A 57,671-nucleotide genomic window follows, 5' to 3' on the forward strand; every position below is an offset into this window, starting at 1 on the left:
CACTGCCGGATTTTCGGGTATTCGAAAATGAAAGTTATCAAAACAATTCTAGGACATCTTGGGTTGCTGGTGGAACTCTATTCGTTCAAGCGGGCTTACGGACGGATTGCCCGGTCGGAGGTATCGGCAGCCTCAGAGTGAATAGGTACTTTTAAATTAAAAGTAATTCGATAACTATATTATAAAAAAATCTTTAAGTATTGAAATCATATACCTATGGTGAATATTGAAATACTGCATAGAAAATTGCTTCGTGAATATCATGTTATGGAGAAGATATGAAGAGATACTTCAATAAAAGCCGTCGGTCATTTATAACCTCAATGGCTGCAGTTATAAGTGCTGCCATCTTTAATTCATGCTCAAAACAGGAAAAGAAAATGAAAGGCAAAAAATCAAATCCTCCGAAACCATCGGCTACTGTTTTTCGTGCAGTGAATGGTAATCCTGTACAAAATATGGGAAAAATACTTTCTATGATGGGAGGAATTGAAAATATTGTCGGTCACGATGATATTGTTGTTATTAAACCAAATCTCCAGTGGTGGAATCAGGGTGCACCCAATATTGCAGCAGTCCATTGTTTTGTCACTCAAATATTCAATCGGCCGGGAGGATTTAGCGGCGAAGTTGTTATTGCAGAAAACAGTCACATGGGTAAAGCCCCCTGGGAGCACGCGGGGTGGAACCGCAGGTTTGAGCGCAACAGTGGTCTTGAAGGAGTCTTCAATTATAACGAGCTGGCGAAGCTGCTCAGAAAAGACTATGGCGATGCATTTTCGGCATGTTACTTAATCAATGTTAAAACCGGAGCAAAACGTGTTTATTCCCCCTCTGAGGGGCCGGGGTATGTTTATTGTGACGGCACCGGGGGTGTTCCGCTCCTTAAAATCGACAACGGCCTGGATGGAGATCAAAAAAGAGAAACAATAATGACCTATCCGGTTATGAAAACAGATCGGGAAACGACAATTGACTTTAAAAACGGCATTTGGGAAAAGGATGCATATTCAGAGCGTCCGCTTCGTTTTTTCAACTTTGCCGCGCTCAATCATCACAGTTTCTACTGTGGTGTTACTTCGGCGGTAAAAAACTATCTTGGAATTGTAGATTTAAGTGGTGGACCAAATACGTTCGATGATGGTAAAATAATTGATAATTATTATAACTTTCACACTTTTCCTTTTGATTACTGGGATAAAGGCCCTGTTCCCGGAGTAATGGGTTCTGCGATCGGCTATTTTATGAAAACTGTCAGGAAAGCTGATATGAATTTTATTACCGCTCAGTGGTCTGGCCTTGCTTCAAGAGTTGAGCCACCAGTCTCAAAAACAAAAATTATAATGGCAAGTAAAGATCCCGTTGCTTTGGATTATCATGCATCAAAGTACGTGCTTCATCCTAATTCAAATGCAAAGGTACACGATCCTGACAACACCAGTCTTCCCCTTTATAATTATCTCGCAAAATGTGCAGAACAAACGGGATATATAATAGACGAAAAAGTCACCGCTGTTAAGTCATTTGATTTTTTAAAGGATGCTTTGCAGGATATTAATAATCTAGAAGTAAAAGGTGACAAAATATGGGGCAACCATTTAAAATCTATTGCTGAACATGTTTTACTTCACTTTATAACTTCGCGATAGATTTAAGACAAATGTATCCAGGAATAAACACAATTTCAAAAAGCTATATTTTCAGACTATTCGGCACTAGAGGCACAGCGCTTCTATTAAAAAGCAGCATTTTTTCAATCAATCATTATTATTTAATGAAAGGTAATCTGAAATTTATTCCATATCTGAAAATTCAGAATAGGCTTAAAGGCAATTTCCGTAAAGTAACAAAAGAGGACATTTTTTCATTAAAAAACCGTTTAGAAACACTATCATTTTACGACAAACGAGAGCTATTGTCCAGAATCCTTTTCTATAATAGTGGATTCACAAACTGTTACGGTTTTTTTGCCGACAACAAAATCGCTTATATCCAATGGCTCATTTATCCATCTGAGAATTATATAATAGAAAAAGACTATGCAACGAAATTTTATCCTTTATCACCTAAACAGGTAATGATAGAAAACGCCTTCACTTTTCCGGAATATAGAGGATATGGTCTCTACCGAACATTAACGCATAAACTTTGCAAGCAGGTGTACAAAGAGGGTTATACCACTGGATTATGCTACACAAGAAAAGATAAAACCACACCCCTGAATGAATTTTATCTCCTGGGTTTTAAAATTGATAAGCTTCTGACCGAATATAAATTTCTTTTCCGTACTTGGCGCAATTTGGATTAGTTCAGCTAAAATCATCTATAAAGGTACGTAATTAATATGGTAATCGATCATATCGGCATAGCAGTTTCATCGATCCACAAGGGTATCGACCATTGGGAAAAGACCTTCGGTTACCGGCAGGCAACCGACATTATCGAAAACACCCGTCAGAAAGTACTGGTAACATTTTTAGAAAAGCCCGAATCAACAACTGTAAAGCTAATCCAACCCACCGAAGAATCCTCTCCGGTCTATCGTTTCGCCAAAAAGGGCGGTGGTCTCCATCATCTCTGTTTCAAAGGCAACGACATCGACACCGACGTGTCCAGGTTCAAGGAGCTGGGTCTGCGGGTCCTGACCGATCCCCAACCCGGCGAAGCCTTCGATAACGAAAAAATCGCCTTCATCTACGCTGGCCAGGGTCTCAATATCGAGCTGATCGATACCGAAAAAAAAGCAGGCCGGAAAGAGGCAAAACCCTGAACCGATGCACTGAAATCTACAGCCATTCCGCCCCAACGACCCCTGAAAAGCCGATATATCGCAATAATCGCAAACTATTCTTCTTCCTCTCGACACTTCCCGATTTTCACCGGGACAGCCATGCGCTCACTCTTCCCCCTCGTCGAGTCGTCGTGTCGCCGTGTCGTCGCATCGTTTCCCCCTCCCCGTGCCTTTCCGCGGTAACCGTGGGCATTTTTGTATTGATAAATATCAACAAATACTGTATATTAACACTATACCGATTAATACATTTTGCAAAGGAAAGCTGTTCCAATGAAAAAGTTCTATGCCCTGGCATCCGTGATTACCGCATCCGTGCTTTTATTTCATTGTTCCGATATCACCGAAGAACGTCCGGCCACGGCAATCGATATCGGCGGTCCTCAGATGTTAGTCTGTACCGATGATACCCTGAATCTCTGTTGGGATGCTCCTGATCAGACCGACAGCTCCAATACCATCGAATCGTACGAATTATGTTACCGGGAGCACGACACCGGCTCTACCTGGACTGTTATTGATACGAATATTTCGGCGGGCAGTACGACCTGCTTTACTGTTTCCCACGCCGATCTTGGTAATGGGGTCTTCGATTTCGCCGTCCGCTCCGTTGCCGTTAACGGCACAAAATCCGATTACCACACCTCAATCGAAAACACCGCAATCCCTTCCTCCGGCTGGTTCGTTCGGTGGGATAAGTAGTACCTGTTCAAATTTGACTTTCGTCAATTTTGAACGGAGTAGAGGAATAGTGGATTGATGGAGTTATGCTTTTCGGTGTTTTCCATGGGGATTCTCACCCACTTTCCACATCTCTTCATTCCTCATAAGCTCGTGCGCTCATTCTGCCCCTTCTGCCCCTCCTGCGTTCCTGCGTTCGTGCGCTCGTAAATTTGTGCGCTCGTGCGCTCGTGCGCTCACCTTCCTTTTAGGGCACGTAGGTAATTCTCCGGTTAACCACCTCCTGATTTTCCTTATCGATCTTCATTTCCATACGCACAATATAGGCACCCGCGCTCAGGGCGTGGGGAATGGTTATTCGCTGCATTTTTCCCGGGGTGGAGTATGCCGTATGACGCCACAGGCATTTCCCATTCATGTTATACAGGGCTATTGCGGTATTATTCTCATACCTTTCCGGCAGCGCCCAGGTTATTTCCAGGAGAGAGCCTGCCCGAGGTTTCATCATGCATTGCAAAACAGGTTCCGTGACCGGTTTTCGCATACGAGCGATAGTTTTTTCTTCCGGACAAGCCTCATCGATGTCGATTCCGAAATATCCATTATGCTTTGCAAACATGTCAAGGTCGATCCCCAGATAGGATGATGCCAGTTCTTTATAGCGGCCGTCAACCTCCACTCGTGCAAGTCTAAACGGCTTTTGGTTTTGGGTGATGATACGCAGGGCATCTTTTCCAATCAGCCATCGATCGGGATTTGCTTTTTGGTTCCGGTTGAAAAAACTTCCGGTGAGCAGGTTGTTTTTACTACAGGAAAACTGTAATCTGAGAGAATCATTGAATGCAACGGTATAATACTGCCAGGGTATATACTCGAGCGCAGAATCGAGCAGAGGAAAGGGGAAATATACCAGGGTGGTATCATTATCTCCCCGGGCCTCGATCTCCCTTATCCAACGGCAGTTTCGATAATCCCTGGATGCATTGACAATTTCTGCAGGCAATGTATCTTCGATAAAAACAGTAATCGCGCTGGAGCCGCTTGTCACATACCCGAGCCATTCGGAAATACCCTCGCAACTAAAGGACCCCTTTAGTTGCGAGTCCGACGGTTTTTTTTCTTCTGTTGTAAAACTCCCTTTTGCTCTATGGCCTTTATTGATGGAATCACCGGCCAACCGGGTCCAGGCAAAGAGGCAGATACTTTCATTCAGGACCACCTGTGCGTGCAGGTGAAAATGAAAAGTGGTGATGAAAAGTATTGCCGCACATACGCATTTTCCGGATATTTTCGAAGATTTCATAGGCGCCACCTTGATGAGGGTGAGGTATCAATAGTTTAGCTATGGCTTTGCCTGGCAATCGGTAGAGACAGGGTGTTATGTATATGCTCACTACTCCTGCGGAACAAAGGTTAATCGCTTAATTTTCATTTCGCACCTCTTCCGCTGCTACCGGGTAATGTGCCCTCCCTTGCCTGCTCTTCCGAGCAACGGCACGTATCTTAACCGCTTTAATTAATAATATAGTATTTGTTGGTGGTATTGCAAGTTTCACCTGAATATCCGCTGTCGCTCTCCAGGGCCCGGACAGGAGGAGGACGATTGAGGAGTGGTTCTTATTTTTCTTAGTCATGCCGGCTCTGACGAGTCTGGAGATCCCGGTTTTCTGGGCTCCGATTTCCGGATCAACTATCCTCAACGATTATCTTCTTCTCCCTCCCCGTTTCCGTGTGTTCCGCGGCCTAAAAAATTCTAATTCCGTAATTGATTTATCACAAACGCAAGCCCCTTAAATCTTCTATATAACCCCGCCCAAATCTTTCTCTACAGCAGCACAATCACCTGGCACACTATTTGTGATAATAAACCAATAAGATCGTTTATTATTGATAAATGGTTTTTGACGTGCAACGTTCGACTTGCAGCCAATAACGTTCAACCCATACGCTTCACCACTATGAACACAATCAGCAGAATTTACCGCTCCATAAACGGGTCGCCGGTACAGAACATGGGTCGTGTGCTCACGTTGATGGGCGGGATAGAGTCTGTAATTGGTCCTGAGGACATCGTTATTGTCAAACCGAATCTCCGGTGGTGGAACCAGGGCGCGCCCAACATTGCGGCGATCAACTTTTTTATCGAGCGCATATTCAGCCGTCCGGGCGGATTTTCCGGTGAAGTCATTCTTGCGGAAAACAGTCACCGGGGTGCTTTACCCTGGAATGAGGGCGGTTGGAGTACTCCCTTCCTTCGCAACAGCGATCTTAAGGGTGTAACAAACTATACGGAACTGGCCCAACGCCTCAAAAGCCGCCACGGCAACCGGTTTTCGGTCTGTCATTTAATCGATGTCAAGGATGGGGGCACACGGGTCTATTCGCCCTCGGAAGGTCCCGGGTATGTTTACTGTGACGGCACCGGTGGGGTCCCCCTTCTTGAAATCGATAATGGTCTCGATGCCGATTTCATGGTAGATTTCCCGGAATGTTATCCGGTCAAACGGGAGACCATTATGTCCTATCCGATCATGCAAACCGACCGTGGTACCCTTGTCGATTTTAAAAACGGCACCTGGGACAAAGGCGCCTATTCCGACCGTCCGGTCCGGTTGATCAATTTTTCAGCACTCAATCACCACAGTTTCTACGGCGGCATGAGCGGATCGGTGCGAAACTACCTGGGGATCGCGGATTTAAGTGGTGGCCCGGATCCATTCATGGACGGGCGGCTGGTTGCTCATTATTATAATTTCCATACTTTCCCCTATAATTGCTGGGATGACGGTTCTGTTCCGGGGCTTATCGGCTATGCTATCGGGTATTTCATGAATAAAATCCGTAAAGCGGACCTGAATATTATGACGGCCCACTGGTGCGGTCTGGCTTCCCGGATCCACCCTCCGGCCGCAAATACAAAAACGATTATGGCAAGTGAGGACCCTGTTGCCTTAGATTATCATGCCGCCAAATACGTGCTTTTTCCCAACTCAAACGCGCCCATGCACGATCCCGACAATCTCCGCCTTCCCCTGGGCCAGTACCTTTTTCGCTGCGCCGAGCAGACCGGCTATGCCTTTGATGAAGAATTCGTTGCGCTGAAATCGTATGACTATCGAAAAAAAGGCATGCAGGACCCCGGTGACCTCCCGGTGCGGGCCCCCCGAATCTGGGGCACCGATTTCGAAACCATCCTGCGCCATCTGGCGCTTTACTTTTTGAGTCCGAAGTAAAGTGGGCAGGGGCTAAAAGCCTAATCTACCATCCTCATCCATTATCGTCTCTTTTCCTCCCCCACCACTACTCATCGGCGAAATCCGTGTTTTTTTCATGAAACCCCTCTTATCAGGTAATTTGCCAAAAAGAAAGCAAACAATGTACCACCAATTCCCCCTTCATCATTGTACCCACCAATGGCATATATTTTGCACTGCTAGTCAATGTATCATTACGTCCCCGCTCTGAGCGGGATCGAGTTTCGAATTTTCCCTTATAAGGGAGGTTTTTATGTCTCTTTATCCAGGAATCCATACCTTACCAAAAGCCTATATCGCCGGGCAGCTCGGTGTGCGCGGGATGGCGGCTATGTTTAAAGAATACATTTTCTCGGTCAATTATTATTACATGATGAAAGCTAATTTAAAATTTCTTCCCGATATAAAATATCATAATCATCTCAATGGTGAATTCCGCAGGGTAAAGGGAGAGGATATCGACAGCTTAAAACAAAGGGTTTCCGCCCTCCCGCTCAGGGACAGACGGGACATTCTCTCACGGATCCTTTTTTACGGAAATGGTTTCACCAATTGCCATGGTTTTTTTGTGGAGAACAAACTGGCCTATATGCAGTGGCTTATCTATCCCTCCGAAAACCACCTGATAGAAAGCCACTATCCAACCCGGTTCTACCCCCTTTCCCCACACCAGGTTATGATCGAAAATGCCTTTACCTTTCCGGAATACAGGGGATATGGTCTCTACCGCTATTTCACCTGGCATTTGCTTAAAAAGGCCCGTAATGAAGGCTATCGTTGCGGAATATGTTATACCAAAACCGAAAGGATTATACCAATTAACGAATTCTATATGCTGGGCTTTAAAATAGACAAAATTTTATCCGAATACAGGGTCCTGTTTCGAACGAATAGAAATCTCAAGGAGAGGTGATTCGTGGGTAACAGTAAATTTATGCGCTGAAGCGATGCGTCGAGTGTATCGAAACGCTCAGGGCACACTCATTCAAACCGGAAATTCGAAACTCGAGATTCGAAAGGCTGCTCGTTGCATGGATTCACGCAATCGGCATTGGAATCTGTTATCTTCTTATGCCGTTCCTCTCATTTGTCGTCATCCTTGGCGGTAGCTTTTGTCTCTTTTTATTACCCTCATCCAGAATAGTGTATATTAGAAAAACATACATCCCCTATTCACCACGGAAGGTTGTTTGTATGACGCAATTACCATCCCTCGCAGCGTTTCTTGAGTCCCATGCGGAATCGGAGGCACCCAATCCTGCGGTTGTTTTCAATGGGCAACGGATCGGCTATGGAGACCTGAACCAAAAAGCGAATTTGGTTGCCCGTTTTCTTATGGGGAACCATATTGCCGTGGGTGACCGGGTAATTCTGCTCTCCGACAACAGCATCAATTTTATTATCGCCTACTATGGTATCATCAAATCGGGCGGGGTTGCCATACCGCTCAACACCGGGTTCGGTGCTCAGAAAATTACAGGGATCATAAAAGAGACCGGGGCAAAGGCGCTCATTGTCTCATCCCGGTATGAACGGCTGATTCAGGAAACATATCTCCTTGGCACTCCGCTTCCCTGTACGGTAATCGAGCGCCCGGCGCTTTCATGGGGTACAAAAAAGGGAGCGGTATGGGAATGGGACGATATACTCGGGGAGAGTAATTCGTCAAATCCATTGCTCGAACTCGACCGTAACGATCTGTGCAATATTATTTACACCTCCGGTTCCACCGGGATACCCAAGGGGGTGATGCTGACCCATCGGAATCTTACGGCCAACACCCATTCTATTTGTAAATACCTTCGACTCACCCCCCAGGACATTCAGATGGCCGTCCTTCCCTTTTACTATGTCATGGGCCTGTCGCTTCTCAACACGCACATCGCCTGCGGCGGAACTGTCGTTATCAACAACCAGTTTGCGTTCCCCGCCGCGGTGCTCAACCAGATGATTGCCGAAAACGTTACCGGCTTTTCAGGTGTTCCGGCCACCTACGCCTATCTGCTCCACCGCTCGCCCCTGCTCAAGTACCGTGAGAAGCTGACATCGCTTCGCTACTGCTCCCAGGCCGGCGGCCACATGTCCTCCCAGATAAAAAAACAGCTCCGGGATACCCTTCCGACCCACACCGATATTGTTATCATGTACGGCGCGACCGAAGCCTCGGCCCGGCTCACCTACCTCGATCCGAAATATTATACCGAAAAGATTGATTCTATCGGCAAAGCGATCCCCGGGGTTACCCTGTGCGTTTTAGACAAAGAGGGCAAACAACTTCCTCCCGGCGCCGAAGGCGAGCTGGTGGCTACCGGCCATAATATCATGAAAGGATATTTCAATGATGCCGATGGTACCCGGGAAGTTCTGGACCACAACGGCTACCATACCGGCGATGTGGGGTATATGGACAAAGATGGATTTTTCTATATTACCGGACGAAAAGACAACCTTCTGAAAGTAGGCGGCCACCGGATAAATCCTCAGGAGATCGAAGATGTTCTTATGTCCACCGGGCTTCTTGTTGAAGTTGCGGTGCTGGGTGTTCCCGACAAACTCATGGTCCATAAACTCCGGGCAATCGGAGTGGCTATCGATACAACCACCACCGAAAAGGATATCCTGGCCAAAGCATCACAAAGCCTCCCCCGGTATAAAATCCCCGAATCGGTCAAGCTTGTGCGAATGCTTCCCAAAAAAGGAAGCGGCAAGGTCGACCGGGAGGCGTGCTTGAGGATGGTGGGGTGATTTGTGAAGGGACGACGCGACGACACGACGACATGAAGACATAACGACATGAAGATATGAAGACACGACGATAGGATAACGATCCCGAGCTTCGTAAAGAACTTATCGGGGTGAGACATACCTTTTCGACCACCTCTTAAACCGAAAGAGTCTTCTTACCTCCAGATGAAGCTTCCTTATTTTCGGCACTCCTTTTTTGTAATCATCACCCATTCTTTTTCTTTTTTGGGAATAACTGTTTGCATATTCTGGAAAGGGAAAAACAGAGTATTCCTCTTCTATCAAAAGAGCAAATACCGGGGGACCATCAGTTGGTAATTATGACAAAAGGATAAACGTCCCCCTCACCTGTTTTTGAAATCAAACGCCACAACCTTCGGATTTGCGCTCATTAATGGCCTTTTCCATTCTTTTATCACGCCCCGGGTTGGCACATTTATTGCAAACTATAATCGCAGGTAAACGACCGGAGTGGGCGAAGAGGGCCGGCCCAACGAACAGGCCGGTTAAACCATAAATGCACCCATTCTTCTTTAGGTGTAGCGCGAATTCCACGTTTTAGATAGTGCCATTTTCAAACACAACCGCATAAAGATTCAGAGCCGTGCCAAAGGCATGAAAAAGCATTGTGCGCCCTGTTTCCGTGCGACTTATCAAGGTGGTGTTACTATGACAACAATTTATCGTACCAACACACCAAAAACACCGGCAATTGTATGCGGCAATCACATAATGGGACTGGGCATAATCCGCTCCCTGGGACAGCATAAGGTGCCGGTTACGGCGGTGACCTATGAAACCAGTGATATGGCATATCTGTCAAAATATGTAAACAATTGCCTGATCGCCCCGAGCCCTTTACACAACGAACGAAAGTTTATAGCGTATCTTTCTACCCTTCCCGCTCGATACAAGGGGGGAGTACTTTTTGCTTCGGACGATGCAACGTTATCGGCGGTGGCGCGGAACAAACGCACCCTGAACAAACAATATCGACTAGCCTGCGCCGACTGGAACATTGCCCGGAAATTTATTGACAAAAAATACACCTACGAGCTTGCGCATTCACTGGGCATCCCCGCGCCTAAAAGTAAGACCGCCCGGTCTATCGAGCATATCGAGTCTTTTATCGATGATTTCACTTTCCCCTGTCTTGTCAAGCCCTGCCAGAGCCATCTTTTTGTCGACAAATTCAAGACAAAAATGAATCTGGTTCATGCAAGAGATGCTCTCTTTGCCGAATTCCGCAAGGCACAGGAATCTTCACTTGAAGTAATGATACAGGAATATATCCCGGGCACCGACACCGGCGGGGTCAATTACAACAGCTTTATCTGGCAGCAGAAATGTATCGCCGAATTTACCGCCGAAAAAGTCCGCCTGTCACCCCCGGGGTTCGGCGTGCCCTGCGTTGTCCGGCACAAGCCGATCGATGAAATCAAGGGGCCGGGCCGGAAAATTCTCAAGGCACTCAGGTTCAACGGCTACTCATGCACCGAATTCAAGAAAGACCCCCGTGACGGCGTGTACAAACTGATGGAAGTTAATGGGAGACATAACCGGTCGGGACTTTTAGCCCTGGCATGCGGAATAAATTTTCCCCTGATGGAATATGAATTCTACACACAAAACCGTTCTTCGGCCAATACCACGGTGTTGCATGATGGTCTCTACTGGGTTGATGAATTCAAGGATATGGCCACCTGGCTGAAAAGCGTGTGTTTAATGAAATACCCTCTGGGAGAATTTATCAGGCCCTATATAAACCGAAACGTTTTTGCCGTCTTTGACAGGCAGGACATTAAACCTTTCGTGAAACGGACAGGCGATTGTTTTTCAATTTTAAAGAGCGGTAAGAATTAAGCCTATGAAGAAGGGCAGCAAAAAAAAAGAGGTAGCCGATTTTTTCTCATCGGCAACAGCCTACTGGGATTCGATATACACCCAAAATTCGGGTGATGTCGACATATTCGATCATATAACGGTCACCGGAAGACAGCACTATCTGCTCCGGTTTCTTCTGGACCATAAGGTAAAGGGGATCGCACTGGATATCGGCTGCGGTGCCGGTGTTCTGATGAAGCAGCTCGAGAAGCAGCAGGTGCAAACCGTGGGCCTGGATATTTCTCCTGCCATGGCGCGAAAAACAAAAGAGGTCATGAGCGATGTCCCGGGGTTCCTCGGTGTTGTGCAGGGTGATATCGAACATCTGCCATTCAAACCCCGGGCATTCGCCGCGGTCACCAGTATCGGCGTATTGCAGTACCTCAAAGACGATAAGGAGGCTATTGCAGAGATGTGCCGGGTTACCGCCACCGAGGGCGTGGTTGTCTGCTCCACCCCGAACCTTCTGCGGCTGAACAACTTTTTCGATCCCTATTATTACACCCGACGGGGGATGGATTACTGCCGGTATGTCGTAAATAAAAAAATACTGAAAAAACAGGATCTTTTTTCGGCCTCCGAATATCACGACAACCGGAATTTCGGCAACAGAAGATACCTTCGGGGCCAGCTTGACAAACACTTTTTGGAGCATCGGTTCAAAAAGACCAACATGGCCGGTGTGGGTTACGGACCCTTTACGTTGTGGAAAAACAAGGTATTGCCCGACTCGATCAATGTCATGCTCAACGACCGTATGCACCGTTTTTCGCAGAAAGCCTTTGGGAAATGGATGGGGTTTCTTGCCACCCGATGGGTATCGTGTTACAAAAATGAAAATTAATACAACCATACCAACACCGAAACCAAACAAGGTCGGCATCGGCATCATGCTCTGCCTGTTCCTGTTTTTCGTATTCTTTATTCATCCGTTCCTTGCTGCCGATAACCCGGTCGATTCTTCGGTGCTGGGTATCGAAGGATGGATATCACTTTCAACCGCCGCCGAAGCCGCCACTATTGCCGAAAGGGATTCCTACCGGACAATTATAATCACCGGGCCGGAATGTTCTGGCGTGGGCAGGAAAATCAGCTGCAATGCAACCATTGTGTCGATTCTGTACGATCACGATATGTCCGGTAAATCGATTATCACCGGCGCAACCCGAGAGAGCCATTCCTCTCGGACCGCTTCCTATGCCTATGCGCTGAAAGATATCATGGCCAATCATACTCCCCCGCTTAATTCGGTCAATATTTTTACCGAAGGGGTCCATGCTGAAAAGAGCTATGTTACCTATAAAAACATTCTGGGACCGAAAATTACCGTCGGAGTCATTTCCGGCACCCCCGGCGAATACAACCCCCAATTCTGGTGGGTGTCGGTGAAAGGTTGGAAATGGGTTCTCTTCGATCTTTTCAAATACATTCGAGCGTTGATAGTGGGATATTAACCCTTTTAAAAGGATAGTCGCTATGAGAGACGATGCACAGGTTCTTGAAAACAGAAGGCTTGAAGGAGTTGAAGTCCAGGAGCAGTATCGGCAAATCCACGAACGTCACCGGATTTTCCCGGCTGTCTTTGAAAAACGGAACCATAAGCGGATACTCGATATCTCCTCGGGAGTGGGTATTGTCGGAAAACGGATACAGGAGTTTTGCGATGATACGGAAGTTGTGTGTAACGACATAAGCGAAGCCGCGCTCGAGACCATGCGGCGCGCTGGTTTGAAAACGATCAGCTTTGACCTTGACACCGAAGAAACTCCCTTTCCGCCGGGGGATAATGAATTCGATGCGGTCATTTCGCTTGCCACGATCGAACACCTGATCCATTGCGATCATTTCATGCAGGAATTATACCGGATCATTTCGCCGGGCGGACACCTCTATCTGTCTTCCCCCAACTACGCCGGGTTCCTTTACCTGATGCCGGTCCTTCTCACCGGACATACCTTTCATAATCCTCTGGGCCCAAACACCAGATACGAATTTTATGCCCATGTGCGATATTTTACCTACAACAGTCTTCTCAGCTATGTATCATCATTCGGTTTTGTTCCGGAAGCCGCCTATGTCGGGGTCCCGCGGGAAAGCACGAAATTCTTACAACTGAAAAAGAGTGCGCCGGCCAAAGCATTCATCTTTCAGAATGCAATGAAAGCCATGTGCACGACCCTTTCCCCCCGGTGGGCATCGGAGCCGGTTATCTGCTTTCAGAAAGTATCGCGCTCCGAACAGCAAAAAAAGCCTAAAGTAAAGAAAATCGTTTTATAGATAATTTCCGGACACGTGTATATCCGGATTAAGAGTGTGTTGCGACACCGCTGTTGCTGTCTTGAAACTTTTACATAAGGAATACAGATTATGAAAACAGGCATGGTTGCATATACGTTTTATGAAGACGACAACCGGGTTCGGCGGTATGCTGAGGCGCTTGCGAAAAGGGGTGATGAGGTTGAAGTAATCGCGGCGCGGCCCAGGGGCCAGGCAAAGGAAGGGGTCCTGAAAGGAGTACGGGTTTTCCGAATATACGAACGCCTGCTGAATGAAAAAGGGAAATCCGATTATTTTATAAGGACCACCCTGTTTCTTTTAGCCTCCTTTTTAAAAGTAACGCTCAGACACCTTCGCCGTCCCTACGATGTTCTTCATATTCATTCCATACCCGACTATGAGGTTTTTGCCGCCCTTATTCCCCGGCTAACCGGCACAAAAATTATCCTCGATATCCATGACCTTGTTCCCGAACTATTTGCCGGCAAGTTTAAAAAGGAGCCAAACCACTGGATGACCAAAATCTTGCGGTCGGTCGAAAAAATGTGCTGCTCCTTTTCGCACCATGTAATCATTTCAAATGATCTCTGGCGGGATAGAATCGTCACGCGGTCGGTAAGGGAAGAAAAGTGTACCGCTCTTCTCAATTACCCCGATTCTTCCATATTCAATCCCGATCCACCATTAGAAAAAAATAATTCCGATGCATTCATCTGCCTCTATCCCGGATCGCTCAATTACCATCAGGGAGTCGACATTGCCGTGAAAGCCTGCTCACTGATACAGATTCCCAATCTCGAATTTCATATCTACGGCTATGGCCCGCTCTGGGAACTTCTGGAGAAGCAGATTCGTGAGTTCAACCTCCAACAAACCGTTTTCCTTCACGACATAGTTTCTCTGGAAGAAATTGCCGCGGTCATGGGATCGGCCGACCTGGGAATTGTCCCCAAACGGGCCGAGGATTTCGGCAACGAAGCGTTCTCCACCAAAACACTGGAATTCATGATGCTTGGTGTGCCTATCATCCTCTCCGAAACCCGTATCGACAAATTTTATTACAACCATTCACTGGTCGAATTCTTTAAATCCGGCAATGAAATGGATCTGGCTAAAAAGATTACCTATCTCTATGGTAATCCCCACCGGCGAAACGAATTGATTGAAAACGGCAAGGCCTATGCCGAACAAAATATTTGGGAACGAAAAAAACAGCTATACTTCGATATTGTCGATGCTATCCCGCAGAAAAACAAGGCCCGTATCCCGGCGAAGGTAAGGGGATGAAGAGGCGGATTACGAGGGGGAGAGGACGATAATGGATTTTAATGCTGACCCCGGGCCGCTCATATATACCTGAGTATAAAAAACGAACGTTGCCGCTTGACTCTTCTGAACAGAATGCAAAGGGGATACATGACAATCATGGTAATAACCGCTGCAAGTAAAGCCGGCCATATATTCAATTCTCCTTCGATGTGAAACAGTTTAGCCGGAAGCAACATCACATGTTTGTGAATAAGATAGAAAAAGAAGGCGGTTTGACCGAAGACGATCAATGGATTGAAAAGCGCAATCCTCTCCTTTTTAGCTTCGATTTTAAGGCACAGAAGCATGAGCGCCAGCATGATACCGGTTTGATACATAAAATAGGTCAGGCTTGGCGGATACTTGCTTATATAGAGCCAGTTAACAAGTGATAATCCTTCACGATACACAAACATATTTCCGTATCGATTAATATACTTTAACATGAGCGCCAGGGTTATCAAGATAAGGCTTCCAAAAGCCAGCAGACGGTGGAATTTTGGTGTATAAAGCAGGGCTTTTCCTTTGTTATTTATAAATTCGCCAAAAAGCCACCCGAATATCATAAGGGGGAGCCAGGGAAGAAAAGGATACAGAACATTGATCTTTATTGAACCGACTTGAAATGGGATGCCCGGATGAACAAAGGGGAAGAGAAGTCTGATTGCCCCTATATCAATATACGCTCCCCGGGCCGATGACTTTATTACAAACAGATCAATATCGGCCAGGGAGAAAAATGAATGGACCGCCAGTTCATTGAAGATAAGCAGAAACAATGCAATTATCAGATTCAGCCGCCATGCTAATCGTCGCAAAAATATCATGCAGAGGTAACACATGGCAATTGCAAATAATACCTGAAGACAGAACTTATTCCAGTAAAAGAGTTCGATACCAATGAAAAAGAGGGCTCTGAAAAAAATGTGCCTGTCGATAGCGGGGGCCGCCGAAATGCTTTCGGATTTTTTTCGACCGATACTCAAAGCCAGGGAGGTCCCCGCCAGAAAGATAAAGGTAACGGCACAGGTATGGGTAATCCAGCGGACAATGAATTGCAAATGTGGTATTGTTGCGGATGAATAGTTGAACCAGGAGTCCCGGCTGAAATGAAACTTATCGAAGACAATGCCGGCATGATCGATTGTCATAAGTATCATCACAATACCGCGAAGCATATCAAAGGCATATATTCTTTTACTGTATGTATTCATTTTTTTGCTAAAAGCATGGTTTTTGAAAGGTGATTGAACAGTTCAATGATTTCGGGCATCGGGTCCATAAGGGTATACTGGAGACCACTCTCATGCCAGCCGATTTTTATTTTTTGAGTATGGGGTTTCAGTACTCCGGATAGTGCCCGCACAGAGGCGGCCGGATGGGCATATCTGCAGGGCTTATATTCGCATTTCGGCAAATCGATATTTAAAGCATCATGCAAAAGTATCCGGGGAAAATTTATCCCTGCGCAGAGTGAACCTAAAACCGCCTGCCCCAGGCGGCAGTTTATTTCGAGAACAAAACATTTTCCACTTTTTTTGTCTATCCGGAAATCGATACACGCTATGCCGTTCCAGCCTAATTTCTTCAAAAGCATTCTGCTTATGCCGTAAATCTCATCATGATGAACAAAATCCATGATCCTCTGGGGGCCGTAATGAGTGTCATTGCCCAGAACCGATTCTTGTATGGAAGAGACAATAATTTCTCCTTTTTTACAAAAGACACTCATCGAGTAATCATTTCCCGGAACATATTCCTGTACGAAATAGCCGGTATGACGTATCAAACCCTTTTTACTTTCCCAGATCCGGATGACCTCGTCATAACCGCAAGCCTTAACAATGCCCCATCCCCCCTTACCGCTTACCGGTTTGATGAGCACGGGAAATCGCATTTTTTTTACCCGGTTTTTATTATGGATTTCATTTTTTGCAGAGTTTCCGATAAAAACCGACGGGATGAGGGGGGCATGCAACAGGTTACCGGAAAAGATAAAATCCCACTTGTTTTTTTCGAGCAGTATCTGTTGTGCAACAGGATTGGCCGGAACCTTTATTATCTTTTCCAATTCCTTCTTATACCGGGCGATAAACTCGACACCGGATAATGTTGCGGGAAGAATGACATCAAAGGAATGCTGTGTATGCAGACCTTTGATTCCATCCAACAGTTCGCTGTAACAGGTATAATTCAAATTCATATATTTAACTTTACAGTTGCTGTGCTGCGCGACAGAGTGCCGGTTACGGGAAAGGAAATAGACTTTTATATCAGGATGGCGCAGGCACCGGGCAATTTTGACCGCGGTCCACTCCTCGGCATCGGGAATCAAAACCCCGACTTTCCGCTTTTTAATTGTCGGTTTTCCTTTCATGCGGCTCTCCCCATCGCTTTCCGCATGAATGTTTTCACCTGTTGCTCGATACCCCATTTTTCGAGCATTTTCCGGGAATTGATACCAATAAAATTGGCGCAGATATCGGTAACGGATAAAAACCTTCCTTTGGCAGTGGCCGCATAACGTGTCCAGGTCTGTTCGGACCATTCTTCATTCGCCAGCCTGGCTTTATAAAAAGCCTCACCACAACCGAAGTCTACTGATTCTATTCCGTTCTCGAAGAGGTCTTCCACCATTTTGTAAAAAAGTACAGTGCCGATTTCCATCTTTCTGTATTGGGGATCATATCCGGTGGAGCTGAGATGAAAGGTTGTTCCCTGCCTAAACCCTATCCAGAAACAGGCCGGTGCAGTATCGAGATACAAGAGATATGCCCGCAGCCGTCCTCTTCCCGCCTGAAGTTCGAGCCGGGTCCGCATTTCGTCATTATTGATGAAACCGCGACCAAGCGCCCGTTGATAGGTATGGGCTGCAACCTTTTCGGCATCTTCCATCAACCGATCAATCTCATCACTCCTGCACAACAGTGCAATTCGGTGATTGGGACAGGATTCCTCAAGCAATCGTGTCTGCCTTCGTATCCAGTACCGATGCTTTGATTTCATCTGGCCCATGAGCGCTTCAAAGGATTCGGGAAAATTGAGCAGATAATGCTTCTGCTGTTTGAAAAAGGGGTTGCGAAGCAGTGAAGGAGTGCAATCATCCAGAGATTTCCGCAAGGGAGAATCCGAATGGAGCATATCTGCATAAATCATATCAATTTTGTTGTCGGCCATTATCTTCGACACGTTGTTTGCAAAGAGCGTTGCCTGATGCTCTTCCATGGTCCCGATCATGCCGCCGTGAATTAATTCGAGCTTTCTGATTTTGGGTCCGGGAAGCCGCAGATAGCCGATTCTGAAAACATGACGAACATGCTCCAACCGGGCTGCAATCAAACACCGGATTGTATCATCCTCTTTAATAACAAATACCAGAGGACGGGCCCCCATATCTGAACGACAGGTGATGATGGTTTTATAAAAATCGAGGTCTGCATTCGGATTTGCATTGTTTTTGTCCCAGAATTCACGGAAATGTTCCAGTTTATCCAGTTCGTTTACAACAGGTACATCGAGTGCTCTTGTAGGTATCGCCAAATTAGTCATCATAAACAACTCCTCTCCTCGTCATCATTTTTTACCGCCAAAACCGTCAAGATGGCAAACCGGAACTGCTGCCCTGATCCAATACCATCACCACACAAAAAACATTTAAGTAATAAGCCACCACCGCACGAGGAACCTGATGAAAGAGCCACCATTAATGCCGAAAGACATCAAAAAGCGACAGCAATGGTAACTGCAAAATCTGTGCCTGCAATCCCCTTAGGGAGTCAATAAATCTATGGCATAGGGTTTGCATTTAAATCGAACATTCCGTTCATTGTTGCGACAACAGGGGAGCTGCAGAAATGGGGGCTATTTGAAACCGAAAATTTCAAATGGAGATTATATATGAATTTTTTACTCTACAAATTGTACAACACAAAGCTTGCCATGATGAAGAAGCTTATTGTCAAGCTGGTTTTAATGGAAGAAAAGGGGGAATGCCATTCACGAACATTACGGCGGATTTTCAACAATTATCATAATATCGATGTAGGGATGTATTCCTATGGCGCCTGTTTTAACTGGCGGCTGTTTCATCCCGGTATAACGGTGGGCCGCTACTGCTCCATCTCCCCGACAGCATCGGCACGAACCCGTGGCCATCCTCTGGAATTTAAATCCTCCCATCCCCTTTTCTTCAGTTCAAAAATGAAATTGTGCAAGGAGGATTTAGTTACCTTCAGTCCGCTGGTGATCGGCAATGATGTATGGATGGGGTATAATTCGATAATCCTTCCCAGGGTCGAGCGTATTGGTGATGGTGCGGTTATCGGAGCAAATGCGGTGGTTACCGATAATGTCCCCCCCTACGCCGTTGTGGCCGGAGTCCCGGCAAAAGTGATCCGCTATCGGTTTTCTCCCAATACTATCGACAAATTATTACAAGAAAAATGGTGGGATAAGGACCTCGAAGAACTGAAGCCCCACTTGGAAGAATTTACCCGGAAATACAACCCGTAAACCATTGCCAGTATACAGCCGTAACCCAGTACCGCCCGGAGCCATCTTTACTGATGCCGTTTTCGGAAATGACTTGCCGAAAGCGGTAAGAACATTTGGAATAAGTGCCCTTTACCACCATCGCTTTGTGGCATGCTATTTGCAAATTTTAACGTGAGATTGTATGCTTTCAACTTTCAACCCAGGTCTTTCACCATGCCGAAGCTGTCTCGACGAGAAGCATTACACCTTATCAGCCAGGTGGTGGGGTCATCGCTATTTTTTCCAGGGTGTTTACCGGTGAAAACAGAATCCAGACTGAAAAAAAACACGAAGAACCCCTCGAGTATCGTATACCGTTCCGTTAACGGCACGCCGGTGCAGAATATGGATCGGGTGCTTATGCTTATGGGAGGCATCGAGACGATAATCGGTCCTGATGACATTGTTTGTATCAAACCGAATCTCCAGTGGTGGAATCAGGGTGCGCCGAACATTGCGGCGGTTAATTACCTTATAGAAATGATATTCAACCGGCCGGGCGGATTTGGTGGTGAAGTCATTCTTGCGGAAAACAATCACCGGGGGAACCGTCCATGGGAGATGGGCGGCTGGGCGCAGACATTTGTACGTAACAGCGATTGCGAGTGCATACATTATAACGCGCTGGTTCATCGCCTGAAACACCGGTTCGGCGATCGGTTTACGGCCAGTCATCTGATCGATATCAAGGCAGGCGGGAGGCGGGTCTATTCGCCCTCCGATGGTCCCGGGTATGTCTATTGTGACGGTACCGGCGGCAATCCGCTTTTAAAAATCGATAATTTTCAGAGCGGCGATCAGAAACGGGAGACAATTATGTCCTATCCCATTCTGAAAACCGACCGGGGGACCATAATCGATTTCAAAAAGGGTATATGGGAAAAAAACGCCTACTCCAGCCGTCCCTTCCGTTTCATAAATTTCGCAGCTATCAACCACCACAGTTTCTACTGTGGTGCAACTGCATCGATTAAAAATTACATGGGAATTGTCGACCTCAGCGGCGGTCCGGATAATCACAAAGACGGCAGAATGATCGGCGATTATTACAATTTCCATACCTTTCCTTTCGACCACTGGGATGAAGGCCCGGTACGGGGCATTGTGGGATACGCGATCGGATACTTTATGCATTCGATTCGAACCGCCGACCTGAATTTCATTACCGCCCACTGGTGTGGACTGGCATCGAGAACCGAAACGCCCGTGGCTGAAGCAAAAACTATCATGGCAAGCCGTAATCCGGTAGCGCTCGATTATCATGCATCAAAGTATGTGCTCTATCCAAACTCCACCATTCCCTTTCACAATCCCGATAAAACTCATCTGCCTCTGTTCCAGTACATGGCTATGTGCGCCAAACAAACCGGTTTCGGGCTCGACGAAAAACATACCAGGGTGGAATCCTTTGATTTCAAGAACAACACAATGCAGGAGATCGAAAACCTCCAGGTCAAAGGAGAAAAGATATGGGGCAATAATTATAAATCACTTCTCAAGCATTTTTTGCTTCATATAATCAAAAAGGGATAGCAGCCAAGGATAGGAAGCCACAGACCGCCTCTCAAGCTCATCGGGCCGATCGAACGGGCTTCACCTTTGCCCAGGCCTCGCGAGGAAGCGACCTGCATCGCATGCAGATACCGGGATAAATAAATCCGGGGCTTGATTTATTCCCTATTCCGGAATTCATCGTATGCCCCTCGGATCCGCTTTCTACAGGCCTCCACAGCATCCATGAAATCATCATAGCCCGCCCCCACTCCCAGGATCCGCTTGGCCAGGGCGATGACGGCATCCCGGTTGGTGGGAATGGCATGTTTCTGTTGATCTTCGAGTATCTGAAGAGCGTGTTCTATTTTGCGAAGGAATTGGTAGTCCTCCGAAAGCTGCAGTGCGGTATCTGCTGTAATGATCCCGTTGTTCCGAAGGCGCTCCAGGGCAACAAGAGTGTTACCGTCAATTATGCCGTCACTGGCATGTGTATGAATCAGCTGCAGGCCCTGAACGGTAAACTCGATATCCCGGATTCCACCGGCTCCCACTTTGACATCAAAAGGTTCATTCCCGGTAGGCGCCTGCTTTTTTATCGCCGAAGCCCGGAGCCGCTCGATCGATTCGATCACCGTATCCGGCTCCTGTTTTTTCCGGAGTATTTCACGGAATGTTGCGACCAGCGATTCTCCAATTTTTCTGTTGCCGCCAACAGGCCGCAGTTTCAACAGCGCCTGGATCTCCCACAAGGAGGCTGTTGACGAGTAATAATCGGCAAGGGTCTTGACCGAATTGACAAGCCGTCCGGACCTTCCGTAGGGCCGGAGCCTCAGATCGACCCGGAACACATGGCCTTCAACCATATAACTCGACAGGTCGGAGCGGAGGTGCTCGATTACCTTGGCGAAAAGCTCTCGCTCCTTCTCCGTTATCTCACCCCGAGTTTCATCATAGGCGGCCAGAAGATCGATATCGGAAGAATAATTTAATTCTCTTCCTCCAAGCTTACCAAAAGCGAGAATGCAAAACCGGTCTTCCTGTTCACCAACATCTCTGTCGCCGGTCTTTTTGCCGGAAAATCCGGCAAATATCTGCTTGAGCGAAACCCGGATGATCCCTTCGGCAAGGTCCGATAAATTCCGGGTAATCAACTCCAGGGGCGACCGCAGGCAGATATCGAGTGTTCCGATACGCAGAATTTCCCGTCGTCTGAACTGTCGTAACCGGTGGAGCCAATCGGTATGATCATGCGCACTTTCGGCGATCCGGCCGAGTTCATTCTCGATAAGATCGGCGGTGGTCTCTCGGCGGAGGTTTTCCGGAATAATCACCCAGTCTAAAAATCCGGGGTTTCTGATCAGAATATTGGCCAGAAACTGGCTGCCGGCAAATATGGACAAAAGTATTTCGAGCTGCATGGGCTGGGAGAGCAACCGTTCGTAATGCTCTTTCCGGGCGCCGACAGCGTTAACGAACTGTTCCCAGTTGTTTAGGGCCATGTCGGCATCGGGTTTATTCCGTAATATGTCACAGGCCAGAACCGCAAGACGGGCAAAGCTTTCCCGGTCGGCGCCGGCCAGACTCTGTAAGTTGACATAGGCCCGGTCCGGTTTTCCAAAACCGCTTTTGCTCAATACCATATGGGCAAGATCAATATCGATATCTTCCAACAGCACAAGATCGGCAACATTACCGATTGCAGGTCCGGGAAGACTCTCTCTTCCGAAATGTTTTGCCACAAAAGAACGAACGATTGCGGTCTGGGAATCGAAATCGGTGCGTAACTGCTGTGCCGGATGCATCCCGTCTTTCATTCCATACCCCATCCGGCGGGCAAGATGCATGAATTCATCATCATCGGGTGAAGGTAGAAACAGGTCGGTAGCGGTTCCCCGAAGCATGCGGAGCCCGTTGATCAGGCGGCGGAAAAAGTCATAGGCCGCAGACAGCCGCAAGCTCTCATCACTGCCCAGTACACCGGCATGAGCCAGTCCCTCGAGGGCTTCGTGAAGGCGGGGGGTTCGAAGAACAGGATTATTCTTGCCGTGGATTACCTGAAGCAATTGAACATCATACTCCAGATCCACCAACGCACCGGGATTGAATTTGGCATTCAGTTTTCCCGGCACCTTTTTCTCGGCATACTGTTTTTCTCTGAGTTCTTTTATTTCCCGCGGCTTGATCGACTGGGATTCATACACAATATCATCACGGATACGCTCGATCTGCGCACCGAGCCCCGGATCGCCGCTGATCGTTCTCAGCCGTACCAGAGCAAGCCGTTCATAGGAATGAGCCGGACCGTGGGGTCCGTAATAGTTGCAAAAATTTTCCAGACTGCTGGCCAGAGGCCCGTCCTTTCCGTAAGGGCGCAGACGAAGATCGATATTAAATATGCCTTCCCGTTTGGTTCTGATTATCCGATTGACCTGTTTGACCAGACGACTGAAAAATTCTCCATTGTCGACAGCTCGGTTTCCCGTGGTCGTACCGTTATCGCTGTAAACAAAAAGCAGCTCGATATCCGATGCATACCCTAAAGCGGCGCCGCCCAGTTTTCCCAAACCGAAAACCACATGCCGGGCCGGAAGCCCCGCGACCGTACCCGGTTCACCGAATCGTGATATCAGTTCGTTATAGGCAAGTGACGTTGCGGTATCGACAATAACTTCCGCAAGCTTGCTCAAGTGCTCGGCAAGGGCTTTAAAATCAAACTCCCGGTCTAAAATATGATCCAGGTCGATCAGAAAGGCCTCCCGGTCTTTAAACTCGTTAAGCCGCCGCTGCTTTTCTTCCATTGTTGCGCATGAGTCAAGGAGCTGTGTCAGACGGTCCTTGAGTGTCGTCTCGGGATTGCTGAACCGGTGTCCCCGGGTGTGGGGTCCGATAATCGGAAGAAGTTCTTCATACTGAAGACGGATAAAATCTTCCCATAAATAGTCGCTGGCTCCCAGAAGACGGGCCAGTTCCTGAAGTATCCGGGGGTTGGACATGTAGTCGAGCCACTTCTCCTGATCCGGATTTTTGATCATGTCCTTGACTAGCTGCTCGAACCGGACCAGTGCAACATAGGGGTTGGGTGATTGACCGAGAAAATAGGTAAACTGTTTGGTGAGGAGTACCGACAGCTTAATCTGGTTGATCGACGATGTCTCGGTGAGCTTTTTTCCGAACCGGTCGACAATATCGATAATATCCTGTACCCTGCCGTCCACGGTGCTGATACTCACCTGCTCGATTGACATATCATTGAGCGATAAAGCATTCGAAAGGGAATAGAGAAACGCAGGTGTATCTTCAGAAGCAACTTTCAAGCGGGTCCAGGGCCCTTCATCGTTATCAACATCGATACTTACCGGATACAAGACCGGCGTGGAGTCGTACTCGATTCCATCAAGGTGATCGGCAACCAGCTGATTGACATTCCGCCGTGCCTTTTCAAGCGAGGGATCATCACCCTTCTCGAGCAAGGCGATTGCCTGTTCCAGCTGACCGGTCAAGTTTTTCTTCCAGTCATTCCAGGATTGGCGGGTGGTCAGTATGCCGGTGAAATGGTCCACGATCCTCCGCCGCATCAGGGGATCTTCGGTAATCCGGCGCCGGGAATACCGTCTCCGGTGCAAAGCCCGGTTCGCCCGGACCGTATCCCTCGAATAGGTAAACACATTCCCCGCCAGGATATCCAGCCCGAAAGAATTGAGTATCCCCGTAATGAGGGCAAACACCGATGGATAATCGAATGACAAAACCGTGCAGCCCACCGAATTCTCACCGAACCGGTCGAAAAGCACCTCCACCGGATGATCGCTTTTCACCCGGGAAAGGGCAGTAATATGACCCGCAATCTGATACTCCTCAAACCGGTTGAAATACCGCTCATCCAGCCGCTCAAGATGGTTCCGGATAAAAGCATCAACAACCGATCCACAGGAGGACTTTATGTGTTCTGGTGATAGTCTCATGTTTTAAACATCTCAGATTTCATGTTTTTTGAGTATAGGGTATAGGGATCGACAACAATATCAATCCTCGTCTTCCATCTTTTCTTCACTCCACCTCCCCAAAATACTTCACCTCCCTCTCCCACCCCAAAAAGCACAAATTTGTACTGCGCCGTCTTATTCGAAACGAATATGTTATGCTTTCGGTTGGTCGGCAACACCTTCCTTTTATATATAAGGTAAAGGCTCACTTAATGGCACATCCATTGCATTCCAACCCTGCATGTGCATAAATCGGCACAAGGAAAAAAATACACCATTTCATTCATTTCTCATAAGGAGGTGCAGTATGCACAAATTCATTACCTTACTTGGCGCCGTTTTAGTAACGAGCCTCACCCTTGTCCACGCTGATGACCACGAAAAGGTCTCTTTCAGCGGTTATCTTGATTCGGATGTCTGGACCGACTTTTCCGGAAACTTTTTCAGCAACGATGAACTCGATCTGAGCATGGCGATCCGGTTTTCCGATAAAGTGAGTGCTTCGGTCTGTGCAACAGTTGCCAGTGGAACCATTCCGGCAGGTATGGGATTACCCGGTGGTGAAGATGTTTCCGTGTATGAGTTGGCCAATGATACCTTCGAGATTACCGAAGATTATTCCCGGTGGGTAGCGATTACGTTCGACGGTGTCTCGATATCTTACGAGAGCCCGATCGGCACGTTCACGGTGGGTGACCTTGTCTATCAGTTCGGTGGATTCAACTACTATTTCTACAAACGGCTCAGCATGATCACCGAAGAGAGCTTTACCCGCGGTGTCGGCTATTCTTTTGGGAACGAGGCGCTTACGCAGAGTATTCTCGCCGGTTCGGCAGATATCAATCAGGTGGGCGATCTTGTGGGTATTACCTCACTTGCCTTTGGTGAAGAAAACAGCCTTTCACTCTACTATGGAGTCCGAGGAAGTATTTATGAACAATTCAAGACAGGCTCAATGCTCTTTGCCGGACTGGAATACCTGGGTTCGATTGGCGAGATGATTTCGTTGAAATTCGATTTAGGTTTGCAGAATCTCCCTGGTGAAGAGCGTTCTACCGCCTACACCCTGCTCTTCGAACCGGTATTTACAGCCGGTGATTTCAGCACGGCAATGAGCGTCTATACCTTTATCGATCCCGATTCGACTGGAGCGAATTTTGTGGAGGATGAATTCTATGCTTATATCGAGCCGGGACATGCCTTTACCGATGTCCTTGCTGCAGGACTACCGCTCGAAATTCATACCACCGATCTGGATGAGTTCAGTGACGCCGGATCATTCTGGGTAGTACCGACACTGTATGTCTATCCTGCCGACGGCGTTGAATGGTGGATATGGGGGCAGGTTGTCGCACCGCTTGGTGATGGTGATGGTGATGGTGAAACTGATGATCTGAGTTATGGCCTTGGTTCGGAAATAATTGTGACATTTTAAGGATCAGAGGAGGAAAAAATGCGAATAAAAAATTGTATACCAGGCATTCTTCTTATCGGGGCGGCATATCCTGTGCTTGCCGAGGAAGTAGCCGCTATGCCGCAGGAACACGGCAACATGCTCTGGACACTTATTGCTGCGATACTGGTATTCTTTATGCAGGCAGGATTTGCAATGGTCGAGAGCGGATTTACCCGTGCAAAGAATGCAGTGAATATCATGATGAAAAACCTGATGGACTTTTCAATCGGTTCGCTGGGATACTGGGTGATCGGTTTTGCCCTGATGTTCGGGGCTACTGCCGGTCATTTTATCGGCACCACCGGGTTTTTTCTGTCTGATGCCACTCCGGGCAAGGAAGGATGGGAGTGGGCGTTGGTCTTTTTCATGTTCCAGACTGTCTTTGCGGCAACCGCTGCGACCATTGTCTCGGGCGCTATGGCCGAACGGACAAAGTTTACCAGCTATCTTATTTACAGTATCCTGATCAGCGCAGTTATCTACCCCATCTCGGGACACTGGGCCTGGGGAAGTCTTTTCAATGGCGAAGGTTGGCTTGAGAAAATGGGCTTTATCGACTTTGCCGGCTCCACCGTTGTTCACAGTGTTGGCGGATGGTGTGCTCTTGCAGGAGCGATCGTTTTAGGTTCACGGACCGGGAAGTATACCGCTGATGGTAAATCGAGAGCGATTCCCGGCCATAATATCCCCCTTGCGGCACTGGGCGTATTTATTCTCTGGTTCGGATGGTTCGGGTTTAACCCCGGTTCGACTACGACGGCGGATATGAGCATCGGACGGATTGCCGTGACCACCAATCTTGCCGCGGCTGCCGGCGCTGTTGCTGCAATGCTTACCGCATGGATTATCATCGGTAAACCAGATGGTTCCATGGCGCTCAACGGCGTGCTCGCAGGACTGGTGGGTATTACTGCTCCCTGTGCGGATGTCTCGCCGTTCAGTGCGGTCATTATCGGTCTTGTCGCCGGTATCCTTGTGGTGATTGCGGTTCTGTTTATCGATAAGACCCTAAAAATCGATGATCCAGTCGGTGCGGTCAGTGTTCACGGTGTCTGCGGCGCCTGGGGAACCCTCGCTGCCGGACTCTTTGCCGAAGAAGCATACGGTGGTAATGCCGGCCTCTTTTTCGGTGGTGGATTAAAACCGGTCCTTGTTCAACTCACCGGAATCGGCGCGGTATTTCTCTGGGCGTTCGGTTTAGCAATGGTCATGTTTCTTGTAATTAAGCATACGGTCGGCCTGCGCGTCAAAAAAGAAGAAGAACTCAGTGGGTTGGATATCGGTGAACACGGTATGGAAGCCTACAGTGGATTCCAGATATTTACTACGGAAAGCTGAGTCCTGATTCTGTAACCGGCAATTCTTTCAAAGGAGAAAACATATATGAAACTGATAATAGCGATTATTCAGCCCCAGAAGTTGCCTGATGTCAAAAAAGCGCTTCTGGATGCCGAAGTACACAAGATGACGGTCACCAATGTGATCGGAGCCGGTCAACAGGCCGGATACACCGAAAGCTATCGGGGCAATATCTTTGAAGTAAACCTGTTGAAAAAAATCCGCCTCGAAATTGCGGTCAATGATGATTTTGTTCAAAAAACTCTTGATGCCATTATTAAAGGTGCACGCACCGGCAATATCGGTGACGGCAAAATCTTTATCCAGGATCTCCCTCAATGCATCCGGATACGTACCGGTGAGGAAGGCTCTTCAGCCATAGGCTGATTTTTTCCACAACTCCTTGATAGGGGCACGGCCTGCAGTGCAGGGTGTGCCCTTTTTTCAGGTTGAGGGAGAGGGCAGGGTAAGCAAAAAGTGCTGCGTTTCAACATTCAACACACCGACAGCACTTCGATCACGTTCAGTATACCAGCTCAGTGCATCGCTTGCGACTTCCGAGCTTAGAACTTCTACTTTCGACCTTCATTCAATCCGTCTTTATACTCCCCGATATACCGCTCGATATCTTTCAGCGAAGAGTATCCCAGCAGGGTTTCTGCATACTCGACCGCTTCGGGTAGAGAGACTTTCCGTATATGTTCCTGGATCCGGGGGATGAATAGGGGGTCCATGCTCAGGCGTGTAATGCCGATACCGATAAGGAACGTGACATATTCTTCACTGTGGGCCATCTCTCCGCAGACCGATACAATTTTGTTTTTCGCTTTCCCGGCCCGGGCGATTTTGGCAAGGGCGCGCAGTACCGACGGATGATGGGGTTTGTAAAGGTGGGCCACTTTGATATTAGTCCGATCGACCGCCAGCATGTATTGGATAAAATCATTGGTGCCGATCGAAAAGAAATCGGCAATCCCGGCAAAGTCATCGATTATATCCACCACCGACGGCAGCTCGACCATCATGCCGATGCGGGGTGATTCATGATAGACATCCCCTTCATTTTTCAGATCTTCGAGGCAGGTGGTAACCAGTTCCCGGGCCGATTCGAATTCATCCAGCGATGATATCATGGGAAACATGATATGGAGCCCGGTTCCCTTCGCTGCCCGGAGGATCGCTCGGATCTGCTGCTTGAAAATATCTCTGTTTCTGAGGATGAAACGGATCGAGCGCATTCCCAGAAAGGGATTGTTTTCTTTGAAATTATTAAAATATGAAAGTACCTTGTCGCCTCCGATATCGAGAGTGCGAAATGTCAGTATCCTGTTTTCCATTTTCTCCGCTACCCGACGGTATATCATCAACTGTTCTTCCTCGGTAGGAAAGGTAGAGCGGATCATGAAGGGGAACTCTGTTCTATAAAGCCCGATTCCGGCGACATTCATCTCCCGGGCGTTGCGGATATCGGCAAGAAGGTTGATATTTGCCAGAAGGTCGATCTGCTGTTTGTCCCGGGTAATCGTTTTTGATTTTGCTTTGCCGCGGATTTTTTTGCTCTCTTCCCGCGCCGCATGCTGCTGCATAAAGGTATCAACCACCGGATCATCCGGATCGATATAGACATTTCCAACACCGGCATCGAGCAGCAACAGCGTATTGTCGGGCATATCGAGCAAACCGGGTTCATCGCAGATAATCAGCGGGATTTTCAGAGAGCGGGAGAGTATTGACATGTGGGATGTTGCACTTTCGGAAACAACAACCGCTCCCAGGGCCCCCTCTGCAGCAAGGATCAGCATCTCCGAGGGAAGCAGTGTTTCGGCAATAACAACTTTTTTGTGTGCACTCGACAATCCATACTTTTTGCCGCTTAAATTGCTGAGAATGCGCAAGGACAGATCAAGAACATCATGCGCCTTCTCCCGAAGGTAGAGATCTTCCTTTTCCTCAAAGGCATGAATATATTCCTGCGCCACTCCGGCAACGGCATCGGGGGGCGAAAGTCCCTTTGAAATCAGTATTTCCATCTTGCCCACAAAAAACCTGTCTTTCAATAAAAGCAGATGGGCCGAGAAAATCATTGATGCCATATCCGACAGCCGTTCTTCAACCTGGTCCTGAAGCAACCGAAGCTGGGAAGCGGTTTCTGAGAGAGCATGCTGAAAGTCTTCAAGGGTAAGCGTGGTATCCGGCTTTACTTGGGATATCTTTTTAAGTGAAACCTTGCGGTCAACCACCAGGGAGGGCCCGTAGGCAAACCCCAGACTCGCACCCTGACCTTTAATGAACTTTTGTGTTATCGGATGATGTATTACCTTGTTGGGAACATGGTGTTCCGTTATTTCGAGGATAAGCTGAGCATTTTCGATACTCGATGCCAGTTGATTCGATACCGCCTGCATGGTAGCGAGTTCATTATGGGTAAAACCTTCATTGTTCTCCCGCTGTATAACCAGTACGCCGATTTTTTTAATGCCCCGGAGAATGGGAACGGCTAAAAATGATTTAAACCGCTCTTCATCGAGCCCTTTGAACAATCGGAAATTGGGGTGTTCCTCGCCGGATTTTACGCTCAGTGCACGAAGCTCCTTAAGCGCAAGTCCGGTTATACCTTCACCCAGCCGCAACTTAACCGTATCGATCATTTTACGATTAAGCCCGACAGTGGCCTTCAGGGTAAGAACTTCATCGAGAGCATCGAAAAGATACACCGAACATACTTCCGCACTCGTATGCGCAGCGACCATCTCAACTGTCTTCTGCAAAAAGGTCTCGACCGTAGAACCTTCCGAAAAAGCCCAGTTCAGCTCACCAAAATCACAAAGAAACTGAATATGATTCTTTTTTCGTATCATAATACTTCAACTAAGCAATGCAATAAATATACCTATTTTGCCATGCCCATGTCCTGTTCCTGAGGGGATTTTCCATGATACTTTTCCGTATCAAGCCTATTTAAAGGTTTCCCACAAAGCGGGACATATGCTGGGCCCGGCAAAAATTCAGTAAGAAACGCACAGACTCTAGGGGCCAAAAACCTTCTCCTTCGACTTTCAATTTTCGACCTTCACCCCTCGACCTTCGACACAATTTCGTGCCGCCATTCCCGGCATAACACGATAATGTACAGCCACTAACCTGTCAATGCTCATTTAACAATGTATAAGGCTGTTTTATTTGGCATTGTGATTGCATTCTACCTTGATCGAATTGTGCGCAGTTCCTTTTTCATTGTGCTTATCAAGGAGTTTTTCTATGAAGTTTTCTGCAAAAGTACCTGTTCTTTTTCTCATTCTCACCGGCGCGGCCGTATCGCCGCTTTTTGCCGCTGATGGTTCAGAGATCAATCTGATCGACACGCTCTGGATCCTCGTTGCCGCCTTTCTGGTCTTTTTTATGAATGCCGGTTTTGCATTTGTCGAGACCGGGTTCTGCCGGGCTAAAAATGCAACCAATATTCTGGGTAAAAACTTTACGGTCTTTGCAATAGCAACGCTTGCTTTCTGGGCACTCGGCTATGGAATCATGTTCGGCGCGGGTGAAGGACTGATCGGTACAAATTCGTTTTTTGTTGGTGAAACGGCAAATAATCCTGCTCCCAATTTACCGGTCTTTGCCTTTTTCTTTTTCCAGGTTGCCTTTGCCGCGGCAGGATGCTCGATTATATCCGGTGCGGTTGCCGAACGGATCAAATTCAATGCCTTTTTACTTTTTGGAACCCTGATGGTTGCGTTCATCTATCCTCTGGGTGGCCATTGGGTATGGGGCGGCGGATGGCTTTCCGGACTGGGATTTCACGATTTTGCCGGTTCTACCGTTGTTCATTCTGTTGGCGGTTGGGCTGCGCTGGCCGGAGTTTTGCTCCTTGGCGCACGGATCGGTAAATACAACCACGATGGCAGCACCAAGGCAATTTTGGGTCATTCCATCCCCCTTGCCACGCTGGGCGGGTTTATTCTGTGGCTCGGATGGTTCGGGTTTAATCCGGGAAGTGAGCTTGCCCTCAACGGCAATGTCCCCCGTATCGCGCTTACCACCGCACTGGCATCATGCGCAGGAATTGTTTCAGCCATGACAACCGCCTGGATAATAAGCGGCAAACCCGATCTATCAATGATTATCAACGGTTGTCTTGCCGGCCTGGTGGCTATTACCGCTCCCTGTGCTGTTGTAAACCCCACCGGATCGATAATCATCGGACTCATTGCCGGTACCCTGGTCGTGCTTGCCGTACTGTTTTTTGATAAACTGCATATCGACGATCCTGTCGGAGCGCTGGCCGTTCACCTCGTTAACGGCATCTGGGGAACCCTCGCTGTCGGCCTCTTTGCGGTAAACGGCTATATCGACGGCGTCACCGGCCTCTTTTACGGTGGCGGTGCAACACAACTCGGTATCCAGGCTCTCGGCATAATCGGCGTCGGCCTTCCCGCCTTTGTTCTCTCCCTGATCTTCTGGTCTATTATCAAAGCTACTGTGGGGTTGCGGGTAACCAGAGAAGAGGAAATCGGCGGACTGGATATTGGCGAGATGGGCATGGAAGCCTACAATGGATTTCAGATCTTTACTACTGAAAACTAATATGGACAAATTCCAAATGTGTATCTCGTTGTTCAAAATGATAGTATTAAATTTCAGATCCGTTACCCTTCGACCGGTAACTATTTATTAAGGAGCAGTATATATGAAATTGATCATAGCAGTAATACAACCGACAAAATTACCTGATGTTAAAAAGGCGCTTTTCGATGCACAGGTTCATAAAATGACCGTTACCAATGTTATCGGCGCTGGCCAGCAGGCTGGCTACACCGAGAGTTATCGGGGCAATATCTTTGAAGTCAATCTTTTGAAAAAGATCCGTCTCGAAATTGCCGTAAACGAGCAATTTGTAAAACCCACTATCGACGCAATTATCGAGGGTGCCAGGACCGGGAATATCGGTGATGGAAAAATTTTCGTTTTGGACCTTCCCCAGTGTATCCGGATACGGACCGGTGAAGAAGGATCTGAGGCAATTGGATAAAACAATGAAAAGGGCAGAAGAAATCATCAGGCTCTATTACTACGATGATACTATGCCCTATTTTGTTGATGTTGGTCCTGAAATACAAGCGGGTGAAGTCGTCACAATCGATACCATACTCTTTGAAATCTATAAAGTCCGCCAAAACGACAACGAAGAAATCCAGCGGCTATGGATCAAACGAGTGGCGGCTTCATCGGCGGATTGAGGGGAAAGGAAATTGACGATCCTTCGAGACTTCGGCAGCCCTTCGACCATTCTGCAGGCTCAGTGTACCAGCTCAGTGCAGCGCTTTCAACTTTTCAACCAGCGCTCTTCGTCCCTCCCCTAGTGCCTGAACCGCTGGTAATCGATTTTGTACTTGGTAATTTTGTATTGGATTATCCGCTTGGTGGTTCCAAGGATTTTAGCGGCTTCGGTCTGATTTCCCCGGGCATCTTTAAGAGCATCCACGATAAGCTCCTTTTCGTAGGCAGCGACCAGGTTGTTAAAGGTGTTTCTGATTCCTCCGGTTTCGGCTCCCATTTCTTTCATCTGGAGTGTTGGCGGAAGGTCATGACCTTCAACGCTGTTTGATCCCGCTACCAGGACCGCCCGTTCCATGACATTTTCCAGTTCTCTGACATTTCCCGGCCAGTGATATGAAGACAGCATATCGATTGCCGGCGTTGATATACGGCTGATCTTTTTGGAATGGATAGTGCTGTATTTTTTAGCAAAATGATCTGCCAGAAGGAGAATGTCAGCGCCCCGGTTCCGGAGAGGCGGCAGCACAATGGTAAAAACATTGACCCGATAATAGAGGTCTTCACGGAAAACCCCCTCTTTGACGTCATTTTCGAGGTCCCTGTTGGTTGCGCATATCAGACGGACATTGACTTTTACCGAATCGAGGCCGCCTACCCGCTGTATCTCCTTTTCCTGGATTGCCCGCAGGAGCCTGCTCTGGGCACTCGGGGTCATCTCACCGATTTCATCGAGAAACAGCGTACCATTGTTCGCAGCCTCAAAGCGTCCGATCCGACGGGAAACGGCGCCGGTAAAGGAGCCTTTTTCGTGGCCGAAAAGTTCACTTTCTAAAAGCGATTCGGGAAGCGATGCACAGTTTACGGCAATGAAATGGCCGTCTTTTCGCGGGCTTTTCTGGTGAATTGCCCGGGCAACCAGCTCCTTGCCGGTCCCCGTGTCACCGCAGATAAGTACCGTTGTTGGTGATGACGATACCTGAGCGATCTGACGGAAAACCTCACGCATGGTACTGCTGTTCCCGATCATCTCACGGGGCCGTCCCATGTCTTCGAGCGACCTGCGGAGTTCCAGATTCTCCTTTTCAAGCTCCGAAATCCGTTCATTGCTTTCCCGGCGCTCCAAAACCAGTTGCGAGACCAGATCACCCACCGCCTCTAAAAAATCAAGCTCGTTCTCGAGCTTGTCTTTGTTGCCGTTGGTCACCCGGTCGACCGACAGTGTTCCGATAACATTTCCTTTGGCCTTAACCGGAACACAGAGAAAGGCGATATTCGAGCTTTCAAGGTTACTCCGCGCGCCGGTCCTGTCTAAAAATGCAGGCTCATCTTTTAATTTCGGAATAACAATCGGTTTGCCGCTCTGAAGAACTTTGCCGGTCACCCCTTCACCCGGGCGGTACCTGCCCCGCCGGCGGTCGGGCTCGGAAATCCCATGGGCAACATCGAGAATTAATTCGGTGTTGTCCTTACTCAATATGGTAATCATGCCCCGGTTCATACCCGCATGAATCTCGAGAATTTCCAAGACATTAACCATTATCTTCTCAAGATCACCACCCGCACCCAATACACGGGCAATATGGTAAAGTACCGAGACACCATTAAAACTAAGATCCGAATTTATTTCTTTTATAACCATTTTTGTTGTCCCTTTTTATTTATTTGTCCAACTAAAAGGGATTATTCATATTTCGAAAACACCCGACACAATATTGTATCACCATAAAATATCACCTCTCCGCTGGTTTGTGCAATATCAACACGATTGAGCGAAGGGGATAAGCGATTATTTGCCGCAGGTACTCAATGAATCCGGGAATGATTACGATGTACGAACCATACCGAGTATTGCAGAGGCATTTCACATATGCCTCCTTTGTTGTAATCATTCTCCTGATCGTTTATCCTCTTCTTAAAGCAACAGGGGACCCACCAGTCAAAAAGTCCGGGAGTCCCCTGCAAGCAGCAACCATTAAATAAAATAGAAATTTTTAAATATCATAGTAGAGAGCAAACTCCCACGGATGCGGCCTGAGATCGATAGCCTGTACTTCATGGGTCATTTTATAATCGATCCATGTCTCGACAACATCAGGAGTAAAGACATCACCCTTGAGAAGATATTCGTTATCTTTTTCCAGTGCATTCAGTGCTTCTCTTAATGATCCCGGTGTTGTGGGGACCTTTGCGAGTTCTTCCGGCGGAAGATCGTAGATATCCTTATCGAGCGGTTCTCCCGGATCGATTTTGTTTTGAATACCGTCAAGGGCAGCCATAAGCAGGGCCGACATGGCGATATAGGGATTGCAGCTTGGATCCGGGCAACGGAATTCAAGCCGTTTTGCCTTGGCCGATGTCGAGTACATCGGGATACGGACCGCCGCACTCCTGTTTCTGCTTGAGTATGCAAGATTCACCGGTGCTTCAAAACCCGGTACCAGCCGTTTGTAGCTGTTGGTAGTCGGATTGGTAAAAGCAAGCAACGACGGTGCATGTTTTAGAATTCCACCGATTGCATACATGGCATCCTGTGACATACCGGCATAGCCGTCACCGGCAAAGAGGTTCGTATCCCCTTTCCAGATCGACAGATGGGTGTGCATTCCCGTACCGTTATCGTTAAAAAGCGGTTTAGGCATGAATGTGACGCTTTTGCCATGTTTTCTGGCAACGTTTTTAATGATATATTTGTATTTCAGAAGATGGTCACCCATGACTACCAGCGGGGCAAAGCGGATATCGATTTCGGCCTGTCCACCGGTGGCAACTTCGTGGTGTTGACATTCGATCGGTACACCGGTATTGATAAGTGAAAGCATCATCTCACTGCGGATATCCTGGAGACTATCGGTTGGCGGTACCGGAAAATACCCTTCTTTATACCGCGGTTTGTACGCCAGATTATGAGAAAGCCCCGATTCATCGAGAAACTCTTCACGGCCGGTATTCCAGCGCCCTTCAAAGGAATCGAGGAAATAGTAGCCGGAGTTACAGGTCTGATCAAACCGGACATCATCAAAAATAAAGAACTCTGCTTCAGGTCCAAGATAGGCGGTGTCACCAATACCGGTTGTTTTCAGATAGTTCTCTGCTTTGCGAGCAATGTTTCTCGGATCACGGGTGTAGTCTTCGCCGGTAATCGGATCGCAAATATTACAGACCATCACAAGGGTCTTATGGACCATGAAAGGATCGATAAATGCAGTCTCTGCTACAGGACGTACCAGCATGTCCGATTCATTAATAGCCTGCCATCCCCGAATACTTGAACCGTCAAAACCAAGCCCCTTCTCGAAAGTATCCTCATCGAGCTCGGAAACCGGTATTGAAAAATGCTGCCATAAACCGGGAAAATCCATGAATCTGAGGTCTACGACTTGTACCTCTTCGCTCTTAATGAGGGCAAAGACATCTTTGGTAGTTTTGCAGGGAGTCATATCTGATCCTTTGTTAAGTTGTACAAAAATGCTCTTTTCTTTTTGAAGATCTTTATGTGCGCAATTAATATGCCAAAAAGAGAAATTCCGAAAAAAATAAAATATATGTATTATTCTATATTATATTATGTTTGTAATACCGTTTTTTGACTGTTTCAGGCATTCCCAATCACTATCGATAGAGCAACCGCAGCACATAGAAGCACAAAAATGTAGCAATAACACCCCTGAAATACATTTTTGTGTCGCAACGGCTTTTTACACTTGTTCATGTTCAATATAAGTGTTGGCATGGTTGTTGCGACACATTTATGTGTCGAACCCGTAATAACGACATGCCACAATCGTAATCACAAGGAAAACAAAAAGCAGCATCACTGAAAATACTACTTTAACAAGCCTGCCTCCGGCCGCGGCTCCATAAGTATGGGTTTTCATTCAAGGTATCTGGGTTATAATGCAGCCATTAAAAAAAGTTCACACATCGATGAGCACCGGCCTCAAAGGACTCGATCAAACCATTCACGGCGTATTGCCCGGAGACAATATAGTTTTCCAGGTCGATAATATCGACGATTACATCCCCTTTGTTCATCCCTTCTGCTATCAGGCCAATCGGGAAAACCGGAGCCTTATTTATTTCAGATTTGCAGACCATCCATGGCTTCTGCCCGAGGATGTAAAAGCGGAAATTCATCAGCTCCACCCCGAAGACGGGTTCGAGACCTTCATTTCCGAGATTTTTGATGTTATCGAACGCCAGGGGCTCGGCGCATGTTATGTCTTCGACAGCCTTTCGGAATTATCGGTGGACTGGTACAGCGACCGAATGCTCGGTAATTTCTTTATGCTCACCTGCCCCTATCTCTACGATTTTAAAACCGCCACCTATTTTGCGCTCCAGCGGGATCATCATATGACTGTCGCCACCCAGGCCATTCATACGACCGCTCAGGTGGTACTCGATGTGTACTGCAATAAAGGAACGATATATATCCACCCCCTGAAAGTGTGGAAACGGTATTCACCGACCATGTTTATGCTCCATGCCCGGCATGGTGATAAATTCAGGCCGGTAACCGGCAGCACGGGTATTGCCGAGATCATGGGTTCAATCTCCCAGGACTGGCTCGATTTCAGCTTTCAGAATTTAGATGTCTGGACCCGGACTTTCGGCCAGGCACGGGAGTGTCTTCAACAAGGCCCCGATAATGACCAGGCCTACCGCGAAGCAAAAATTCTGCGCGACCGCCTGCTTCGAATGGCCATTACCCGCGACAACCGCCTTTTAGAACTGGCACAGCAACATTTCGATCTTATCGATCTGGTGGAAATCGGCAAACGGATGATCGGCACCGGCCTGATCGGCGGTAAATCGGTGGGCATGCTTCTGGCACGGGCGATCCTCAGGAAAAACGATCCCCGGTGGAAAGAAATTCTCGAAACCCACGATTCGTTCTTTATCGGATCCGACCTCTTTTACTCGTACCTGATAACCAACGGATGCTGGTGGCTGCGGCGAAAGCTGAAACTCTCCGGTGAGATACTCGACGGCTCCGAGGATGTTCAACGGAAAATCCTCTCGGGAACTTTCCCCGATGATATCAAGGCCCAGTTCAGCAATATGCTCGACTATTTCGGCCAGTCACCGATCATTGTCCGCTCGAGCAGTCTTCTGGAAGATGCCTATGGGAATGCCTTTTCAGGAAAGTACGAAAGCGTGTTCTGCGCAAACCAGGGATCCCCACCCGATCGCCTCGAAGAATTCATGGATGCAGTACGGACAGTCTATGCCAGCACCATGCGAAAAGAGGCGCTGGCCTACCGGAAACATTGGGGACTCCTGGACCAGGATGAACAGATGGCCCTTCTTGTGCAGCGTGTTTCGGGCGATATCAACGGGACATTCTATTACCCCCATGTCGCCGGTGTCGGATTCTCCTTTAATCCCTATGCCTGGTCACCGGATATCGATCCCGGAAAAGGAATGCTTCGCCTGGTATTCGGATTGGGGACCCATGCGGTCGACAGGGTGGATGACGATTATACCAGGATTGTCGCGTTGAACGCGCCCGACAAAAGACCTGAATCCAATTTTGATCAGGTGCGAAAATATGCCCAACGGAGAGTCGATGTGCTGGATTTAAAAGAAAATCGGCATATTTCCCATGATTTCGAAAATGTCGCTCAAAACGCAAGCGATCTCCCGCTCGATATTTTTGCATCGCGGGATGAAGAAATGGAGCGACGGGCACGGGAACATAAAATGAGCACTGTCTTTTCCTATGTCCTTACCTTCGATAAACTTCTGAAACAGACCGATTTTGTTTCGGATATGCGCTCCATGCTTCAGATACTCCAGAAAGCATACAACTATCCGGTGGATATCGAATTTACGGCAAACTTTGTTGAAGAAAATTTATACCGGATAAATCTTGTCCAGTGCAGGCCCTTTCAGGTAAAAGGCGAATTCCGGACCGTTGAATCACCGGGCAAAATCGCCATGAAGAATATCATCTTTCAAACCAGGGGCCCCATTATCGGCAACAGTATCTCCGATACAATCGAACGCCTGGTCTATGTGGTTCCCTCACACTACACCAGTCTCTCCATGAACGAACGGTATTCACTTGCCCGGGTTATCGGCAAACTGACCCATCTGCACGAAAAAAATAATTCGGTGCAAAAAACAATCGCGCTTATCGGTCCCGGACGGTGGGGAACGACATCGCCCTCACTCGGTGTGCCTGTCTCCTTTACCGATATCAACACCGTATCGGTGCTCTGCGAACTGGCGTTTATGCATGAAGGACTGATTCCGGATGTCTCGCTGGGAACCCATTTTTTTAACGATCTGGTCGAAATGGACATGCTCTACCTGGCGATCTATCCCAAACGTGAAGGTCATAGATTCAACGAAAACTTTCTCATGTCGTCCCCGAACCGTTTTCCCGAATTGCTGCCCGATGCGGCATCGTGGAGTGAATGTATCAGGGTGATCGACTTTGAAAACTTCGACAGCAAACGCAATATATGCCTCAATGTTAACGCACTGACCCAGGAAGGAGTATGCTATATTGACCGGGAGTAAAAAGCGTGAAAAGACCGATTCCAGATATATTATGCAAAATGAAATATATAAAAGAATAATCGTACAGAACGAAAGGTATTTCCTATCATGAGACAACCAGCCCGGGGATTATATGATCCGGCATTCGAGCATGACAATTGCGGCGTCGGATTTGTCGTCAATGTCAATGGCCAGCAATCACATCAGATCGTTGCCGACGGTATTACCATTCTGAAGAATCTTGTCCATCGCGGAGCGATCGGCGGAGACAGTAAAACCGGTGACGGTGCCGGGCTTTTAATCCAGATACCTCATCTGTTTTTTCAGGAAGAAGCTCATCGACTTAATTTCAAACTGCCCGGGGAAGGCGCCTATGGTGTCGGCATGCTTTTCCTTCCTCAAAAAGACGATGATCGCAAAAGGGCATGCGAACTGATCGAAACAACTGTCGGCCAGGAGGGCGGTTATGTTCTCGGATGGCGTGACATTCCGATCAACCCCGACTGCCTCGGTGAAATGGCCCGGGAAAGCATGCCTTTCATGAAGCAGCTCTTTATCGCGCTGAAAAAGCGTACCGACGACAATCTCGAACGGAAACTCTATGTTGTGCGCCGGTGCCTGGAAAAGGCCGCGGGTGAGCAGGGATTCTCGATCGAAGATTTTTATGTTTCATCGCTCTCCTGCAAGACAATCACCTATAAGGGGCTCTTTGTCGCCCCCCAGTTCGAGGACTTTTTCCCCGATCTCAGAAACAAGGACGTTCAAAGCGCCTTTGCACTTGTCCACCAGCGCTACAGCACCAATACCTTTCCATCGTGGCCCCTGGCCCAGCCTTTCAGATATCTGGCCCACAACGGGGAAATCAACACACTCCGGGGGAATATCAATAAAATGAATGCCCGGGAAACAACCCTCCAATCGAAACTCTACGGCGATGATATCGATAAGCTTCTTCCCATTATCGATCCGACATCGAGCGATTCGGCCATATTCGACAATGTTTTCGAACTTCTTTCTCACAGCGGAAGATCGATCGAGCATTCGGTGATGATGATGGTTCCCGAGGCCTTTGGCCCCAAGTATCATATCAGTCAGGACAAGCGTGCATTCTATGAATATCATGCTGCGATTATGGAACCCTGGGATGGTCCTGCGGCGCTGGTTTTCACCGACGGCACCAAAGTCGGCGCCTCTCTCGACAGAAACGGCCTCCGGCCGGCACGGTTCGTGGTGACCAAAAGCGGCCGTGTTATCATGGCATCCGAGGTCGGTGTGCTCCCGGTTCCCGCAGAAGATATCCTTCAGAAAGGACGGCTCGCCCCCGGAAAGATGCTTCTGGTTGACACAAAAAAAGGACGGATCCTTTACGACAACGAAATAAAAGCTTCGGTGTCGAGGCAGAAACCATACCGCCGGTGGCTCGAAAGCAACCGGATCGAGCTCCGGGGCCTCTTTCAACCCCCCGGCCCGATCCCCCATGCCGACAACAATAATGCAACCGAACAGAAAATTTTCGGCTATACGCTCGAAGACCTCTCAATGATTATTTCTCCCATGGCCATTAACGGACAGGAACCGGTCGGCTCCATGGGCAACGACGCCCCCTTAGCGGTGTTATCGCACCGTCCGCAACTTCTGTACAACTATTTCAAACAGCTCTTTGCCCAGGTGACAAACCCACCTATCGATCCCTATCGTGAAAACCAGGTCATGTCGCTCATGAGTTTTATCGGTAAAGAACAGAACCTGCTCGATGAAACCGCAATGCACTGCCGGCAACTCAAACTCCCCCACCCCATCATAATCAACGAAGATATCGAAAAACTCAAATCGGTTGATGAAGACGGGTTCAGGGGAACGGTAATCTCGATGTGCGCACCGGAAAACGACAACCACTGGGATCTGAACAAGGCGGTGGAAAACATCTGCACCCGGGCGGAACGGAGCGTCGATGATGGCTATTCACTGATTATTCTCAGCGACCGTGACATTGACAAAGATAACATCCCGGTGCCTGCGCTGCTCGCCGTTTCAGCAGTCCATCATCACCTGGTAAAATGCGGAAAACGACAGTTGACCGGCCTGGTGGTCGAAACCGGCGAGGCCAGAGAAGTCATGCATTTCGCCACCCTGATCGGATTCGGTGCAAGTGCGGTTAATCCCTGGCTTGCCTTCGAGTGCGTCGCCCAGCTTAAAAGGGAAGGATGGTTTCCCGACGACCTGAAGCTGGAAACGGCAATCGATAATTATATCACGGCTATCAAAAAGGGCCTTCTGAAAATAATGTCGAAAATGGGTATTTCCACGATCCGTAGTTACCGGGGGGCTCAGGTTTTCGAAGCGGTCGGCCTTAACACTGACATTGTAAGCCGCTTCTTTCCCGGAACACCCTCCCGTATTGAAGGTATCGGGATCGAACAGATTGCCCGGGAAACACTGGAACGTCACCGGCAATCCTTTACCCTTGCCGACACCGATCCCCGTCAACTCAACTCGGGCGGCAACATCCATTACCGCCGTTTTTCCGAACGCCATCTTATCAGCCCGGAGGCCGTCACGCTGATTCACCAGGCGATCAGGGAAAACGATTATACAGCATATAAATCCTATGCAGACCGGGTTAATCACGCGGAAAAAAGCCTCTGCACACTCCGCGGGCTGTTCCGGTTCAAAAAACAGGAGCCGATAGCTCTCGAAGAAGTTGAGTCTGCAGATTCAATTGTCAAGCGTTTTGTCAGCTCGGCCATGTCTTTCGGTTCGATCAGCAAGGAAGCCCATGAGACCATAGCGATAGCCATGAACCGCCTGGGCGCGGCGAGTAATTCGGGTGAGGGGGGCGAAGATGAAGAGCGTTTCAAACCCCTTCCCAACGGCGACAACAAAAACAGCATGGTCAAACAGGTCGCCTCGGGCCGTTTCGGAGTCAACAGCGCCTACGTGGTCAGCGCCAGAGAGCTTCAGATAAAAATGGCTCAGGGAGCGAAACCAGGTGAGGGTGGTCAGTTGCCGGGACACAAGGTAAACGAGATAATCGCAAAAGTCCGTCATTCGACTCCCGGTGTCATGCTGATCTCACCGCCGCCTCATCATGACATTTACTCTATCGAAGATCTTGCGCAATTGATATTTGATTTGAAAAACGCCAATCCCGAGGCACGGGTATCAGTTAAACTCGTCTCCGAAGTCGGCGTCGGCACCATTGCCGCAGGAGTCGCCAAAGGTAAAGCCGACATGGTCTTGATCAGCGGTCATGACGGTGGCACGGGAGCTTCACCCATATCATCAATTAAGCACGCCGGTGCTCCCTGGGAAATCGGCCTGGCCGAAACCCAGCAGACACTTGTCCTCAACCGGCTTCGAAGCCGTATCCGGGTGCAGACAGACGGCAAGCTTTTGACCGGCAGGGATGTTGTCGTTGCAACACTGCTTGGTGCGGAAGAATTCGGGTTCGGCACCATGTCGCTGGTATGTATGGGCTGTGTCATGATGAGAAAATGCCATCTGAACACCTGCCCGGTCGGGGTTGCCACTCAGGACCCTGAACTGAGAAAACGGTTTTCCGGCAAACCGGAATATCTGGTCAATTTCATGAAATTCGTCGCAAACGATGTTCGTGAAATCATGGCGCAGCTCGGATTCCGGACGGTCGATGAAATGGTCGGCCGTGTCGATACACTGGAAGTCAATGATGCGATCGAACACTGGAAAGCCCGGGGTCTCGATTTCTCAAAAGTACTTTCGATACCCACCGTACCAAAGGACGGCTCGCTCTATTGCACCGATAAGCAGCACCACGATTTTTCCATGAGTATCGACCAGGAGCTTATCGAAACGTCAATGCCTGCGCTCGAGCAGAAACACTCCACCAACCTTTTTGCCTCGATCCAGAACTGCAACCGGACCGTGGGGGCGACACTGAGTGCCGAGATATCCCGCCGCTTTGGTTCCAAAGGACTTCCGGCCGACACAATCAAATGTAAATTTACCGGTTCTGCAGGTCAGAGTTTCGGTGCTTTCCTTGCGCCGGGTATTACGTTCGAGCTTGAAGGCGATGCCAATGATTATTTCGGCAAAGGACTCTCGGGAGGAAAAATAATCGTCTATCCCCCCAAGGGCTCCACATTCCGTCCCCAGAACAACATAATTACCGGCAATGTCAACCTTTTCGGCGCGGTTAAAGGTGAAGTTTATATCAACGGTATGGCTGGCGAACGTTTTGCTGTCCGCAATAGCGGCGCGATCGCGGTTGTGGAAGGCGTTGGTGATCACGGCTGCGAATACATGACCGGCGGAGTGATTGTCGTTTTAGGACGAACCGGGATTAATTTTGGTGCGGGAATGAGCGGCGGTATCGCCTTTGTTCTCGATGAAGACCAGCTTTTCGATACCAAGTGTAATCTTGAAATGATCGATGTGGAACCGATCGCCGACCCGGAAGATAAAAAGCTTCTGCTTCGCCTGATCCAGAACCATGTCGCCCTGACCCGGAGCGAATACGCATCGAGAATCCTGCGGGACTGGACTGAAATGCTGCCGCAGTTTGTTAAAGTGATGCCTCTCGATTACAGGAAAGCTCTCGAACGGCTGCGGAAAGATGAATCAAAGGAATCTGAAATTGTTTCGATGACCGAGGAGATATTTGCATAATGGGAAAACCAACAGGATTTATGAATTATGAACGCCGGGCGCCGGTGTACAAACCGGCTGATGAACGGATTCACAATTATGAAGAATTCGTCATTCTTCAGCCCACCGAAGAAATACAGACTCAAGGGGCCCGGTGCATGGATTGCGGCATCCCCTTCTGCCATGCCATGGGATGTCCGGTCTATAACCTTATCCCCGAATGGAATGATCTTGTTTACCGGGGAAAATGGGAAGAAGCCTACTACCGGCTGGAAATGACCAACACCCTTCCCGAGGTAACCGGAAGGATTTGTCCTGCGCCCTGTGAAGCGGCCTGTACCCTTTCGATCAATACCAGTCCGGTGACAATCAAGCAGATCGAGCTGGCGATTATCGAGCGGGCGTTTAAGGAAGGATGGGTTGTTCCCCGTCCACCGTCGGTTGAAACCGGCAAAAAAGTTGCGGTTATCGGTTCAGGCCCTGCAGGATTGGCGGCGGTCCAGCAGCTCAGGCGGGCCGGACATACCGTAACCCTCTTTGAAAAGGACAATAAAATCGGCGGTATACTCCGGTATGGTATCCCCGATTACAAACTCGATAAAAGCATGCTCGACCGGCGGATCGAGCAGATGAGCGCTGAAGGAGTCACCTTCGAAACCGATGTTGTCATTGGTGAAGACATCTCGGTACGGTACCTGCGGAAATCCTTTGATGCCATACTTTTAACGATCGGCGCAGGCACCCCCCGAGACCTTCATGTGCCCGGACGGGGACTCGAGGGTATCCATTTTGCCATGGACTATCTGAAACAATCCAACAAGGCTGTTGCCGGCGAACTGGAAAAGCATCAAATCATCTCGGCAAAAAATAAAAACGTTCTGGTGATCGGCGGTGGCGATACCGGGGCCGATTGTGTCGGAACTGCCATCCGGCAGGGAGCACGACAGGTCTATCAATACGAAATAATGCCCAAGCCAATGACCTGGGACAAACCCTGGAATCCCTCATGGCCAAACTGGCCCCGGATTTTCAGAACCGCAACATCCCATGAGGAAGGATGTACCCGGGAATGGGGTATCCTGACCAAAGGGTTCCGAAGCCATGGGATCAATATCGAAGAAGCCGATTTTGTGCGTGTCAAGTGGGAAAAAGATGAAAAAAAGAACCGCCAGGTAATGAAAGAGATCCCCGGATCCGAATTCTCACTCAAGGTCGATCTGGTGCTTCTGGCAATGGGGTTCCTCCATGTAGAACACGGCAAACTGATCGAAGATCTCGGCATTGATCTTGATGACAGAGGGAATTTAAAAATCGAAAATTATGCAACTACCGTTCCGGGCGTGTTTGCCGCCGGTGACTCAGGCACCGGTGCATCACTGGTAGTCCGCGCCATCTATCACGGAAGGGAAGCTGCTAAGAGTATTGACGAATTTTTAAGAAAATAGAGGATAAGGGGGAGCAAAAAGAGGTTTAACGATAATGAGCGTGTGAATCCGGCTCTTGATCTTCACCTTCAACTTTGGTCCTATGAAAATCCACTACCTTCAACACGTTTCCTTTGAAGACCCCGCTGCTATTTGTACCTGGGCCCGGAAAAGAGGGCATTCTGTTTCGGGGACAAAGCTTTTCAAAAGGGAACCTTTTCCTCCGCCAGAATCCTTCGATCTTCTTACAATAATGGGCGGACCTATGAGTATTCATGATGGAAATGAATATCCCTGGCTGGATGACGAAAAACGATTTATCGATCGGACACTGGAACAGGGAAAAACCGTGCTGGGCATCTGTCTTGGCGCTCAATTGATCGCCCATGTGCTGGGAGCACGGGTTTACAGAAACAAACATAAAGAGATCGGATGGTTTCCCGTTCATTTAACCAAGCACGGCAAGTCGTCACGGTTCCTGGGTTCGCTCCCGGAAAAATTTACGGCCTTTCACTGGCATGGCGAAATGTTCGACATTCCCCAAGGCGCCGTAAAAACATCATACTCCTATGGATGCAGCAATCAGTCCTTTGAATATGAAAACCGTGTCGTTGCCCTTCAGTTCCATCTGGAATCAAACCGGGAAAGCATCGCAAAACTGATCGAACATTGTAATAACGAAATAACAGAAAAACTCTTTATTCAGACAAAAGAGGAGATGACCGGGCACGACATTTATGAAGATGAACTTCGAAAGCTAAGTGACCTGTTTATGACCCGTGTCGAAAATTCAATGAGTTAGACGGTTTTTCCGAAAGAATTTAATGAAGAGAATAATTTTTTTGGGGCTACTTATAGATTTCTCTGGAAATTTGGGAGTACAATTCTTATTTTATTCCCAATTGGGGCGTGGAAAGATAGTAATTGTGCCTGAAGTAAGCGAAACAAAAGTGATTAAAGCCGCTAAATCAGAAGGGATGTACGGAAATGGGTGATGCAAAGGGCATCACGGTTCGGGCATTCTTTTTTTCTTCAATTGTTTTCTCAAAATCCCTCTTTTTTTCAAATAAAATTCCGTATTTTTTCAATCTTACTAACCAAAGAGGTACACGGTGAAGGGCTATATTGCGCTAGAGGATGGAACTGTATTTAAAGGTGAATCATTTGGAGCGCCGGGAGAATCGGTCGGCGAGATAGTATTCAATACCGCGATGACCGGGTACCAGGAGGTCCTCACTGATCCATCGTATAATAATCAGATCGTTACCATGACCTATCCCCTGATCGGGAATTACGGCATTACTGAAACCGATATCGAATCATCTCGTGTCCAGGTTGCAGGTTTTGTGGTGAAGGAAGCCTGCGGGTATCCATCGAATTTTACCAGCCAGCAGTCGTTGGGAGAATATCTCGAAAAGTCGGGAATCATCGGGATCCAGGGAATCGATACCCGTTTGCTTACCCGGAAGATACGGCTTAAAGGAGCAATGAACGCGGTCCTGTATGCCGGTGAAAACGGCATTAATACCGACGACCTTGTTGACAAGGCAAAGGCCTGGGAGGGTCTTCTGGATAAAGATATTGTAAAAAATGTTACCTGCAAAAAACCCTGGGTCTGGAATGAGGTCTCCGACAGCGGTGATGCAAAGAAAAAGCCGCGGTTTTCGATTGTTGCCTTTGATTACGGTATCAAATATTCGATTCTGAGGATTCTGGAATCGCTGGGCGGTAAAATAACGGTTGTCCCTGCTTCGACGAAAGCGGCCGATGTCCTTGCGTTGAATCCGGATGGTGTTTTTTTGTCCAACGGTCCGGGTGATCCCGGCGGTGTTCCCTATGCAGTCGATACATTAAAAGAATTAATCGGCAAGGTACCGATTTTCGGTATCTGCCTGGGCCATCAGCTCGCCGGTCTTGCCCTGGGAGGAAAACGCTACAAACTCAAATTCGGCCATCACGGCGCCAATCACCCGGTACGGAATCTGAAAACCGGAGAAATCGAGATAACATCACAGAACCATAATTATTGTATTGATGCCGAGTCGATGAAAGCAGCCGGCGTCACGATGACACACCTGAACCTGAATGATATCACCTGCGAAGGTCTTTCCGATCCTGATGCAAAGGTATTCAGTGTTCAGTATCATCCGGAAGCGGCTCCCGGACCGCACGATTCGGGCTACCTTTTCGAGAAATTTATCACGTTAATTGACAACTCATAATTCGATCACGCAGGAGTAGTAATGCCGAAAAGAACAGACATTCATCGCATACTGATTATCGGAAGTGGGCCGATTGTTATTGGCCAGGCCTGTGAATTCGATTATTCCGGTACTCAGGCATGCAAAGCGTTGCGGGAAGAGGGATACGAAGTTATCCTGGTAAATTCCAATCCGGCAACAATCATGACCGATCCACTCATGGCCGACCGAACCTATATTGAGCCGGTAACTCCTGAGATTGTGGAAAAAATTATTGCAAAAGAGAAACCCGATGCAATTCTTCCTACAATGGGTGGTCAGACAGGGCTCAACACCGCCATGGAACTTGCCGAAAACGGTGTCCTTCAACGGTACAATGTCAAATTGATCGGCGCCGACCAGGATGCGATAAAAAAGGCGGAAGACCGGAGCAGTTTCAAAGCGGCGATGATAAAAATCGGCCTTGATGTTCCCCAAAGTGCCCTTGCTTATAACATGGATGAAGCCTGGGAGATTGTCAAAGAAATCGGTTTTCCCATCATTATTCGTCCGAGCTACACGCTTGGCGGAACCGGCGGCGGTATTGCCCATAACGAAGTCGAATTTGAACGTCAGGCCCGACTCGGACTCCACTACAGCCGGATAAACGAAATACTCCTTGAAGAATCGGTGCTGGGATGGAAAGAATATGAACTCGAGATCATGCGGGACCACGCCGATAACGTCGTGATTATCTGCTCGATCGAGAATCTCGATCCCATGGGCATTCACACCGGTGACAGCATCACGACCGCTCCCGCCCAGACCCTCACCGACCGCCAGTACCAGAAGATGCGGGATGCCTCCGTAGCGATCATTCGAGAAATCGGTGTCGATACGGGCGGGTCGAATATCCAGTTTGCTGTTCAGCCGGAAACAGGCCGCATGGTGGTGATAGAGATGAACCCCCGGGTCAGCCGCAGTTCGGCACTCGCCTCAAAGGCGACCGGGTTCCCGATTGCAAAATTTGCCGCCAAACTGGCGGTCGGCTATTCGCTTGATGAAATCCGTAATGATATTACCAAAGAGACACCGGCCTCCTTTGAGCCCACGATCGACTACTGTGTGGTGAAAATCCCCCGGTTTGCCTTTGAAAAATTCCCCGAAGCCAATTCATCACTGGGCGTGCAGATGAAATCGGTGGGAGAAACCATGGCGATCGGACGGACTTTCAAGGAAGCCCTGCAGAAAGGCCTCAGAGGACTGGAGATCGGAAGACCCGGTCTGGATGAAGCTAAATTCGGCCATCTTACCAAAAAAGAGATCCTCCCGATGCTTGAAGAACTCCGGTGTGACAGAATGTTTGCTGTCGGACGGGCTCTGCGGCTGGAAATCACTCCCGAACTAATCAACGAAAAAACCGGTATCGATCTCTGGTTTATCAATAATATTAAAGATATTATCGATTTCGAAGCATCCATACCAAAAGACATACTCAAGGCACCCAGGGATGAGCAACAGGTGTTCTTTGAAAAAGCAAAACAGATGGGATTTTCGGATGTTCAGCTTGGAAAAAACCTTGAGATAACCGAAAACGAAGCCAGAAAACTTCGCAAAAAGCTGGAAATAACCCCCACCTACAAACTGGTTGACACCTGTGCAGCCGAATTCGAGGCCTACACGCCCTATTATTATTCGACTTATGAAACCGAAGATGAAGGTTTGCCGTCGGAGCGGAAAAAGATAATCATTCTGGGTGGCGGTCCCAACCGGATCGGTCAGGGTATCGAATTCGACTACTGCTGCTGTCAGGCTTCCTATGCCCTGCGGGATATGGGTATCGAATCAATCATGGTGAATTCCAACCCCGAAACGGTGAGTACCGACTACGACACCTCCGACCGTCTCTATTTCGAGCCGCTTACCTTTGAGGATGTGATGAATATTATCGATAAGGAGAAGCCGGACGGTGTAATTATTCAATTCGGCGGCCAGACACCGCTTAATCTCGCCAGGAAGCTTAAAGAAGCCGGTGCGCCGATAATCGGGACGTCGGTTGAATCGATCGAACGTGCCGAAGACCGGGATGAATTTGCGGCAATGCTGAAAAAACTCGATCTGCAACAGCCACCCAACGGTATGGCGGAAAATATCGATGAAGCGCTGAAAATCTGCCATGAGATCTCTTTCCCGATCCTTCTGCGGCCATCCTTTGTGCTCGGTGGACGGGCCATGCGGATCATTTACGACAAAGAGGAACTCCATGCTTTTATCGATGAAGCCAAGGAAGCGGGAGAAAATCGTCCGGTGCTGATCGACAAATTTATCGGCGATGCGATCGAGGTTGATGTTGATGCTCTGTCCGACGGCAAGACGACCATGATCTGCGGCATTATGGAACATATTGAGGAAGCCGGGATTCACTCCGGCGACAGCGCATGTGTTGTTCCGCCCTACTCCCTTTCAAAGGGTATGATCGAAGAAATCAGACGCATTACCATGGCAATTGCCAATGAGCTGAATGTGGTTGGGTTGATGAACATCCAGTTTGCGGTGAATGAAGACACCGTTTACATTCTGGAAGTCAACCCGCGGGCATCTCGGACCGTACCCTTTGTCTCCAAGGCAACCGGCATACCGTGGGCCTATATTGCCGCCAAGGTAATGGCCGGCGCCAGGCTTGCCGATATACCAGAAGCCCGGGAACGGACAATGACTTATTTCTCGGTAAAAGAATCGGTTCTTCCTTTTGGTAAATTCCCCGGAGCAGACACGGTACTGGGCCCCGAAATGAAATCCACCGGTGAAGTCATGGGAATCGACCAGGATTTCGGTCTGGCCTATGCCAAATCGCAGGAAGCTGCGGGCAATTATCTTCCCCGGTCCGGCACGGTCTTTATCAGTGTCCGCAACAGTGTGAAACGAAGCATTATCTTTGCCGCCAAAACCCTGTTTGATATGGGTTTTCAGCTCTGTGCCACCGAAGGTACCTGGCATGCGCTGACCAGCGCAGGAATTAATGTCCGACAGGTCTATAAAATCGGTGAAGGAAAACCCGATATCGTAGATCTTATAAAAACCAATAGTGTCGACCTGGTGATCAATGTACCGGCAGGACGGAAATCGCTGATCGATTCAAAACCGATCCGCAGTGCAGCCGTATCGCAGAGTATTCCGTATATCACAACCCTTGAAGGCGCGCAGGCTGCTATCGGCGGAATGTTTTCCCTTGAAAAACGGGGCTTTGATGTCGTCAGTATCCAGGAACGGGCTGCCCCCGCCGGTAAAAATCAGCAAAATAATATCAATCTGCTCTCGAAAAAGAAAGATATGTGGAAATAAAGAACACATTTCGAGTTTCGAATTTTTAGTTCACGGAGGTCTCAATGTCGAAATTCATATTTGTAACCGGAGGAGTTGTTTCTTCCCTGGGCAAGGGAATCGCAGCATCCTCCATAGGCATGCTGCTCAAATCCCGGGGCATCAGGGTGGCGAATCAAAAATTTGATCCCTATCTTAATGTCGATCCGGGAACAATGAATCCGTACCAGCATGGTGAAGTGTATGTTACCGATGACGGCGCTGAGACCGATCTCGACCTTGGGCATTACGAGCGATTCACCGGAGTTACCACGACAAAACATTCCAACTATACGGCCGGGAAAATATACGATTCGATCATAAAAAAAGAGCGGCAGGGCGAATACCTCGGCGCCACCGTTCAGGTTGTTCCTCACGTGACTACCGAGATATGCGACAGCATCCGCTCGATGGAATCGCCGGACATCGATGTCGTCATTAGTGAGATCGGTGGGACGGTTGGTGATATCGAGAGCCTTCCTTTCCTCGAAGCCCTCCGTCAATTCCGCCTTCAGGTGGGAAAAAGCAACTGTCTATTTATCCATGTTACCCTGATCCCCTATCTTCGCAAGGCCGGTGAAGTCAAGACCAAGCCGACACAGCATTCGGTAGGACGTCTTCGTGAAATAGGAATCATCCCCGACATTCTCATTTGTCGCACCGAGAAGCATCTGGATAAAGAGGTACGCCGGAAGATTTCGCTTTTCTGTAATGTCGACACCGAAGGGGTCATTGAAGCCTTCGATGTCCGTCATACCATATACGAAGTCCCCCTCGATTTTGCATCGCAGAATTTCGACCATCTCATTATCGATTCTCTTGGTCTTCGTGCCGGACGGCGGAGTCTCAGCTCCTGGAGAGAATATGTGGACAAGGTAATCGAGGCCCGACATATCGTCAGAATAGCTATCGTCGGCAAATATTCCGAACTTCTTGATGCTTACAAGTCGATTCATGAAGCGCTCAATCACAGCGGCGCTCATCACTCGACAAAAGTTGAAATACACAGTGTCTCGGCCGAAGATATCGAACAGAAGGGTGCGGCAAAGGTACTGAAAGGTATGCACGGCATACTGATACCCGGCGGTTTCGGCAGCCGGGGACACGAAGGGAAAATTCTTGCAGTAAAGCATGCCCGGGAACGCAAGGTCCCCTTTCTCGGAATCTGTCTCGGTATGCAAATGGCAGTAGTGGAATTCGCCCGGAATGTTCTCAAACGAAAAGACGCCGACAGCACCGAACTGGTCCCCGAAACCCCGGAACCGGTCATCCATCTTATGGAAGAGCAGAAGCGGGTGATGAACCTCGGGGGGACCATGCGTCTTGGAGCATTTCCCTGCAAGCTGAAAGCCGGCAGCAAAGCCCGGAAAATTTACGGAAAAGAGCTTGTCAGTGAACGGCACCGGCACCGGTATGAATTCAACAACGACTATCGTGAACAATTTGAAAGTAATGGAATGGCCCTCTCCGGTTTATCACCGGATGGTTTACTGGTCGAAATTATCGAGCTGAAAGATCATCCATGGTTTGTTGGCCCTCAGTTCCATCCGGAATTCAAATCGAGGCCGGTTGCACCACATCCCTTGTTCAGAGATTTTGTTGGTGCAAGCCTTCACTATTCCTTGAAAAAATAAGCGCCCTCCAGCGGCAATTATTTAAAGTAAGGAGCAATTAATGGGAAAATTTTTCGGCGCTGTTTCAAAAGATGATTGTGTATCTATTGCTGGGATGGGGCGGAATAGAAACCTCAATCCGTTTCTGCAATTCCCCCTATTCGCAGCAGGGTCAGGCGATATATAAACACAGATCGACAAGGGGCATTAAATTTGCCTCGATAGTTCAGAGGAATTAGCTATGCTGCAAGACTCTCTCCATGAAGAGTGCGGGGTATTCGGTATTTACAACGCACCCGATGCTGCTCATTTGACCTACCTGGGCCTCTATGCTCTACAACACCGGGGCCAGGAAAGTGCCGGTATTGCCGTTTCTAATCAGGGCAAAATGACCGTTTATAAAAATATGGGCCTTGTCTCCCAGGTGTTTCGTCACCACGAAATACTCGACCGTCTTCAGGGAAACCATGCTATCGGCCATAACCGGTATTCTACCACCGGCTCTTCCAATCTTGCCAATTCGCAGCCGATACTGACCGATTTCAAAGCAGGACAACTGGCAAGTGCTCATAATGGTAACTTGGTTAATGCCGCCGAGCTACGGAATGAGATGGAGGAAGACGGCTCGATATTCTGCTCCACCACTGATACTGAAGTTATCATGCACCTGGTTGCCCGTTCCAAGCGGGAAAATCTCGATGCCATGATTCTGGATGCGCTTTCCCGTGTTAGGGGCGCCTACTCTCTTCTTTTTCTCAACAAGCATGCACTCTATGGTGCCCGGGATCCACGGGGTATCCGGCCTCTTCTTCTGGGAGAACTGAACGGCAGTTATCTGCTTTCTTCCGAGACCTGTGCATTCGACCTGATCGGGGCCCATCTTATCAGGGAAATCGAGCCGGGAGAAATGATACGTATCGATAAAAATGGTATTACCAGTTATACGATCCCTCTGTTCGGCCATACGCCCAAACCGTCTCATTGTGTGTTCGAATTTGTCTACTTCTCCCGTCCGGACAGCTTTGTCTTTGGAGAAAATGTCGATAAAGTCCGCCGGCGGCTCGGACGGTGTCTGGCGGTGGAACATCCATGCCCCAATGCAGATATCGTCATGGGAATCCCCGATTCGGCAACAACCGCTGCCCTGGGATATTCGGAAGAATCAGGAATCAAGTTCGATATCGGCCTGATCCGCAATCATTACATCGGAAGAACTTTCATTCAGCCTCAGCAAAAGGGCCGGGACTTCGGTGTCCGGATCAAATTCAATCCGGTTAAAGGAGTGGTCAAGGATAAAAAAATCGTTATTGTCGATGATTCCATTGTCCGGGGAACCACCATGAAAAAAATTGTCCGGCTTCTCAGGACCGCCCAGCCAAAAGAAATCCATCTCCGGATCTCATCACCCCCGATCACCTGCCCCTGCTTTCTGGGAATCGATATGCCCACCAAAGAAGAACTCATCGCTTCAGCCCAGTCCATCAAGGACATTCAGGAGTACCTGGGCGTTGATTCTCTCGGCTATTTATCTACCGAAGGAATGCTGTCGGTGGTTCCGCAACCAAAGGAACATTACTGTTGCGCCTGTTTTGACGGCAACTATCCGATGTGCCCTTGAGGCTGAGGGGGGAAGGAAAAGAGACAAAAGCTAACGAGAACGATTATGACAAATGAAGGGAAAAGAAATGGGAGAGCTGAGACAACGGTTTGAGAAATAATCCTCTATCCTATACTCGATAACCCTGTACCCTATAATCTTCTCACCCTTACCCTTGCTCTGAGCGATGAGTTATTTTCTTGCTGTTACCAGATACGGCAGAACAGCATCCGGAGGTTATTATGGATACCGTCTCTCTGCTCCCCGCCGGCAGTATGGAAAAACAGTTTATTCCGGACGAATTTATTCCCCGGGGTAAAAACGAATATTACCTTCGCAACAGACAACAACCAAAGCCAGCCGATTCTTTTCGCACGCTCCAGTCCGATGAAATCGAAACTTTGATAAAAAACCGGAATACCTGCGATGACTGGAACAATATCCGGGTATGTGATGATTTTAATCCTTCACTCATAAAAAATTGTGAATTTTACGGAATGATACGCATCGGCAGACTCATCCCGGTTATACTCTCCCATCAGGACCTGAAAATAGGCGCCGGCATTACCGGCTGCCGGATAATTTCCTGTGATATCGGAGATGATGTTGCCTTGCACCAGGTTCACTATCTGTCTCATTGTATTATCGGCAACCGGTGTATAATTTTTGACATCGGCGAAATGCATACAACGAATTGTGCCGGATTCGGCAACGGCATTCTTAAAGACGGTGAGGAAGAAAATAAGCGGGTATGGCTTGATCTTATGAATGAGGGCGGCGATCGTTCGGTTGTCCCTTTTGACGGCATGCTTTCGGCTGATGCTTACCTGTGGGCTAAATACCGTGATGAACCGGTGCTGCAGAAAAAACTACTTTCGATTACGCAACACTCTTTTGATTCGCATCGGGGATACTATGGTTATGTAGGAGACCAATCGGTAATAAAACATACCGGTGTTATAAAAGATGTCAAAATCGGTTCTCATGCCTGTATTCAAGGCGCAAATCTCCTTACGAACCTGACAATTAATTCAACCGAAAACGAACCTGCGACTATCGGTTCGGACGTTGAGCTTGTTGATGGCATCGTCGGATATGGATGTACGATAGCTTTCGGATGTAAAGCAAATAAATTCATAATGGGCAACAATTCGAGGTTCACATACGGAGCGAGAGTTCTCAATTCCTTTGTTGGTGACAATTCGACAATATCCTGCTGTGAAATACAGAACAATCTGATTTTTCCGGGCCACGAACAGCACCACAACAACTCTTTTCTGATTGCATCGCTTGTCATGGGTCAAAGCAACATTGCTGCCGGTGCTACAATCGGTTCTAACCACAACAGCCGTTCCAACGACAATGAAATACAGGCGGGCCGCGGTTTCTGGCCCGGCCTTTGTACTTCGGTGAAACACTCAAGCCGCTTTGCCTCATTCTGCCTCCTTGCCAAAGGAGATTTTACCGCAGAACTTGACATCCGTCTCCCCTTTTCTCTTGTTAACAACAATGCATTAAAAGATCGTCTCGAAATACTCCCCGCTTTCTGGTGGACATACAACATGTATGCCCTGGCTCGCAACAGCTGGAAATACGAGGCCCGGGATAAACGGCTTACCAAATCACAGCATATCGAGTTCGATTTTCTGGCGCCCGATACGACAGAAGAGATTATGGAAGCCTGTCGGTTGCTCGAACTGTGGACCGGTCGCGCTTTCGTAAAAAACACCGAATCAAAAGATTCGAGCAAAAGCGAACAGTCTCTTATAAAGAAAGGCCGCAGCCTGCTTATGGAGCAGCCGGAGGATGTTGGTTTGCGCACAATTTATGGTGAGGAAATAGAAAAGTCAAAACGGAAAACCGTCATTCTCAAATGCGCCGAAGCCTACGCTGCATATAAAAATATGCTTCATTATTACGCCGTAAAAAATCTGGTTTTTTTTATGGAAACCTCCACTCAGCCTTCGTTGTTATTTATGAATAAAACGCTGAACGGTAAGCGGAAAAGCAAATGGATCAATATCGGCGGGCAGCTTATCACCGAATTTGAGCTGCAGCAGCTTTTAAAGAAAATAAAGTCCCAAAAGCTGAAAACCTGGAGCGATATTCACAATGCATACGATTACCTGTGGGAAGCTTATCCTCTTCAGAAGCAGCGCCATGCCTATTCGGTACTCCTTGAGCTTTTAAGCACTCAAAGCCTTACACCATCACAGTGGAAAGGGGCTCTTGACAAAGCAGTTTCGATTCAGGAGTATATCTGCGATCAGGTATACCGCAGCCGTAAGAAGGATTTTGAAAATCCCTTCAAACAGACAACATTCCAGAATCCGGCGGAAATGAAAGCGGTATGCGGCACAGCCGAAAATGACAGTTTTGTTAAACAGGTTCGGAGTGAAACGGAAGAATTCGGGCGGAGAGTTAACAAAATAAAAAAACGCTGACAGCAGGCCGTTTTCTGCGAAAATCTCTACTGCAGACCGATACGAGGCACTTCATTTTTAAGTGCAGAGATGCTGTGAGAATGAAAATGGGCCCCGATTCCACCGGCAAGAACATCGTATATCGCATACGGATCATTACTGGTAACCAGTTTTTCCCGGATACTCTCATGTTTTATCAGGCTGCTTAAATATGAGAGAAGGCGCAGGAATTCGGAATGCTGTTTTCTGTTGCCCGCAACCATGACAATAATAAAAACAGGAATATTGTCAAGCGATTCATAATCCATGATACCAACCGGACTGATTCCTACGGCAGCCACAAGATCTTTAACCGACCCTAGGCGAACATGGGGAACGCCAACACCAAGCCCCAGTGCCGTGCTCATGAGGCTTTCTCTTTTAAAAATCTCTTCCGAAAGCTCTTTTTTCTTCCTGATGCAGCTGGAGGTACTTATAATATCAACAAGGTGGTTGAAAGCTTCAACTTTAGTGATCGAATCGAGTACTGCTATCCGCTGGGGCGAAAATATGTCCCGTACGGAAATTGAAGGAGGTGCGACCGATTTATGAGAAGCAACCAATCGCTCATCTACCCATTGTTCTATTTCAGACCGCTTGAAACGCCAGACCGTACCAATTTTTCCACAGGGGATCTCTCCTTTATGCGCCCATTCATAAACTGTGCGCACGGAAACCCGCAAAAATTCCGCAACCTCTTCCATGGTCATTATTTTATTATCCATTGGCTATTGTACCCTTTACCTCGTTATCACAGATGAAACCATAATTTTGCACGATGTGAAAATATAACGCTTTTGCCAATGAGTTGTCAAAATCCGGTATGATATATCAAAAAATGTAAATAAATGTTGCTATATTCAAAATTTTTTATTATTTTT

The 57,671-nt window shown here is 48.1% G+C and carries 38 protein-coding genes; 29 read left to right on the plus strand and 9 right to left on the minus strand.

Annotated elements, in window-relative coordinates; all coding sequences use genetic code 11:
- The first annotated feature begins 278 nt into the window (after positions 1–278).
- The 4 genes from GF401_19220 to GF401_19235 all read left to right on the plus strand — a co-directional run bounded on the left by GF401_19220 (position 279) and on the right by GF401_19235 (position 3,493).
- Entirely contained in the window at positions 279–1,649 is a 1,371-nt protein-coding gene (locus GF401_19220) for a DUF362 domain-containing protein (GenBank protein MBD3347190.1), read from the plus strand.
- Positions 1,650–1,660: 11 nt separating this feature from the next.
- Entirely contained in the window at positions 1,661–2,308 is a 648-nt protein-coding gene (locus GF401_19225) for a hypothetical protein (GenBank protein ID MBD3347191.1), read from the plus strand.
- Between the two features lie 36 nt (positions 2,309–2,344).
- Entirely contained in the window at positions 2,345–2,770 is a 426-nt protein-coding gene (locus tag GF401_19230; GenBank protein ID MBD3347192.1) for a hypothetical protein, read from the plus strand.
- Positions 2,771–3,064: 294 nt separating this feature from the next.
- Complete coding sequence (locus GF401_19235; protein MBD3347193.1) at positions 3,065–3,493, plus strand: hypothetical protein; 429 nt, start codon at positions 3,065–3,067, stop codon at positions 3,491–3,493.
- A 226-nt stretch (positions 3,494–3,719) separates the two neighbouring features.
- On the opposite strand, the gene GF401_19240 is transcribed toward GF401_19235, so the two are convergent.
- A complete protein-coding gene (locus GF401_19240) occupies positions 3,720–4,775 on the minus strand; it encodes a hypothetical protein (protein MBD3347194.1) in 1,056 nt (351 codons plus the stop codon).
- A 655-nt stretch (positions 4,776–5,430) separates the two neighbouring features.
- Between GF401_19240 and GF401_19245 the strand changes: the two genes are divergently transcribed.
- The 8 genes from GF401_19245 (at position 5,431) to GF401_19280 (ending at position 14,919) form a co-directional block, all read left to right on the plus strand.
- A complete protein-coding gene (locus GF401_19245; protein MBD3347195.1) occupies positions 5,431–6,705 on the plus strand; it encodes a DUF362 domain-containing protein in 1,275 nt (424 codons plus the stop codon).
- A 274-nt stretch (positions 6,706–6,979) separates the two neighbouring features.
- Positions 6,980–7,639, plus strand: coding sequence for a hypothetical protein (locus tag GF401_19250; protein ID MBD3347196.1), 660 nt, complete (start codon positions 6,980–6,982; stop codon positions 7,637–7,639).
- Positions 7,640–7,797: 158 nt separating this feature from the next.
- Complete coding sequence (locus tag GF401_19255) at positions 7,798–9,471, plus strand: AMP-binding protein (GenBank protein ID MBD3347197.1); 1,674 nt, start codon at positions 7,798–7,800, stop codon at positions 9,469–9,471.
- A 669-nt stretch (positions 9,472–10,140) separates the two neighbouring features.
- Positions 10,141–11,334, plus strand: coding sequence for a hypothetical protein (locus GF401_19260; GenBank protein ID MBD3347198.1), 1,194 nt, complete (start codon positions 10,141–10,143; stop codon positions 11,332–11,334).
- Positions 11,335–11,338: 4 nt separating this feature from the next.
- Positions 11,339–12,199: a methyltransferase domain-containing protein gene (locus tag GF401_19265; protein ID MBD3347199.1), complete on the plus strand. Its 861-nt coding sequence runs from the start codon at positions 11,339–11,341 to the stop codon at positions 12,197–12,199.
- Positions 12,189–12,809, plus strand: a complete 621-nt coding sequence (locus GF401_19270) for a hypothetical protein (protein ID MBD3347200.1) — start codon at positions 12,189–12,191, stop codon at positions 12,807–12,809. The genes GF401_19265 and GF401_19270 overlap by 11 nt, the downstream gene beginning before the upstream one ends.
- A 22-nt stretch (positions 12,810–12,831) precedes the next feature.
- Positions 12,832–13,632 carry a methyltransferase domain-containing protein gene (locus GF401_19275; GenBank protein MBD3347201.1) on the plus strand — a complete coding sequence of 267 codons (801 nt, stop codon included), beginning with the start codon at positions 12,832–12,834 and terminating at the stop codon, positions 13,630–13,632.
- A 90-nt stretch (positions 13,633–13,722) separates the two neighbouring features.
- Complete coding sequence (locus GF401_19280; protein ID MBD3347202.1) at positions 13,723–14,919, plus strand: glycosyltransferase; 1,197 nt, start codon at positions 13,723–13,725, stop codon at positions 14,917–14,919.
- Between the two features lie 59 nt (positions 14,920–14,978).
- Here the strand turns inward: GF401_19280 and GF401_19285 are convergent, their stop codons facing one another.
- The 3 genes from GF401_19285 to GF401_19295 are packed head-to-tail and all read right to left on the minus strand — an operon-like array spanning position 14,979 to position 18,492.
- Complete coding sequence (locus GF401_19285) at positions 14,979–16,154, minus strand: DUF1624 domain-containing protein (protein MBD3347203.1); 1,176 nt, start codon at positions 16,152–16,154, stop codon at positions 14,979–14,981.
- Entirely contained in the window at positions 16,151–17,488 is a 1,338-nt protein-coding gene (locus GF401_19290) for an ATP-grasp domain-containing protein (GenBank protein MBD3347204.1), read from the minus strand. Before GF401_19290 ends, GF401_19285 begins: the two co-directional genes overlap by 4 nt.
- Positions 17,314–18,492: a GNAT family N-acetyltransferase gene (locus GF401_19295; protein ID MBD3347205.1), complete on the minus strand. Its 1,179-nt coding sequence runs from the start codon at positions 18,490–18,492 to the stop codon at positions 17,314–17,316. Before GF401_19295 ends, GF401_19290 begins: the two co-directional genes overlap by 175 nt.
- Before the next feature lie 345 nt (positions 18,493–18,837).
- Between GF401_19295 and GF401_19300 the strand changes: the two genes are divergently transcribed.
- Positions 18,838–19,452, plus strand: a complete 615-nt coding sequence (locus tag GF401_19300) for an antibiotic acetyltransferase (GenBank protein MBD3347206.1) — start codon at positions 18,838–18,840, stop codon at positions 19,450–19,452.
- A 132-nt stretch (positions 19,453–19,584) separates the two neighbouring features.
- On the plus strand, positions 19,585–21,006 hold the full coding sequence (locus GF401_19305; protein MBD3347207.1) for a DUF362 domain-containing protein: 1,422 nt from the start codon (positions 19,585–19,587) through the stop codon (positions 21,004–21,006).
- 137 nt (positions 21,007–21,143) lie between these two features.
- Here GF401_19305 and GF401_19310 read toward each other — a convergent pair whose 3' ends face one another.
- Positions 21,144–24,929: a glutamate-ammonia-ligase adenylyltransferase gene (locus GF401_19310; protein MBD3347208.1), complete on the minus strand. Its 3,786-nt coding sequence runs from the start codon at positions 24,927–24,929 to the stop codon at positions 21,144–21,146.
- Positions 24,930–25,257: 328 nt separating this feature from the next.
- Here GF401_19310 and GF401_19315 point away from each other — a divergent pair, with 328 nt between their 5' ends.
- The 3 genes from GF401_19315 to GF401_19325 are packed head-to-tail and all read left to right on the plus strand — an operon-like array spanning position 25,258 to position 28,131.
- Entirely contained in the window at positions 25,258–26,385 is a 1,128-nt protein-coding gene (locus GF401_19315; protein MBD3347209.1) for a hypothetical protein, read from the plus strand.
- Positions 26,386–26,403: 18 nt separating this feature from the next.
- Positions 26,404–27,744: an ammonium transporter gene (gene amt / locus GF401_19320; GenBank protein ID MBD3347210.1), complete on the plus strand. Its 1,341-nt coding sequence runs from the start codon at positions 26,404–26,406 to the stop codon at positions 27,742–27,744.
- Between the two features lie 45 nt (positions 27,745–27,789).
- Entirely contained in the window at positions 27,790–28,131 is a 342-nt protein-coding gene (locus GF401_19325) for a transcriptional regulator (protein MBD3347211.1), read from the plus strand.
- 185 nt (positions 28,132–28,316) lie between these two features.
- On the opposite strand, the gene ptsP is transcribed toward GF401_19325, so the two are convergent.
- Positions 28,317–30,602: a phosphoenolpyruvate--protein phosphotransferase gene (gene ptsP, locus GF401_19330; GenBank protein MBD3347212.1), complete on the minus strand. Its 2,286-nt coding sequence runs from the start codon at positions 30,600–30,602 to the stop codon at positions 28,317–28,319.
- 400 nt (positions 30,603–31,002) lie between these two features.
- On the opposite strand from ptsP, the gene amt (GF401_19335) reads away from it, so the two are divergent.
- The 3 genes from amt (GF401_19335) (at position 31,003) to GF401_19345 (ending at position 32,981) form a co-directional block, all read left to right on the plus strand.
- Positions 31,003–32,328: an ammonium transporter gene (gene amt / locus GF401_19335; GenBank protein ID MBD3347213.1), complete on the plus strand. Its 1,326-nt coding sequence runs from the start codon at positions 31,003–31,005 to the stop codon at positions 32,326–32,328.
- Positions 32,329–32,431: 103 nt separating this feature from the next.
- On the plus strand, positions 32,432–32,773 hold the full coding sequence (locus tag GF401_19340) for a transcriptional regulator (protein ID MBD3347214.1): 342 nt from the start codon (positions 32,432–32,434) through the stop codon (positions 32,771–32,773).
- A complete protein-coding gene (locus GF401_19345; GenBank protein ID MBD3347215.1) occupies positions 32,766–32,981 on the plus strand; it encodes a hypothetical protein in 216 nt (71 codons plus the stop codon). Before GF401_19340 ends, GF401_19345 begins: the two co-directional genes overlap by 8 nt.
- 119 nt (positions 32,982–33,100) lie before the next feature.
- Here the strand turns inward: GF401_19345 and GF401_19350 are convergent, their stop codons facing one another.
- A complete protein-coding gene (locus GF401_19350) occupies positions 33,101–34,660 on the minus strand; it encodes a GAF domain-containing protein (protein MBD3347216.1) in 1,560 nt (519 codons plus the stop codon).
- A gap of 352 nt (positions 34,661–35,012) precedes the next feature.
- A complete protein-coding gene (gene glnA / locus GF401_19355) occupies positions 35,013–36,458 on the minus strand; it encodes a type I glutamate--ammonia ligase (protein MBD3347217.1) in 1,446 nt (481 codons plus the stop codon).
- A 457-nt stretch (positions 36,459–36,915) separates the two neighbouring features.
- On the opposite strand from glnA, the gene GF401_19360 reads away from it, so the two are divergent.
- The 9 genes from GF401_19360 to GF401_19400 all read left to right on the plus strand — a co-directional run bounded on the left by GF401_19360 (position 36,916) and on the right by GF401_19400 (position 56,772).
- Positions 36,916–39,549 (plus strand): pyruvate, phosphate dikinase, encoded by a 2,634-nt coding sequence (locus GF401_19360; GenBank protein ID MBD3347218.1) that lies wholly within the window; start codon positions 36,916–36,918, stop codon positions 39,547–39,549.
- Between the two features lie 87 nt (positions 39,550–39,636).
- On the plus strand, positions 39,637–44,175 hold the full coding sequence (gene gltB / locus GF401_19365; protein MBD3347219.1) for a glutamate synthase large subunit: 4,539 nt from the start codon (positions 39,637–39,639) through the stop codon (positions 44,173–44,175).
- Positions 44,175–45,599: a glutamate synthase small subunit gene (gltD, locus tag GF401_19370; GenBank protein MBD3347220.1), complete on the plus strand. Its 1,425-nt coding sequence runs from the start codon at positions 44,175–44,177 to the stop codon at positions 45,597–45,599. Before gltB ends, gltD begins: the two co-directional genes overlap by 1 nt.
- Positions 45,600–45,681: 82 nt before the next feature.
- The gene (locus tag GF401_19375; GenBank protein MBD3347221.1) at positions 45,682–46,380 is read left to right on the plus strand and encodes an amidotransferase; all 699 of its coding nucleotides are present in this window, start codon (positions 45,682–45,684) and stop codon (positions 46,378–46,380) included.
- Between the two features lie 310 nt (positions 46,381–46,690).
- On the plus strand, positions 46,691–47,800 hold the full coding sequence (carA, locus tag GF401_19380) for a glutamine-hydrolyzing carbamoyl-phosphate synthase small subunit (GenBank protein ID MBD3347222.1): 1,110 nt from the start codon (positions 46,691–46,693) through the stop codon (positions 47,798–47,800).
- 21 nt (positions 47,801–47,821) lie between these two features.
- Positions 47,822–51,100: a carbamoyl-phosphate synthase large subunit gene (gene carB, locus GF401_19385; GenBank protein MBD3347223.1), complete on the plus strand. Its 3,279-nt coding sequence runs from the start codon at positions 47,822–47,824 to the stop codon at positions 51,098–51,100.
- A gap of 44 nt (positions 51,101–51,144) precedes the next feature.
- Positions 51,145–52,752, plus strand: coding sequence for a CTP synthase (locus GF401_19390; protein ID MBD3347224.1), 1,608 nt, complete (start codon positions 51,145–51,147; stop codon positions 52,750–52,752).
- A gap of 220 nt (positions 52,753–52,972) precedes the next feature.
- Positions 52,973–54,349 (plus strand): amidophosphoribosyltransferase, encoded by a 1,377-nt coding sequence (locus GF401_19395; GenBank protein ID MBD3347225.1) that lies wholly within the window; start codon positions 52,973–52,975, stop codon positions 54,347–54,349.
- Positions 54,350–54,570: 221 nt separating this feature from the next.
- Complete coding sequence (locus GF401_19400; GenBank protein ID MBD3347226.1) at positions 54,571–56,772, plus strand: DUF4954 family protein; 2,202 nt, start codon at positions 54,571–54,573, stop codon at positions 56,770–56,772.
- 26 nt (positions 56,773–56,798) lie between these two features.
- Here the strand turns inward: GF401_19400 and GF401_19405 are convergent, their stop codons facing one another.
- Entirely contained in the window at positions 56,799–57,515 is a 717-nt protein-coding gene (locus GF401_19405) for a helix-turn-helix domain-containing protein (protein ID MBD3347227.1), read from the minus strand.
- Positions 57,516–57,671 lie beyond the last annotated feature (156 nt).

The sequence above is a fragment of the Chitinivibrionales bacterium genome (assembly GCA_014728215.1).
GTDB lineage: Bacteria > Fibrobacterota > Chitinivibrionia > Chitinivibrionales > WJKA01 > WJKA01.

Bases quoted from the DNA above. Each gene is read 5' to 3' on its own strand.
- GF401_19255 (MBD3347197.1), top strand. From the start codon at position 7,798: ATGCCGTTCCTCTCATTTGTCGTCATCCTTGGCGGTAGCTTTTGTCTC.
- GF401_19340 (MBD3347214.1), top strand. From the start codon at position 32,432: ATGAAATTGATCATAGCAGTAATACAACCGACAAAATTACCTGATGTT.
- GF401_19260 (MBD3347198.1), top strand. From the start codon at position 10,141: ATGACAACAATTTATCGTACCAACACACCAAAAACACCGGCAATTGTA.
- GF401_19315 (MBD3347209.1), top strand. From the start codon at position 25,258: ATGCACAAATTCATTACCTTACTTGGCGCCGTTTTAGTAACGAGCCTC.
- GF401_19225 (MBD3347191.1), top strand. From the start codon at position 1,661: ATGTATCCAGGAATAAACACAATTTCAAAAAGCTATATTTTCAGACTA.
- GF401_19240 (MBD3347194.1), bottom strand. From the start codon at position 4,775: ATGAAATCTTCGAAAATATCCGGAAAATGCGTATGTGCGGCAATACTT.
- carB (MBD3347223.1), top strand. From the start codon at position 47,822: ATGCCGAAAAGAACAGACATTCATCGCATACTGATTATCGGAAGTGGG.
- GF401_19285 (MBD3347203.1), bottom strand. From the start codon at position 16,154: ATGAATACATACAGTAAAAGAATATATGCCTTTGATATGCTTCGCGGT.
- GF401_19305 (MBD3347207.1), top strand. From the start codon at position 19,585: ATGCTATTTGCAAATTTTAACGTGAGATTGTATGCTTTCAACTTTCAA.
- GF401_19390 (MBD3347224.1), top strand. From the start codon at position 51,145: ATGTCGAAATTCATATTTGTAACCGGAGGAGTTGTTTCTTCCCTGGGC.
- GF401_19245 (MBD3347195.1), top strand. From the start codon at position 5,431: ATGAACACAATCAGCAGAATTTACCGCTCCATAAACGGGTCGCCGGTA.
- GF401_19230 (MBD3347192.1), top strand. From the start codon at position 2,345: ATGGTAATCGATCATATCGGCATAGCAGTTTCATCGATCCACAAGGGT.
- GF401_19275 (MBD3347201.1), top strand. From the start codon at position 12,832: ATGAGAGACGATGCACAGGTTCTTGAAAACAGAAGGCTTGAAGGAGTT.
- GF401_19235 (MBD3347193.1), top strand. From the start codon at position 3,065: ATGAAAAAGTTCTATGCCCTGGCATCCGTGATTACCGCATCCGTGCTT.
- GF401_19395 (MBD3347225.1), top strand. From the start codon at position 52,973: ATGCTGCAAGACTCTCTCCATGAAGAGTGCGGGGTATTCGGTATTTAC.
- GF401_19270 (MBD3347200.1), top strand. From the start codon at position 12,189: ATGAAAATTAATACAACCATACCAACACCGAAACCAAACAAGGTCGGC.
- GF401_19295 (MBD3347205.1), bottom strand. From the start codon at position 18,492: ATGATGACTAATTTGGCGATACCTACAAGAGCACTCGATGTACCTGTT.
- GF401_19220 (MBD3347190.1), top strand. From the start codon at position 279: ATGAAGAGATACTTCAATAAAAGCCGTCGGTCATTTATAACCTCAATG.
- GF401_19280 (MBD3347202.1), top strand. From the start codon at position 13,723: ATGAAAACAGGCATGGTTGCATATACGTTTTATGAAGACGACAACCGG.
- GF401_19400 (MBD3347226.1), top strand. From the start codon at position 54,571: ATGGATACCGTCTCTCTGCTCCCCGCCGGCAGTATGGAAAAACAGTTT.
- amt (MBD3347210.1), top strand. From the start codon at position 26,404: ATGCGAATAAAAAATTGTATACCAGGCATTCTTCTTATCGGGGCGGCA.
- ptsP (MBD3347212.1), bottom strand. From the start codon at position 30,602: ATGATACGAAAAAAGAATCATATTCAGTTTCTTTGTGATTTTGGTGAG.
- GF401_19290 (MBD3347204.1), bottom strand. From the start codon at position 17,488: ATGGTCCGAACAGACCTGGACACGTTATGCGGCCACTGCCAAAGGAAG.
- GF401_19265 (MBD3347199.1), top strand. From the start codon at position 11,339: ATGAAGAAGGGCAGCAAAAAAAAAGAGGTAGCCGATTTTTTCTCATCG.
- amt (MBD3347213.1), top strand. From the start codon at position 31,003: ATGAAGTTTTCTGCAAAAGTACCTGTTCTTTTTCTCATTCTCACCGGC.
- GF401_19375 (MBD3347221.1), top strand. From the start codon at position 45,682: ATGAAAATCCACTACCTTCAACACGTTTCCTTTGAAGACCCCGCTGCT.
- glnA (MBD3347217.1), bottom strand. From the start codon at position 36,458: ATGACTCCCTGCAAAACTACCAAAGATGTCTTTGCCCTCATTAAGAGC.
- GF401_19300 (MBD3347206.1), top strand. From the start codon at position 18,838: ATGAATTTTTTACTCTACAAATTGTACAACACAAAGCTTGCCATGATG.
- GF401_19250 (MBD3347196.1), top strand. From the start codon at position 6,980: ATGTCTCTTTATCCAGGAATCCATACCTTACCAAAAGCCTATATCGCC.
- GF401_19350 (MBD3347216.1), bottom strand. From the start codon at position 34,660: ATGGTTATAAAAGAAATAAATTCGGATCTTAGTTTTAATGGTGTCTCG.
- gltB (MBD3347219.1), top strand. From the start codon at position 39,637: ATGAGACAACCAGCCCGGGGATTATATGATCCGGCATTCGAGCATGAC.
- GF401_19325 (MBD3347211.1), top strand. From the start codon at position 27,790: ATGAAACTGATAATAGCGATTATTCAGCCCCAGAAGTTGCCTGATGTC.
- gltD (MBD3347220.1), top strand. From the start codon at position 44,175: ATGGGAAAACCAACAGGATTTATGAATTATGAACGCCGGGCGCCGGTG.
- GF401_19405 (MBD3347227.1), bottom strand. From the start codon at position 57,515: ATGGATAATAAAATAATGACCATGGAAGAGGTTGCGGAATTTTTGCGG.
- GF401_19310 (MBD3347208.1), bottom strand. From the start codon at position 24,929: ATGAGACTATCACCAGAACACATAAAGTCCTCCTGTGGATCGGTTGTT.
- GF401_19360 (MBD3347218.1), top strand. From the start codon at position 36,916: ATGCAGCCATTAAAAAAAGTTCACACATCGATGAGCACCGGCCTCAAA.